49 protein-coding genes and 4 pseudogenes (2 of these 53 cut by a window edge) are annotated in these 55584 nt (G+C 71.3%); 29 read left to right on the forward strand and 24 right to left on the reverse strand.

All coding sequences use genetic code 11. The annotated features are described in order from the left end of the window. The 6 genes from AC3CH1_RS34925 to AC3CH1_RS34950 all read left to right on the forward strand — a co-directional run. Positions 1–1450, forward strand: partial view of an alpha/beta fold hydrolase gene (locus tag AC3CH1_RS34925; RefSeq protein WP_488466544.1) — the 3' portion only. 74 nt of this gene lie to the left of the window's left edge; only the last 1450 of its 1524 coding nucleotides appear in the window; its start codon lies beyond the left edge, outside the window; its stop codon occupies positions 1448–1450. A gap of 463 nt (positions 1451–1913) precedes the next feature. Further along, positions 1914–4130: a discoidin domain-containing protein gene (locus AC3CH1_RS34930; protein WP_488466545.1), complete on the forward strand. Its 2217-nt coding sequence runs from the start codon at positions 1914–1916 to the stop codon at positions 4128–4130. A gap of 173 nt (positions 4131–4303) precedes the next feature. Beyond that, on the forward strand, positions 4304–6454 hold the full coding sequence (locus AC3CH1_RS34935; RefSeq protein ID WP_488466546.1) for a discoidin domain-containing protein: 2151 nt from the start codon (positions 4304–4306) through the stop codon (positions 6452–6454). Positions 6455–6848: 394 nt separating this feature from the next. After that, entirely contained in the window at positions 6849–8090 is a 1242-nt protein-coding gene (locus AC3CH1_RS34940) for a lycopene cyclase family protein (protein ID WP_488466547.1), read from the forward strand. After that, a complete protein-coding gene (locus tag AC3CH1_RS34945; protein WP_488466548.1) occupies positions 8087–8815 on the forward strand; it encodes a class I SAM-dependent methyltransferase in 729 nt (242 codons plus the stop codon). The genes AC3CH1_RS34940 and AC3CH1_RS34945 overlap by 4 nt, the downstream gene beginning before the upstream one ends. Beyond that, positions 8815–10368 (forward strand): FAD-dependent oxidoreductase, encoded by a 1554-nt coding sequence (locus tag AC3CH1_RS34950; RefSeq protein WP_488466549.1) that lies wholly within the window; start codon positions 8815–8817, stop codon positions 10366–10368. Before AC3CH1_RS34945 ends, AC3CH1_RS34950 begins: the two co-directional genes overlap by 1 nt. A 35-nt stretch (positions 10369–10403) precedes the next feature. Here AC3CH1_RS34950 and AC3CH1_RS34955 read toward each other — a convergent pair whose 3' ends face one another. From AC3CH1_RS34955 to AC3CH1_RS34970, 4 genes are read right to left on the reverse strand one after another with little or no spacing between them, the layout of a single operon-like run. Continuing rightward, positions 10404–11420 carry a Rieske (2Fe-2S) protein gene (locus tag AC3CH1_RS34955; protein ID WP_488466550.1) on the reverse strand — a complete coding sequence of 339 codons (1017 nt, stop codon included), beginning with the start codon at positions 11418–11420 and terminating at the stop codon, positions 10404–10406. Then, positions 11417–12445, reverse strand: a complete 1029-nt coding sequence (locus AC3CH1_RS34960) for a phytoene/squalene synthase family protein (RefSeq protein WP_488466551.1) — start codon at positions 12443–12445, stop codon at positions 11417–11419. The genes AC3CH1_RS34955 and AC3CH1_RS34960 overlap by 4 nt, the downstream gene beginning before the upstream one ends. Then, positions 12442–13965, reverse strand: coding sequence for a phytoene desaturase (locus AC3CH1_RS34965; protein WP_488466552.1), 1524 nt, complete (start codon positions 13963–13965; stop codon positions 12442–12444). Before AC3CH1_RS34965 ends, AC3CH1_RS34960 begins: the two co-directional genes overlap by 4 nt. Continuing rightward, complete coding sequence (locus AC3CH1_RS34970; protein ID WP_488466553.1) at positions 13962–15239, reverse strand: polyprenyl synthetase family protein; 1278 nt, start codon at positions 15237–15239, stop codon at positions 13962–13964. Before AC3CH1_RS34970 ends, AC3CH1_RS34965 begins: the two co-directional genes overlap by 4 nt. A 445-nt stretch (positions 15240–15684) precedes the next feature. Between AC3CH1_RS34970 and AC3CH1_RS34975 the strand changes: the two genes are divergently transcribed. Then, on the forward strand, positions 15685–15924 hold the full coding sequence (locus AC3CH1_RS34975) for a hypothetical protein (RefSeq protein WP_488466554.1): 240 nt from the start codon (positions 15685–15687) through the stop codon (positions 15922–15924). 97 nt (positions 15925–16021) lie between these two features. Here AC3CH1_RS34975 and AC3CH1_RS34980 read toward each other — a convergent pair. Next, positions 16022–16183 (reverse strand): annotated as a pseudogene (locus AC3CH1_RS34980) (IS30 family transposase); the annotation flags it as partial. On the opposite strand from AC3CH1_RS34980, the pseudogene AC3CH1_RS34985 reads away from it, so the two are divergent. The 4 genes and pseudogenes from AC3CH1_RS34985 to AC3CH1_RS35000 all read left to right on the forward strand — a co-directional run. Further along, positions 16176–16767: pseudogene (locus AC3CH1_RS34985) on the forward strand (thiolase C-terminal domain-containing protein); the annotation flags it as partial. The pseudogenes AC3CH1_RS34980 and AC3CH1_RS34985 overlap by 8 nt on opposite strands. A gap of 76 nt (positions 16768–16843) precedes the next feature. After that, positions 16844–17344, forward strand: a complete 501-nt coding sequence (locus AC3CH1_RS34990; protein ID WP_003971159.1) for a hypothetical protein — start codon at positions 16844–16846, stop codon at positions 17342–17344. A 212-nt stretch (positions 17345–17556) separates the two neighbouring features. Beyond that, positions 17557–18804, forward strand: a complete 1248-nt coding sequence (locus tag AC3CH1_RS34995) for an MFS transporter (protein ID WP_488466555.1) — start codon at positions 17557–17559, stop codon at positions 18802–18804. Between the two features lie 56 nt (positions 18805–18860). Further along, the gene (locus AC3CH1_RS35000) at positions 18861–19418 is read left to right on the forward strand and encodes a TetR/AcrR family transcriptional regulator (RefSeq protein WP_488466556.1); all 558 of its coding nucleotides are present in this window, start codon (positions 18861–18863) and stop codon (positions 19416–19418) included. A gap of 78 nt (positions 19419–19496) precedes the next feature. Here the strand turns inward: AC3CH1_RS35000 and AC3CH1_RS35005 are convergent, their stop codons facing one another. From AC3CH1_RS35005 to AC3CH1_RS35015, 3 genes are all read right to left on the reverse strand, one after another. After that, complete coding sequence (locus tag AC3CH1_RS35005; RefSeq protein ID WP_488466557.1) at positions 19497–21710, reverse strand: terpene synthase family protein; 2214 nt, start codon at positions 21708–21710, stop codon at positions 19497–19499. 178 nt (positions 21711–21888) lie between these two features. Further along, positions 21889–22563 carry a transglycosylase SLT domain-containing protein gene (locus tag AC3CH1_RS35010; protein WP_488466558.1) on the reverse strand — a complete coding sequence of 225 codons (675 nt, stop codon included), beginning with the start codon at positions 22561–22563 and terminating at the stop codon, positions 21889–21891. Positions 22564–23129: 566 nt separating this feature from the next. Beyond that, positions 23130–24266, reverse strand: a complete 1137-nt coding sequence (locus AC3CH1_RS35015; protein ID WP_488466559.1) for an aminoglycoside phosphotransferase family protein — start codon at positions 24264–24266, stop codon at positions 23130–23132. A 231-nt stretch (positions 24267–24497) separates the two neighbouring features. On the opposite strand from AC3CH1_RS35015, the gene AC3CH1_RS35020 reads away from it, so the two are divergent. Then, the gene (locus AC3CH1_RS35020; protein ID WP_488466560.1) at positions 24498–25997 is read left to right on the forward strand and encodes a DNA-binding protein NsdB; all 1500 of its coding nucleotides are present in this window, start codon (positions 24498–24500) and stop codon (positions 25995–25997) included. A 51-nt stretch (positions 25998–26048) separates the two neighbouring features. On the opposite strand, the pseudogene AC3CH1_RS35025 reads toward AC3CH1_RS35020, so the two are convergent. Both AC3CH1_RS35025 and AC3CH1_RS35030 read right to left on the reverse strand, forming a co-directional pair. Further along, positions 26049–27475 (reverse strand): annotated as a pseudogene (locus AC3CH1_RS35025) (PP2C family protein-serine/threonine phosphatase). 263 nt (positions 27476–27738) lie between these two features. Next, positions 27739–28509 (reverse strand): dienelactone hydrolase family protein, encoded by a 771-nt coding sequence (locus AC3CH1_RS35030; RefSeq protein ID WP_488466561.1) that lies wholly within the window; start codon positions 28507–28509, stop codon positions 27739–27741. Positions 28510–28707: 198 nt separating this feature from the next. Here AC3CH1_RS35030 and rpmG point away from each other — a divergent pair, with 198 nt between their 5' ends. Continuing rightward, positions 28708–28872, forward strand: coding sequence for a 50S ribosomal protein L33 (gene rpmG, locus AC3CH1_RS35035; protein WP_032794160.1), 165 nt, complete (start codon positions 28708–28710; stop codon positions 28870–28872). 90 nt (positions 28873–28962) lie between these two features. Next, complete coding sequence (locus AC3CH1_RS35040) at positions 28963–29223, forward strand: type B 50S ribosomal protein L31 (RefSeq protein ID WP_488466562.1); 261 nt, start codon at positions 28963–28965, stop codon at positions 29221–29223. Between the two features lie 290 nt (positions 29224–29513). Here AC3CH1_RS35040 and AC3CH1_RS35045 read toward each other — a convergent pair whose 3' ends face one another. Next, positions 29514–30014 carry a tetratricopeptide repeat protein gene (locus AC3CH1_RS35045; RefSeq protein WP_488466563.1) on the reverse strand — a complete coding sequence of 167 codons (501 nt, stop codon included), beginning with the start codon at positions 30012–30014 and terminating at the stop codon, positions 29514–29516. A gap of 147 nt (positions 30015–30161) precedes the next feature. Between AC3CH1_RS35045 and AC3CH1_RS35050 the strand changes: the two genes are divergently transcribed. Beyond that, the gene (locus AC3CH1_RS35050; protein ID WP_488466564.1) at positions 30162–30884 is read left to right on the forward strand and encodes a VanZ family protein; all 723 of its coding nucleotides are present in this window, start codon (positions 30162–30164) and stop codon (positions 30882–30884) included. 112 nt (positions 30885–30996) lie between these two features. Further along, positions 30997–31785, forward strand: a complete 789-nt coding sequence (locus tag AC3CH1_RS35055) for a DUF4389 domain-containing protein (protein WP_488466565.1) — start codon at positions 30997–30999, stop codon at positions 31783–31785. On the opposite strand, the gene AC3CH1_RS35060 is transcribed toward AC3CH1_RS35055, so the two are convergent. Further along, positions 31758–32786: a helix-turn-helix transcriptional regulator gene (locus AC3CH1_RS35060; protein ID WP_488466566.1), complete on the reverse strand. Its 1029-nt coding sequence runs from the start codon at positions 32784–32786 to the stop codon at positions 31758–31760. The genes AC3CH1_RS35055 and AC3CH1_RS35060 overlap by 28 nt on opposite strands. A gap of 100 nt (positions 32787–32886) precedes the next feature. Between AC3CH1_RS35060 and AC3CH1_RS35065 the strand changes: the two genes are divergently transcribed. The 7 genes from AC3CH1_RS35065 to AC3CH1_RS35095 all read left to right on the forward strand — a co-directional run bounded on the left by AC3CH1_RS35065 (position 32887) and on the right by AC3CH1_RS35095 (position 38548). Beyond that, positions 32887–33456, forward strand: coding sequence for a DinB family protein (locus AC3CH1_RS35065; RefSeq protein WP_488466567.1), 570 nt, complete (start codon positions 32887–32889; stop codon positions 33454–33456). Positions 33457–33523: 67 nt separating this feature from the next. Further along, positions 33524–34624 (forward strand): winged helix DNA-binding domain-containing protein, encoded by a 1101-nt coding sequence (locus AC3CH1_RS35070; protein ID WP_488466568.1) that lies wholly within the window; start codon positions 33524–33526, stop codon positions 34622–34624. 133 nt (positions 34625–34757) lie between these two features. After that, positions 34758–35462, forward strand: coding sequence for a DUF4230 domain-containing protein (locus AC3CH1_RS35075; RefSeq protein WP_488466569.1), 705 nt, complete (start codon positions 34758–34760; stop codon positions 35460–35462). A 274-nt stretch (positions 35463–35736) separates the two neighbouring features. After that, positions 35737–36252, forward strand: a complete 516-nt coding sequence (locus AC3CH1_RS35080) for a lytic polysaccharide monooxygenase auxiliary activity family 9 protein (protein WP_488466570.1) — start codon at positions 35737–35739, stop codon at positions 36250–36252. A 187-nt stretch (positions 36253–36439) separates the two neighbouring features. Beyond that, the gene (locus tag AC3CH1_RS35085) at positions 36440–37114 is read left to right on the forward strand and encodes a TNT domain-containing protein (RefSeq protein WP_488466571.1); all 675 of its coding nucleotides are present in this window, start codon (positions 36440–36442) and stop codon (positions 37112–37114) included. 6 nt (positions 37115–37120) lie between these two features. Next, entirely contained in the window at positions 37121–37354 is a 234-nt protein-coding gene (locus tag AC3CH1_RS35090) for a hypothetical protein (RefSeq protein ID WP_488466572.1), read from the forward strand. Positions 37355–37510: 156 nt separating this feature from the next. Continuing rightward, positions 37511–38548 (forward strand): alpha/beta fold hydrolase, encoded by a 1038-nt coding sequence (locus AC3CH1_RS35095; protein WP_488466573.1) that lies wholly within the window; start codon positions 37511–37513, stop codon positions 38546–38548. 28 nt (positions 38549–38576) lie between these two features. Here AC3CH1_RS35095 and AC3CH1_RS35100 read toward each other — a convergent pair whose 3' ends face one another. Then, positions 38577–38942 carry a DUF1801 domain-containing protein gene (locus AC3CH1_RS35100; protein ID WP_488466574.1) on the reverse strand — a complete coding sequence of 122 codons (366 nt, stop codon included), beginning with the start codon at positions 38940–38942 and terminating at the stop codon, positions 38577–38579. A gap of 83 nt (positions 38943–39025) precedes the next feature. Here AC3CH1_RS35100 and AC3CH1_RS35105 point away from each other — a divergent pair, with 83 nt between their 5' ends. From AC3CH1_RS35105 to lepB, 3 genes are all read left to right on the forward strand, one after another. Continuing rightward, positions 39026–39535, forward strand: a complete 510-nt coding sequence (locus tag AC3CH1_RS35105; RefSeq protein WP_488466575.1) for a mycothiol transferase — start codon at positions 39026–39028, stop codon at positions 39533–39535. Positions 39536–39658: 123 nt separating this feature from the next. Beyond that, complete coding sequence (locus AC3CH1_RS35110; RefSeq protein WP_026290270.1) at positions 39659–39949, forward strand: hypothetical protein; 291 nt, start codon at positions 39659–39661, stop codon at positions 39947–39949. Positions 39950–40042: 93 nt separating this feature from the next. Beyond that, entirely contained in the window at positions 40043–40765 is a 723-nt protein-coding gene (gene lepB / locus AC3CH1_RS35115; RefSeq protein ID WP_488466576.1) for a signal peptidase I, read from the forward strand. Here the strand turns inward: lepB and AC3CH1_RS35120 are convergent. The 6 genes from AC3CH1_RS35120 to AC3CH1_RS35145 form a co-directional block, all read right to left on the reverse strand. Next, positions 40762–41193, reverse strand: coding sequence for a protein-tyrosine phosphatase family protein (locus AC3CH1_RS35120; protein ID WP_488466577.1), 432 nt, complete (start codon positions 41191–41193; stop codon positions 40762–40764). The genes lepB and AC3CH1_RS35120 overlap by 4 nt on opposite strands. Positions 41194–41254: 61 nt before the next feature. Further along, entirely contained in the window at positions 41255–41524 is a 270-nt protein-coding gene (locus AC3CH1_RS35125) for an HPr family phosphocarrier protein (RefSeq protein WP_488466578.1), read from the reverse strand. Between the two features lie 45 nt (positions 41525–41569). After that, the gene (locus AC3CH1_RS35130) at positions 41570–43603 is read right to left on the reverse strand and encodes a PTS fructose transporter subunit IIABC (RefSeq protein ID WP_488466579.1); all 2034 of its coding nucleotides are present in this window, start codon (positions 43601–43603) and stop codon (positions 41570–41572) included. A gap of 141 nt (positions 43604–43744) precedes the next feature. Continuing rightward, complete coding sequence (gene pfkB / locus AC3CH1_RS35135; protein ID WP_488466580.1) at positions 43745–44692, reverse strand: 1-phosphofructokinase; 948 nt, start codon at positions 44690–44692, stop codon at positions 43745–43747. Then, entirely contained in the window at positions 44689–45450 is a 762-nt protein-coding gene (locus AC3CH1_RS35140) for a DeoR/GlpR family DNA-binding transcription regulator (RefSeq protein ID WP_488466815.1), read from the reverse strand. Before AC3CH1_RS35140 ends, pfkB begins: the two co-directional genes overlap by 4 nt. A 182-nt stretch (positions 45451–45632) precedes the next feature. Further along, positions 45633–45881 carry a DUF6296 family protein gene (locus AC3CH1_RS35145; protein ID WP_488466816.1) on the reverse strand — a complete coding sequence of 83 codons (249 nt, stop codon included), beginning with the start codon at positions 45879–45881 and terminating at the stop codon, positions 45633–45635. A 197-nt stretch (positions 45882–46078) separates the two neighbouring features. Here AC3CH1_RS35145 and AC3CH1_RS35150 point away from each other — a divergent pair, with 197 nt between their 5' ends. Next, positions 46079–46930 (forward strand): PepSY domain-containing protein, encoded by an 852-nt coding sequence (locus AC3CH1_RS35150; RefSeq protein WP_488466581.1) that lies wholly within the window; start codon positions 46079–46081, stop codon positions 46928–46930. Positions 46931–47010: 80 nt separating this feature from the next. Beyond that, positions 47011–47160 (forward strand): annotated as a pseudogene (locus tag AC3CH1_RS35155) (transposase); the annotation flags it as partial. Between the two features lie 14 nt (positions 47161–47174). Here the strand turns inward: AC3CH1_RS35155 and AC3CH1_RS35160 are convergent. The 5 genes from AC3CH1_RS35160 to AC3CH1_RS35180 form a co-directional block, all read right to left on the reverse strand. Beyond that, on the reverse strand, positions 47175–48470 hold the full coding sequence (locus AC3CH1_RS35160) for an MFS transporter (protein WP_488466582.1): 1296 nt from the start codon (positions 48468–48470) through the stop codon (positions 47175–47177). A gap of 304 nt (positions 48471–48774) precedes the next feature. After that, complete coding sequence (locus AC3CH1_RS35165) at positions 48775–49923, reverse strand: cytochrome P450 (RefSeq protein WP_488466583.1); 1149 nt, start codon at positions 49921–49923, stop codon at positions 48775–48777. Positions 49924–50492: 569 nt separating this feature from the next. Further along, complete coding sequence (locus tag AC3CH1_RS35170; protein WP_488466584.1) at positions 50493–51863, reverse strand: serine hydrolase domain-containing protein; 1371 nt, start codon at positions 51861–51863, stop codon at positions 50493–50495. A gap of 124 nt (positions 51864–51987) precedes the next feature. Further along, the gene (locus AC3CH1_RS35175; RefSeq protein WP_361870193.1) at positions 51988–52491 is read right to left on the reverse strand and encodes a GNAT family N-acetyltransferase; all 504 of its coding nucleotides are present in this window, start codon (positions 52489–52491) and stop codon (positions 51988–51990) included. A gap of 74 nt (positions 52492–52565) precedes the next feature. Then, positions 52566–54599, reverse strand: a complete 2034-nt coding sequence (locus AC3CH1_RS35180; protein WP_488466817.1) for an ATP-binding protein — start codon at positions 54597–54599, stop codon at positions 52566–52568. A gap of 279 nt (positions 54600–54878) precedes the next feature. On the opposite strand from AC3CH1_RS35180, the gene AC3CH1_RS35185 reads away from it, so the two are divergent. Next, positions 54879–55584 carry the 5' portion of an alpha/beta fold hydrolase gene (locus AC3CH1_RS35185; protein ID WP_488466585.1) on the forward strand. The gene runs 5 nt beyond the window's last position, so only the first 706 of its 711 coding nucleotides appear in the window; it begins with the start codon at positions 54879–54881; the stop codon falls past the right edge of the window.

A 55584-nucleotide genomic window follows, 5' to 3' on the forward strand; every position in this document is an offset into this window, starting at 1 on the left:
CCTGCCCGGCGGGCCGATGCGGGCGAGCGCGTATCTCGGTGACCTCGGAGGGCTCGGCGCCCGGCGGCAGCTCGTACTGCTGGACCTCCGCGGCAGCGGCGACTCCGGTGTGCCCGATGCCCCCTCGACGTACCGCTGCGACCGCCTCGTGGACGACGTGGAGGCGCTGCGCGAACACCTGGGCCTCGACCGGATCGACGTACTGGCGCATTCCGCCGGGGCCGACCTGGCCCTGCTGTACGCGGCCCGCCACCCGGACCGGCTGCGCACCCTGACCCTCGTCACGCCCAGCACCCGGGCCGTGGGCATCGAGATCGGCGACCAGGACCTGCGCGAGGCCGCCGAGCTGCGGCGCGACGAGCCCTGGTACCCCGAGGCGAGGGCAGCCCAGGAGGCGCTGCTCGCCGGGGGACCTTTCGCCGAGCTGTGGCCCGCCGTCCGGCCCCTCACCTACGGCCGCTGGGACGCGACGGCCCGCGCACACGCCGAGGCCTCCGCCGGGCAGACCAACGCGGCGGCGCGCGGCCTCTACGCCGGGGAGGGGGCCTTCGATCCCGCCGCCACCGCGGGGGCCCTGCGCGCCCTGACGGTGCCGGTCCTCGTCCTCGCCGGGGAGTACGACGGCCACCCGAGCCCGGACCGGGCCACGGAGCTCGCCGCGCTCTTCCCGGGTGCCTCGTTCGTCGTCCAGCGGGGCGCCGGGCACTTCCCGTGGCTGGACGACCCAGGCGCCTTCGCCCGTACGGTGGAGGCCTTCCTCGACCCCGACATCCGTACGGTGCAGGCGGGCGGGGTCCGGCTTACATACCGGGTGTGGGGCGAGGAGGCGTCGCCGCCCGTCGTCCTCCTGCACGGGCGGGCGGGCTCCAGTGGGACCTGGAACCGGATCGCGGAGGACCTGGCCGCCGACCACCGTGTGTACGCCCCCGATTTCCGGGGCCACGGGCTGAGCGACTGGCCCGGCGGCTACTCCTTCGAGATGTTCCGCGACGACCTGCACGCCTTCCTGGAGGCCCGCAACCTGGCCGGCGCGACCGTCGTCGGGCACTCCATGGGCGGGGTGGCCGCCTACCTCCTGGCCCAGCGGGAACCGGGCCTGATCGGACGGCTGGTCATCGAGGACGCGCCGCCCCTCCACCCGCTCGACCCGCCCCGGCCGCCCTCCGTCCGCCCGGAGGGCGCGCTCGACTTCGACTGGCCCGTCGTCCCCGACATCGACGTCCAGCTGAACGACCCCGACCCGGCCGTCCGGAGGCGGTTCCCGGAGATCACCGCGCCCACCCTCGTCATCGGAGGCGGCCCCACCAGCCACATCGACCAGGGGCATCTCGCGCGGTTGGCCGGGGAGATACCGGACGCCGAGCTGGTCACCATCGACGCCGGGCACCTGATCCACACGGAACGGCCCGAGGAGTTCCTCGCGGCGATCCGGTCATTCGGGCTCGCCTGATCCGGCCGGCCGCGGCCAAGCCCACCGGCGACGGCGGTCGTCGAGCGGCTTGCGATGAATGACCCGAGGAGCACGGCGGTAGGGGAAGAGGCTGCGCGGAACCAAGGAAGGGGCGGCGCGCGCTGACCGAAGCGGAATCGGGGACGCCATCCTGTGGCCCGACCGCCACCCGGCCCCGAATCCGGCACGGCCCGCCGCCTTGCCGCAGGGGCATCGGCCCCTCGATCCCTACGACGAGCCGCCGGCCGGTCTCGGCAGGCGGCTCTCCGTCGGCCCGACTCCGCGGGAGGCCGGTCGCCTTCTTGGTGCGCGGCCTGTTCCGACGTCAGGGCCGCTACGGAGACGATGACTTAATACAAGTCGAAAGAAAAGTCGCGTCAGGATTCTTGACCGCGATTGAAGCGACGGGCAAGGTTCCGGGAGAGCGCTCTCTCGTCTCGGTTCGATCTCTAGGAGCCCCCGCATGCCCGCAGTTGGCATATCCCCAGCGGTCCCGGTGCCCCACGGCCCCGGCAGCCGTCGTACCCCAAGACCGGCCTCCCGCGGCATGGTCGCCGCGATGGCCACCGCCCTGGCCGCCACTCTTCTCGCCTTCGTTCCCGCCGCGCGGGCCGAGGCCGCACCCGTCCTGCTGTCCCAGGGCAAGCCGGTCACCGCCTCCAGCGAGGAGAACTACGGCACCCCGGCCACTGCGGCCGTCGACGGGAACGCCACCACCCGGTGGTCCAGCGCCGCCTCCGACCCGCAGTGGATACGCGTCGACCTCGGCGCGAGAACGCAGCTGAGCCAGGTCGTCCTGGACTGGGAAGCGGCCTACGGCAAGAGCTACCGCGTCGAGCTGTCGGCCAACGGCTCCGACTGGTCGACCGCCTACCAGACCACCAACGGCGACGGCGGCACCGACACCCTGAACGTCAGCGGCGAAGCCCGCTACGTCCGAGTGAACGGTACCGAACGCGGCACCCAGTACGGGTTCTCCCTCTGGGAGTTCAAGGTCTACGGCGAGTCCGGCGGCACCGGCGGCCCGCAGCTGCCCGGCGGCGGCGACCTCGGCCCGAACGTGCACGTCTTCGACCCCTCCACGCCCAACATCCAGGCCAAACTGGACCAGGTCTTCGACGAGCAGGAGGCGGCGCACTTCGGCAACGGCCGGCACCAGTTCCTCTTCAAGCCCGGCACCTACAACAACCTGAACGCCGAGATCGGCTTCTACACCTCGATCTCCGGCCTCGGCCTCAAGCCCGACGACACCACCATCAACGGTGACGTGACCGTGGACGCGGGCTGGTTCAACGGCAACGCGACGCAGAACTTCTGGCGCTCGGCCGAGAACCTGGCGGTGAACCCGGTCAACGGCACCAACCGCTGGGCCGTCTCGCAGGCCGCCTCCTTCCGCCGCATGCACGTCAAGGGCGGGCTCAACCTGGCCCCGAACGGCTACGGCTGGGCCAGCGGCGGTTACATCGCCGACTCCAAGGTGGACGGCCAGGTCGGCAACTACTCCCAGCAGCAGTGGTACACCCGCGACAGCTCGATCGGCGGCTGGTCCAACTCCGTCTGGAACCAGACGTTCTCGGGCGTCGAAGGCGCACCCGCCAACTCGTTCCCCGAGCCCCGCTACACCACACTGCAGACCACTCCGATCTCCCGTGAGAAGCCGTTCCTGTACCTGGACGGCAACACGTACAAGGTCTTCGTTCCCGAGAAGCGCACCAACGCCCGTGGCGTCTCCTGGAACGGCACCCCGCAGGGCACCTCGATCGGCCTGGACAAGTTCTACGTCGTCAAGGCCGGTGCGACCGCTGCCACCATCAACCAGGCGCTGTCGCAGGGCCTCAACCTGCTCTTCACCCCCGGCATCTACCACGTCGACCAGACCATCAACGTCAACCGCGCGGACACGGTCGTCCTCGGCCTCGGTCTCGCGACGATCATCCCCGACGGCGGCGTCACCGCGATGAAGGTCGCCGACGTCGACGGAGTCAAGCTCGCCGGCTTCCTGATCGACGCCGGTCCGGTCAACTCCCCGACCCTGCTCGAGGTCGGCGCGCAGAACTCCTCCGCGGACCACGCCGCCAACCCCACCTCCGTCCAGGACGTCTACGTCCGCATCGGCGGCGCGGGCGCCGGCAAGGCCACCACCTCCATCGCCGTCCACAGCGACGACGTGATCATCGACCACACCTGGGTGTGGCGCGCCGACCACGGCGAGGGCGTCGGCTGGGAGACCAACCGCGCCGACTACGGGGTCCGGGTGTACGGCGACGACGTGCTGGCCACCGGCCTGTTCGTCGAACACTTCAACAAGTACGACGTCGAGTGGTACGGGGAGCGCGGCCGGACGATCTTCTACCAGAACGAGAAGGCGTACGACGCACCCAATCAGGCAGCCATCCAGAACGGCGACACGAAGGGCTACGCCGCCTACCGCGTCGACGACTCCGTCGACGTCCACGAGGGCTGGGGGATGGGCAGCTACTGCAACTACAACGTCGATTCGACCATCCGCCAGGACCACGGCTTCAAGGCCCCGGTGAAGCCGGGCGTGAAGTTCCACAGCCTGCTGGTGGTGTCGCTCGGCGGAATGGGCCACTACAACCACGTCATCAACAACACCGGAGCCTCCACGGTCCCGGCCGGCACCACGACCGTGCCGTCCACCCTGGTCTCCTTCCCCTGATCCGTCCCCCGCGGTGAAACCACCCACGGTGGACGACCCCCGGGCCGATCCTGACCATCGGCCCGGGGGACCCCCGCGGTGAGGGCTCACCCGCCGAACCTCTCTCCCACGGACGGCCGCCGTCCTCCCCGACGGCGGCCGTCCGTGGCCCCCCATCCTCCTCAGGAGCCGCCATGCTGTCCCTGCGCAGACCCGCTCTCACCCTGACCCTCGGCGCGCTGTTCGCCTCCTCCCTCACGCTCATCGCCGCGCCGACCGAGGCGCGCGCCGCCGATCCCCTGATCTCCCAGGGCAAGACCGCCACCGCCTCCTCGAACGAGGGCGCCGGCCTCTCCGCCGCACAGGCCGTCGACGGCGACCTCACCGGCACCCGCTGGTCCAGCCAGTGGTCCGACCCCCAGTGGATCCAGATCGACCTCGGCAAGAGGTCGAACCTGAGCCGGGCCGTACTGACCTGGGAGGGCGCCTACGGCAAGGCCTACGAGATCCAGGCCAGCGACAACGGCACCGACTGGACCACCCTGAAGAAGGTCACCGACGGCGACGGCGGCACCGACGACCTCGCCCTCGCCGGCTCCGGCCGCTACGTCCGGATGCTCGGCACCGCGCGCCCCGGTGGATACGGCTACTCCCTCTGGGAGTTCCAGGTCTACGGCTCCCAGGGCACCACCGACCCCCCGCCCGGCGGGGCCGTCAAGGTCACCGGCGGTCAGGGCGCGTGGCAGCTCACCGTCGGCGGACAGCCGTACACCGTCAAGGGCCTCACCTGGGGCCCGTCCATGGCGGACGCTCCGACGTACATGCCCGACCTGAAGTCGATGGGCGCCAACACCGTCCGCACCTGGGGCACGGACGCCAGTACCAAGCCGCTTCTCGACGCGGCCGCCGCGAACGGCCTGCGGGTCATGAACGGCTTCTGGCTCCAGCCCGGCGGCGGCCCCGGCAGCGGCGGCTGCGCCAACTACGTCACCGACACCGCGTACAAGTCGACCATGCTCACCGAGATCGCCAAGTGGGTCGAGACCTACAAGAACCACCCCGCGACCCTCATGTGGAACGTCGGCAACGAGTCCGTCCTCGGCCTCCAGAACTGCTACAGCGGCGCGGAGCTGGAAGCTCAGCGCAACGCCTACACGACGTTCGTCAACGACGCGGCCAAGAAGATCCACTCCATCGACGCCGACCACCCGGTGACCTCCACCGACGCGTGGACCGGCGCCTGGCCGTACTACAAGCGCAACGCCCCCGACCTCGACCTGTACTCGATGAACGCCTACGGCGACACGTGCGGGGTCCAGCAGGACTGGGAGGAGGGGGGCTACACCAAGCCCTACATCATCACCGAGAGCGGCCCCGCGGGGGAGTGGGAGGTGCCCGACGACGCCAACGGTGTTCCCGACGAGCCTACCGACGTGCAGAAGCGGGACGGCTACACCAAGTCCTGGGACTGCGTCACCGGCCACCGGGGCGTGGCCCTGGGCGCGACCCTCTTCCACTACGGCCTGGAGCACGACTTCGGCGGGGTGTGGTTCAACCTGATCCCCGACGGTCTCAAGCGGCTGTCGTACTACTCGGTGAAGAAGGCGTACACGGGCTCCAACACCGGTGACAACCTGCCGCCGGTCATCACCGACATGACGGTGACGCCGGCCGGGTCCGCCCCTGCGGGCAAGGAGTTCACCGTCCGCGCGGACATCCGCGACCCCGAGGGCGACCGGCTCACCAACAAGATCTTCCTCAGCGGCAACTACGCCAACGGCGACAAGCGGCTCGTGCCGGCGCAGTTCAGGTCCACCGGCGACGGTACCTTCGCGGTCACCGCTCCCGAGAAGCTCGGCGTGTGGAAGGTCTACATCCAGTCCGAGGACGGAAAGGGCAACGCGGGCATCGAGACGAAGTCGGTCAAGGTCGTCGCCCCGCCGGTGACCGGCACCAATGTCGCCCTGGGCAAGGCCACCACGGCCTCCAGCTCGCAGGCCTCGTACGGGGACTGCCCCTGCCCGCCGGAGCGCGCCACGGACGGCAGGGCCGACACCCGCTGGGCCAGCGACTGGAGCGACCCGCAGTGGATAGCGGTCGACCTCGGCGCACGGGTGCCCGTCCGCACCCTGCAACTGGTGTGGGACCCGGCCTACGCCAAGTCCTACGCGGTCCAGGTCTCGGACAACGGCAACGACTGGCGCACGGTCCACACCACGACGTCCGGCAACGGTGACATCGACACCATCGCCCTGACCGAGACGGCGCGCCACGTGCGGATCCAGCTCACCGCCCGCGGCACGGGCTGGGGCTACTCACTGCACGAGTTCGGCGTCTACAGCTGATCGGGGTCGTCCGGGGGGCCGTTCCGGTGTGGAGCGGCCCCCACTCCACCTGACCACGCGGGGGACCGGGGCGCCCGGCGACGGCAGGTTTGAGCAGCGCGTCAGGTTTGAGCAGGGCGTCGGCGGTCAGGCGGGCAGAGCGGGGCCGGGGTGTCGGGGACAGCCCGGCAAGGTGCTCGCGACCGCCCGTGGAAGGTCGCGGCGGGTGAAGGAAGCCCGCCGTCCCGGCCAGGCCCTACCGCCACTCAGGTGGGAGCGGCCGGGCATGCCGACTGGGGGAGGGCACAGCGGGATACGGTCGCCTGGCACCCGGCCCGCCCGGCGTCTCGACGGGAAGGACGCCGGCTTCGCTCGCCCCATGAGGGTTCGTACCTGTTCGACCGAGAGGAATGCCGTGCCCGCTGACTTCGACGTCGTGATCGTGGGCGCGGGTGCGGCCGGGATGAGCCTGGCGTACCACCTCTGCGCCCCGGGCAGCGGCGTACCTCTGTCGGTCGCCCTCGTCGACGCCCCGCCGGGGCCTCTGCGAGCACCCCCGCGGACCTGGTGCTTCTGGGAGCCGCCGGGCGGGCCCTACGATCGGGTCCTGGCCGCTTCCTGGCCCCGGCTGCGGGTCCGGGCGGCCGACGGGGCCCCCACCGTGGCCCGGCTCCCGCGGCTGCGCTACAAGATGCTGCGCTCGGACGCCTTCGAGGCACTGGTCGAGCAACGGTTGTCCCGTGCACCGGACCTGTGCCGGATGGAGGCGACCGCGAGTGCCGTACGCGACGACCCGTCCGGCGTCGGCGGGGAGGTTCTGACCCGGGGCGCGCGCGGTGAACGGGTCCTCGTGCGTGGCCGTCTCGTCTTCGACTCCCGGCCGCCCCACCGCCGGCCCCCCGCTCGCACGACGCTGCTCCAGCATTTCACCGGCTGGTTCGTCCGCACCGAGCGTCCCGCGTTCGATCCGGGAACCGCGGACCTGATGGACTTCCGCACGCCGCAGCCCGCTCGCGGGCTCTCGTTCGGCTACGTCCTGCCGCTGGACCCGCACACCGCGCTGGTCGAGTACACCGAGTTCTCACCCGCCCCGCTGGACACCGACGGCTACCGGCGAGCCCTGCGCCACTACACCCACGACGTGTTGAGGCTCGGGCCGCTCCGGGTCACGGCGGAGGAGCACGGTGTCATCCCCATGACGGACGGCCGCTTCCCGCCCCGGCCGGGGCGTTCGGTGTATCGCATCGGCACCGCCGGAGGCGCGACCCGCCCGTCTACCGGCTACACCTTCGCGGCCGTGCAGCGACAGAGCCGGGCCGTCGCCGATCAGTTGCGCTCCGGACGCCCGCTGCGTATGCCCGCCCCGTACGGCCGTCGGGCACGGCTGATGGACGCCGTGCTGCTGAGGGCCCTGGACAGCGGCAGGGTGGACGGCGTGGACTTCTTCACCCGCCTCTTCCGCGGAGTTCCCGGCGAGCGGCTGCTGAGCTTCATGGACGGCCGCTCACGGGTGCACGAGGACCTGCTCATCGGCCTGCGGACACCGATGGTCCCCATGCTGCGGACCGTCCTCGAACTCCCCTTCAGAACCCGGCGGGAACGCCCGGCGCACGACGTTTCCCCCGCACCGACCGCCCACGAAGGGAGCGCCCCATGACCCTGTTGCGCGGTGACGCGCTGTCCGAGGCCTTCGACCGCGGCTCCACCGCCTACGACCGCCTCGTTACGGCCAGCCCCGGCTACCACGCGCACCTGCGCCGCTCCGCACGCCGACTGGGCCTGCCGGAGGAGGGAAGCGGGCTGCGCGTGCTCGACCTGGGATGCGGAACGGGTGCTTCCACGGCCGCGCTCCTCGCTGCCGCCCCGCGCGCCCGGATCACCGGGGTCGACGCGTCCGCGGGCATGCTGGACCGCGCGGCGGCCAAGAGCTGGCCGCAGGGCGTCGACTTCGCGCATCTCCCGGTCGAGGAGCTGGCCGGACGGCTGGCAGCCGGCTCCTTCGACGCGGTGTTCGCCGGTTACCTCTTCCGCAACCTCACCGACCCCGACGCGGCCCTTGCCATGGTGCGCGGCCTGCTCGTACCGGGCGGCCGCCTCGCCGTCCACGAGTACACGCTCGGCGGATCCCCCGTCGACCGTGGGGTGTGGAGCGCGGTCTGCTCGCTGATCATCCAGCCCGCCGGCCGGCTCGCCGGGGACGCCGACCTGTACCGACACCTCCGGGACAGTGTCACCCGGTTCGACACGGCCCCCGCTTTCGCCCAGCGGGTGCGCCGGGCCGGCTTCGCCGACGTACGCGTCCTCCCGTTGCCCGGCTGGCAGACCGGCATCACGCACACCTTCGTCGGTCGCACCTCAGTCGCCCCGGGGGTACGGGCGTGATGCTCCCGAGGGACAGCGGCAGGGGACACCGGCGCGGCCGGGACCGGCAGGCGGCCGTCGTGCCGGCACCGCCCGGCCGCCCCCGATTCACCGGTCAGGCTCCCGTCGTGGCGGTCGTCGGCGGCGGCATCGCGGGGATCGCGGCGGCCACCCTCCTGGCGGAACGCGGCGTACGCGTCACCCTCTACGAGCGTGAACCAGGCCTGGGCGGGAGGTTGTCGGGGTGGCCCACCGAGCTCACCGACGGCACCACGGTGACGATGAGCCGTGGGTTCCACGCGTTCTTCCGGCAGTACTACAACCTGCGCGGACTTCTGCGTCGGGTCGATCCGGACCTCGGCTCCCTGACCCGGCTGCCCGACTATCCGCTGTGGCACAGCTCCGGCCTGCGGGACAGCTTCGCCCGGGTCCCGCGCACGCCTCCGCTCAGCGCGATGGGGTTCGTCGCTCTCAGCCCCACCTTCGGTCCGCGGGACCTGATCCGGATGAACCCGAGGGCGGCTGTCGGGCTGCTGGACGTGCGGGTGCCCGAGGTCTACGAACGGCTCGACGGGATCAGCGCCACCGACTTCCTCCACCGCATCCGCTTCCCGGAAGCCGCCCACCACCTGGCGTTCGAGGTCTTCTCCCGCAGCTTCTTCGCCGACCCGCGTGAACTGTCGGCGGCCGAACTGGCTCTCATGTTCCACATCTACTTCCTCGGCTCCAGCGAGGGCCTGCTCTTCGACGTGCCCGGCGAACCGTTCCCCGCAGCCCTGTGGGAGCCGCTGCACCGCTACCTGGAGGCGCACGGCGTCGACGTACGGACACGGGCACCGGTCCGGCAGGTTCGCCCCGTGCCCGACGGCGGGCTGGACCTCACCACGGACGACCGCACCACTCGCTACGACGCCCTCGTCCTCGCGCTGGACAGCGGCGGGCTGCGCCGTCTCGTCGCAGCCTCCCCCGAGTTGGGCGACAGCGACTGGCGCGCACGGATCGCACGGTTGCGCACCGCCCCGCCGTTCCTGGTCTCACGGCTCTGGCTCGACCGGCCCGTGGCACACGACCGGCCCGGGTTCCTGGGCACCAGCGGCTACGGTCCGCTGGACAACGTGAGCGTCCTCGACCGCTGGGAGGGAGAGTCCGCCCGATGGGCCCGGCGCACGAGGGGCTCGGTCGTCGAGCTGCACGCGTACGCCGTCGCACCGGACGCCGACCGCTCCGCCGTACAGGACGAGGCGCTGGGACAACTGCACCGCATCTACCCGGAGACCCGGAGCGCCCGCCTCCTGGACGAGCGCCATGAATGGCGGGCGGACTGCCCCATGTTCCCCGTGGGCGGCTACCGGGACCGGCCCGGCGTGCGCAGCCCCGACCCCACCGTCACCGTCGCCGGGGACATGGTCCGCACCGGGCTGCCCGTGGCCCTGATGGAACGCGCGGCCACCAGCGGATTCCTCGCCGCGAACGCCCTGCTGGAACGCTGGGGCGTGCGGGGGCAGACGCTGTGGACGGTCCCGCGCGCGGGACGGTCGGCCGTCCTGCGCCGGCTCGCCGCGCTGGCCGACTGACGGAGGGCAGCGCGGAGCTTCATGAAGGGGGCTCGTCAGCCCGGGAACGTTCCGTTGTCGCGGAGTTCCCAGCGCCTCTCCGCGTACGCCAGGTCATCCCGCCACAACCGGCCCGCCGAGGCACGCATCAGGGGGCGCAGCAGCGGAGCGGCCGCCCGTGCCACGGCGAATCCGCGACGGTCCGACGCCGCGACCAGTGCCTCCGTCACGGCGGTGCGGGGCTTGCCCCGCTCGTCCGGAGCGAGGGGTGTGGCGTGGGTCTCCACGACGGACCCCGCGCCCTCGCCCTCGATGATGTGCATGACAACGGTACGGGGCCCGGGCGCCGTGAACCGGGCGCGGACCGGCACCACCAGTCGCCCGGCCACCTTGAAGGAGACGTCGACGGTGAACCCGTCGTCCTCTGCCGGGCTGTCGGCGGGCGTTCCCGTCACCGTCAGGTCCACGAAGGAGTACGGGTGGAACCAAGCGCCGTGCCACGGGTCCAGGCGGTTGGCCACCACGTCTTCCGGCTCGCAGCGGCCTACCCCCGAGTAGACCGCCTCCACGGCGTCCCGCGCCCTCGGCCGGGCGGGTAGGTACGGACGTTCCGAGGGGGGCTCGCCCCCCATGCGGTCGAGCCGCACCCAGAGAAGGACACCGTCGTCGAAGGCGGGATAGGGCTCCCATCCGGCGAACGGTTGGCCGTCCAGGGCGAGTCCGTGCCAGTGGCAGACCAGTGTGCCGCAGCGGACAGGGCTGTCGCGCAGCGGTGCACCCAGATGCGGGCAGGCGCCCGGGCCGGTGCGCAGCCTTCCCTCGCCGTCGCGCCACGCCACCACTTCGGTGGAGCCGACCGTGATCCCGAGGACCTTCCCGGGAGGGAGGTCGCGCGAGGCGCCGATGACGTACCAATTGCCGGAAGGCCTGCTCCGCGCACGCTTCAGGGCCTCCGTGATGAGCCAGGGTTTCGCCTCGCGCCACGTGGGCGCCTGACGCTCCCACGGGACGGGCGCGCGCCGTACCCGCAAGGGAACACGGCCGGATCGTGGGCGTCCCGCCGCCGGGCTCATACGGCCTCCTCCCGCACCGGGGCCGGGGCGCCGGCCGTCCGCAGCCGTGACACCCCGTCGGACCGGCCCGCCTCGACCGCGTCCGCCCGGCGCCGGCGCACCGTGCGTACGGCGACCGCCCGCACCAGTCCGTCCAGCGCCACGACGGCCCGCCGTCGGCGCGGGACGACCGCCCGGCGGTGCAGGACCGCGTACCCGTCCGCCTCGATCGCGTCGAGGATGCCGCTGTACAGCACGAACGCCGTACGGATGCAGGGCCGCGACACCGGGGCGAGCATCGCGATGCCGGGCAGGGCGGCCCGGTAGACGGCTCGGTTGTGGGCTGCGGCGGCCCGCAGTACGTCGGTGATCCGGCTGTCGGGAATCCCCGTGCTCCGGCTCCACTCGAAGCGGTCCCGGTCCACCCCGTGCGCGTCCAGCAGCTCGGTCGGCAGATAGAGCCGTCCCCGGTCCAGGTCCTCGCCCACGTCCCGCAGGAAGTTGGTCAGCTGGAAGGCGACACCGAGCGCTGCCGCGTGCGGTGCCGCTTCCTCGCGCGCCACCACCGTCCCGAGCACCGGCAGCATCTGAAGGCCGATCACCGCGGCCGAACCGTGCATGTACCGGCCGAGTTCCTCGTACGAGGCGTACCCGCCGACCGTCAGGTCGCTGCGCATGGAGGACAGGAAGTCGGTGAAGTGCCGAGGGTCGATGCCGTACCGGCCCGCCGTGTCGGCCAGGGCACGGATCACCGGCTCGGCGGCCCGGGCCCCCCGCAACCCCGCCTCCAGCTGGGTTTCCAGGGCGAGCAGGGCGCGGGCGCGCTCCCCGGGCGTGGCTGTGGTGTCGAGATCATCGACTATGTCGTCGGCGCGGCGGGCGAAGCCGTACAGGGCGTGGACGGCCGGCCTCCGGCCGATGGGAAGGAGCCGCGTCGCCAGGAAGTAGGTCTTGCCGTGCCGTGCGTTGAGGCCGCGGCAGCGGGTGTACGCGGCCCTGAGCGCGGGATCATGGATGCCCGCTGCGTCGAGTTCGTGGTCGGTCATGCGCTGGAACCTCCCGGGGCGGAGCGCGGGGTTCGGGCGATACGGGGGCCGGTGATCCTCTCCGCCGCCAGCTTCCCGGAGATCAGGACGGTCGGCACGCCGACACCGGGCGTGGTGCCGCAGCCGGCGAGGACGGCGTTGACCGTGCCCCGCACCAGGTTGCGCGGCCGGAAGGGGCCGGTCTGGGGGAAGGTGTGGGCCACGGAGAAGGGGGTGCCCGCCGCATGCCCCTGCGCGGTCCAGTCGACGGGCGTGACCAGGCCCTCCTCCTCGATCGCCGCGCCGAGACCGGGCATCTCGCGGCGCTCCAGCTCGGCCAGCAGCTCGTCCCGGTAGCGGGGTCCCAGCTCCCGCCATTCCCGTACGCCGGGCCCGACCTCGGTGTTCGGGCAGGGAGCCAGCACGTAGTGGAGGTGCTTGCCCGGCGGTGCGAGAGAGGGGTCGGTCGCGGTGGGCCGGGTGATGAGGAGCGAGGGGTCCGACATCAGCTTCCCGGTGCGGGTGAGTTCGTGGAAGGTGCTCTTCCAGGCCGCGCCGAAGGAGATGGTGTGGTGCGCCAGGTCCGGCCAGGTGCGGTCCGTGCCCGCGTGCAGGATCACCGCGGAGGGCGAATGCCGCAGGGGCAGGGGGCGGTGCGGGCTGCGGCCGAGCAGTCGGTAGCTGATCGGGAGATCAGGGGTCAGGACGACCGCGTCGCACGGAATGCGCTCCTGGTCGGTGACGACAGCGGTGACCCGGTCGCCCGAGCGCTCCAGCCGGGTCACCCTCTGCCCGTAGCGGAGGGAGGCTCCAGCGTCGGCGGCCGCGTCCGCCATCGCCCGGGGCAACGCGTGCATGCCGCCCCGGGGGAAGTACACACCGGCCACCGTGTCCATGTAGGCGATCACCGCGTACGCGGCCAGCGCCCGTGCCGGCGGCACGCCCGCGTACAGCGCCTGGAAGGAGAAGACCCGGCGCAGCCGTTCGTCCGAGACGAAGTGCCGGATGCGCGCGTCGAGCCGGCCGAAACCGCCGAGCGCCGCGAGGCGGGCCAGGTCGGGATGGGCGAGCTGGAGCGGTGAGTCGAAGTTGGTGTCGATGAAACGGCGCATCTGCACCTGGTAGAGGCGCTCGAGCCAGATCCGCAGACGCCGGTAGCCGACCGCCTGCCGGGCCCCCGCGAACTCCTCGACGGCGGCCTCCATCGCGGCGCCGTCGGTGTGCACGTCGAGCCGGGACCCGTCGGCGAACCGGGCCCGGTAGGCGGGGACCAGCCTGATCAGCTCCAGCCGGTCGGCCATCCGCTCCCCGACCGCTGCGAAGGCCTCCTCCACCAGATCCGGCATCGTCAGCACGGTCGGCCCGGTGTCGATACGGAAGCCTCCCGACTCCAGCAGCCCGGTCCGGCCTCCGGGCACGCCCTCCCGCTCGACGACCGTCACGCGGCGGCCCGCGCCGAGCAGGTGCAGCGCGGCGGACAGTCCTGCCAGCCCGGCGCCGACCACCACCACATGGTCGACGGGCCCCTTGACCGTGATCATCCGGCATTGCCTCCTTCGGTCGTCATCAGGACCGGTGAGGCCCCTGCCGCCCCGGTGCCGCTACCGTGCGTCCCACCGGCGGTGGCGGGGGAGGGGGCGGTCCGCTCCCCGGAGACCGTGCGGAGCAGGCCGAGCAGTTGGCGGCCGCCGTGCGCGTCCACGTCGACGGCCTGTCCCAGGCGGCGTACGGCGTGGTCGCGGAGGCGTTCCGCCTTCCGCTCCACATGGGCGCGCGCCCCCGTCGTCTCGAGCACGCCGCGTACGTCCGCGAGATCCTCCTCGGTGAGGCCGGCGTTGCCGGTGGCGCGGCCGAGTACCGCCAGCGCGTGTTCGTCGCCCGCCGCTTCGGCCCATCTCCGGCCCACGGCCAGCAGGTAGGTCGACTTGCCCTCGCGGATGTCGTCGCCGGACGGCTTGCCGGTCAGTGCCGGGTCGCCGAAGACCCCGAGCAGATCGTCCCGCAGCTGGAAGGCGATACCGGCACACCGGCCGGCGGAGCGCAGAGCGTCGGTGGTCCGGTCATCGGCGCCCGCCAGGGCGGCGCCGATCGCCAGAGGCCGCTCGACGGAGTACGAAGCACTCTTGAGCCGGGCGGTCCGCAAGGCCTGCGCCACCGATGACCCACCGCTGAGCTGGCCCCGCAGATCCAGGTACTGCCCGGCGACCATCTCGGTCCGCATGGCCCGCCACAGGGCGCCGATCCGACGCCGCTGGGCGGCGGACAGCACGGTCTCCGCCACCGTGTCGTCGGCCCAGACCAGGGCGAGATCACCGGCCAGCACGGCGGCCGAGGTGCCGAAGACGGAACCCCGCCCGGAGTCCGGCGTAAGACCCGCGCGCTCCGCCAGAGCGATGTGCACGGCAGGTTTTCCCCGGCGGAGCCGCGAGCGGTCCATCACGTCGTCATGGATCAGCGCGCAGCTCTGGATCAGCTCCAGCGCCACCCCGAGCCGCAGCGCGGCCGTGGTCTCCGCCGCACCGCAGGAGCGCATCCCCCACCACAGAAGGCGGGGCCGCATCCGCTTGCCGCCCTCCAGTGTGAAGTCGGCGACCCGCCGTGCCAGCTCCTCGCCGAAGGAGGCGTCGCTCCCCGCCGCCTCGTCGATCCGGTCCGCCAGCACTGCCCGTGCGGTGCGCAGGACCGCACCGACCACGTCCGCGTCCACGACCCCGGCGTCCACGCACGACGGGGCGTCGTGGCGGCCCCCGCCCACCTCGTGGGCCGGGCGCGAAGAATCGCCGAACGTGTGTTTCCCAGGCTGGCGGCGGCCCATCTCACGCCCTTCCGAGATCAGTGGTGATGACGAACGACTCGACTACTCCGCCCGAGCGCGTACCCCGATCGCATGCCTTCGTGCACGCCGATCGAAGGTTCGCGCCGCGCGAAGGCAGGCACTGATCAAGAGACGATCACGCCGGCCACGCACTCCTGGCGGAGAAACACCCCGGACACGTCATGACGGCGGCCACCACGCCCGTATGGCCCACGTGGACGGGCGCACACCGGCAAGAATCCCCCGGTTCGTGGTTCGACCTCGGCGCTCGACGGTGCGGGCGCGTGTCCTGTGCGCCGGGGAGGAGAACGCCCACGACGGGGGACATGCGGATGGGGCCGAACAGGTTCTCCTTGTCGGGACGCCGCGTGCCGCATATGCCAACGGCCGTTTCTTCGGCCAGGTTGGTCGCACCGCACCTACCGATGACATGAAGGAGAGTGCCATGATCCGTCGTATCGCGATCACGCTGGCGGCCGTCGCCGCGGCCGGGTTCGTCGCCGTGGGACCGGCTGCCGCGCAGGGAACGAACGGCTGGGAGGGCCCGTCCGGCGGCGGTCACGAGGAGATCGAGGGTGGCTGGGCCAGCGGCGAGTACCGCAACCTCGGCGGCCCGTACGGGATCACCTACGTCAAGGGCCAGAAGGCCTACTTCGACGCCGAGCGCGGCTACTTCGTCCGCTGACCCGACGGCCGGGCGTACCCGGCCGCGGCTGTTCCGGCACGGGTGAGGGCCCGCCCCCGTGCTTGGGTTCCAGGGGTCATCGCACCACCACTTGGTTTTAGGTGGTGAGTAGATCACGTAGACGCTCGGCTGGGGTATCCCAGTCGAGCGTCTTGCGTGGGCGGCCGTTGAGTTCCTGGGCGACGTGTTCGAGGTCTTCGGGGCTGTGGAGGCTGAGGCCGGTGGCTTTGGGGAAGTACTGGCGGAGCAGGGAGAAGGTCCGGGCCGCCCCCATGCTCCGGGACCCCATCCGCTACTCCGAGACCTGCCCCTCCTCCGGCGGAGCCTGCGCCCTGGTCCTCACCGACCGGGACGGCGCGGCCCGCTCGCCCCACCCGCCCGCCTGGATCCACGGCGGAGCGAACCGACCCTCTTCGCGGGCAAGGACTTCGTCTCCCCGCAGGCCGGCAAGGACTGTGCCGCCGACGTCTACCGGCAGGCCCGGATCACCGACCCGCGCCGGGAATCGACGCCGTCGAGATGTACGTGCCGTTCTCCTGGTACGAGCCGATGCGGCTGGAGAACCTGGGCTGCGCCGAGGAGGGCGAGGGGTGGAAGCTCACCGAGGCGGGAGTCACCGGACTCGACGGCGACCTCCCGGTCAACCCTTCGGGTGGTGTGCTGTCCACCAATCCCATCGGCGGGTCCGGCATGATCCGCTTCGCCGAGGCGGCCCTCCAGGTGCGGGGGAGGGCCGGGGAGCACCGGATCGACGGGGCCGTCAGGGCGCTCGGCCACGCCTACGGCGGAGGGGCGCAGTTCTTCGCCGTCTGGCTGGTCGGAGCGGAGTCCCCGCCCGGCTGAGGGGGAGCGGCGGACCCGGTCCCGCGCGGCCCGGGCCCGGCTCCGCAACGTGAGCCGGGACACGTAACATGGCAGCATGTCCTTCCTCCGCCGCCGTAGCGCCGCAACACCCGCGGGCCCGGACTTCGACGTCCTGGCCATGGACCCCGGGGACTGGCCCGGCAACCTCGGCGCCGGTCTGCTCCCCGCCCCCGACGGCAGCTGTCAGGGCGTCTTCCTCCGCTACGACCTGTACGGCGGCCGGGGCCCGGCGATGATCATCGGCAATCTCCCGGAAGGCTCGCCCGCCCGCGAGACCGAGGAGGGCCAGGTCCCCTTCGAGGTAGCCCAACTGCTCCTCGCCCTGGAGAACGACGAGCCGATCGAAGTCGTCAGCTCCGAGGACGTCCCCGTCATGCAGGGCGACAACCTGCTGATCGTCCGCCGCGTCAAGCTCTCCGAGAGCCGTATCGCCTGCGTCCAGTTCGACCGCAGCGACGGTGTCCTCGTGACCATCGCCAGCTGGGACCGGCCGATCACCGACGATCTGTACACCCTGCTCAAGCCCCTGCCCGCAGAGCTGTTCCAGCAGGGCTGAAACGTCCCTGCGAAAGGCCGCCCGGATTCGTCCGGGCGGCCTTTTCCGTTGTCCGGGCGGGTATCCGGCCATTCCGCGCGCCCAGGTGGGCGGCAGCCCGGGAGGGGGCTAGGGTAGAAAACGAAACGACTGTTCAAATTGTAGCGATCGTTCAAATTGATGGGTCGTTCACCGCGAAGGGTCGCCCCACGTCTGCCCACGGAGGTCCGCGCATGGCCAACCCCTACGGCGTTCTGTTCCGCACGCCCGGATCGAGGGCCTTCTCCGCCGCCGGGTTCGTCGCCCGTATGCCCCTGTCCATGGCGGGCATCGGCATCATCGCGATGGTGTCGCAGATGCGCGGTGACTACGGCCTCGCCGGAGCCGTCTCCGCCACCTTCACCCTGTCCATGGCCCTGTGCGGTCCACGGATCTCCCGGGCGGTCGACCGGCGGGGCCAGAGCCGGGTGCTGCCGCCCGTCGCCGGACTCAGCGTGATCGCGCTCGGCGCGCTGCTGCTCTGCGCCCGGTACGACGCCCCCGCCTGGACCCTGTTCGGCTGCGCGGCGGTGGCCGGCGCGATGCCCAACATGGCGGCGATGGTGCGTGCCCGCTGGACCCACGCCCTCAAGGGCTCCGACCGGCTGCACACCGCCTACTCGCTCGAATCGGTCGTCGACGAACTCACCTTCGTCGTGGGCCCCGCGCTCTCGGTGGCGCTGTGCACCGCACTGTTCCCCGAGGCCGGGCCGCTGGTCGCCGGGGTGCTGCTGGTACTCGGCGTCCTCATGTTCGTCCCGCAGAAGCGCACCGAGCCCCCGGTGGTCCGGCCGGCCGGCGGTCACCCGCGAAGCGGCTCGGCGATCCGTGGCGGAGCGCTCCGCCTGCTGGCCCTCACACTCGCGGCCGGCGGAGCCATCGTCGGCACCGTCGACGTCGTGAGCGTCTCGTTCGCCGAACAGCAGGGCTCACCCGCCGGCGCGGGAATCGTCCTCTCGGTCTACGCGGCGGGATCCGCCGTCGCCGGGCTGGTCTTCGGGACGCTCAAGCTCACGACGCCGCTGCCGCGGCTGCTCGTCATCGGCACCGCCGGGACGGCGCTCACGACCCTCCCCCTGCTGCTCGTCGGAGACATCGTCTCGCTGTCCGCCGCCGTCTTCCTCCCGGGTCTCTTCTTCGCGCCTACCATGATCGTGGTGATGGGGCTGGTGGAGAGGACGGTGCCGCCCGCCGCACTCACCGAGGGCATGACCTGGGCCATCACCGGGCTCAGTGTGGGCGTCGCGTCCGGCGCCGCGGTGTCGGGAGCGATCGTCGACCGCTTCGGTCCCGGCGGCGGCTTCGTCGTCGCCGTCGCAGCGGGCGCGGCCGCCCTGCTGACGGCGTTGTGCGCCCGGCGTCCGCTGGAGCGAAGTCTTCAGGAGCGTCACGACCGCGACGCCGGGGAACCGGCCGGGGCTCCCGGCGGGCCCGCGCACTGACGGGCCCGTGCCGCCGCACACCCGCCGTCCCATCCACCACGACGCCCGGAGGCACCGTGCACGCACCGCAGACCGACGGACGCCTGCTGAAAGGCGAGCGACGGAAGGAGGAGCTCATCGAGGCCACGCTCCAGGTGGTCGCCCGGGAAGGGGTCGCGGGCGTCAGCCACCGGGCGGTCGCGCGCGAGGCGGGCCTGCCCGCCACCGCCGCGGCCTACCACTTCGCGAGCATCGACGACCTGCTCACCGGCGCGCTCACCCGCTGCATGGACCAGGACGCGGACCGCATGCTCCGGCTGGCCGAGGAGACCGACGGCGGCCCCGCGGGCATCACCGCGCTCGCGGAGCTGCTGGCACAGGTCGTCAACGGCCCCGGGCGGCTCCTGGCGGAGTACGAGCTGTACCTGCTCGCGGCCCGCCGCCCGGAGCTCCGCGGCCCCACCCGGCACTGGCTGGCGGCCATCGCCGCGTACGGCCGCCGCTACACCGACGACCCGGTCCGGGTACGGGCGCTCAAGGGCGTCATCGACGGCCTGCTGCTCCAGGGGCTGCTGACCGACACCCCGCCGACGGCGGCGGAGTTCGAGGAGGTGCTCCGGCACGTCCTGCTCTGAGCCCCCGCCCCGTCCACATCCGCCCCCGGTCGCGGCCCGCCGTCCGTTCCTCCGTACGACGGGCCACGAACCGGTGAACTACACCGTGCTGCCCGCGAGTTGGGCCATCATCCGGGTCACCTGCGCTGCCGAGGTGCCCAGACCCGTCGGGCCGCTCAGATGCCAGGGGGTGTCGTTGCCCTGCCGCAGGTCCTCCTCGCGGTAGCGGCGGCAGCCCCGGTGCCAGATCAGGATCCCCGCGATCCAGTGCTTGAGCTCCTGCACATAGCCCGCGAGGATCTCCCGGGCCTCGGCGTCGAGGGAGAAGTCGTCATACAGCACCGGGAGTTCGACCTCGGCGACATGCAGGAACTGCCGCAGCCGCGAGTTCATCAGGTCGTGCACGATCGCCACGCCCGTCGGATAGTCCACGCCGAAGAAGTTCTGCACGACCAGGACGCCGTTGTGCACCTCGCCCTCGTACTCGATCTCCTTCTGGTACGAGAACAGGTCGTTCATCAGGCACGCGTAGTCCGCCGCCGCGTTCTCCAGGGAACGCATCGGACCACTGCGGTAGACCTCTTCCGGGACCTTCCTGCCGTGCCCGAGCCTGCACAGGCTCATCGTCAGGTCCGAGCCGAACGTGGCTCGCCGCATCTCGATGTAGTCCACCGGATCGGGGATACGGTTCTGCGCCTGGTTCGCCAGCTCCCACAGCCAGCTCTCGGTCATCGACTCGATCGCCGTCCGGAAGGTGCGCCGCCCGCTCAGGTCCATCGGGGCGGCCGTGCGGCGCCACAGGTCGCCCAGACTCCGCTCCAAGGCGTTCACCGGCTCCGGCGTCCCCCCGCCGTCCAGCGGCATGAACAGCGACAGCCGCTCGTTGGCCAGCCGCGCCCCCGCCAGGTCCCGGGCCCGCCCGTGCACGACCGGGAACCAGTCGTCGCCGTACGTACCCCAGGCCAGCCACCCCGAGGACAGGTCCAGTTCGTCCGGGGTCGCGTCCGGATCCAGCCCCGCCGCGCACAGCGGCAGGTCGATCGCGACGAGCCGCCGCTCGTCCCAGATGTGGGAACCCGGCACGCCCGGCTGGGCCTCCAGGATGCCCATGCGCCGCGCCCAGTCGACGATCCGGACCCGGGCCCCCTCCAGATGCGGGCTCAGCGTCGTCCCGAACGGCAGGTCGAAGTCCGGCAGCAGCGAGGGACCCACGTGTTGGTACGGCACATGGCTCTGGCTGCGGGCCCGCGCGGTCTCCGAGCGGAGCGTGAACCTGATGGAGGCGGCGGACATGCCGAAGCCGGCCACGGCCTCGCCCGCGCCGCCGCCGTTCATGTAGCGGCTGGAGCGCATGTGCCACTCGTGGCCGCCGGACTGCCAGTCCTGGAGCCCCTTGACGTACGCCAGCACGGCCGCGGTCTGCGCCGGGTCCAGGCCCTTCTCGGCGCAGAGCGGGCCGAGTTCGGTCAGTGCGGTGTTCTCGAACTGCTGGAGCCGTGAGGTCAGCAGGTCGTTGACCGCCTCGGCGGCCTCCTGCGTGGAGCACCCGAGGAACTTCTCCAGCACCAGCACGCCGTTGCTGTTCTCCCCCTCGTCCTCCACCTCACGCTGGTAGGAGAAGAGGTCGTTGCGCAGGTGCACCCCGTCGGAGAACGCGTCCCGCAGCACCCGCAGCGGGCGGGCGTCGGCGACCGGAGCGGGCACCTCGGCGTCGGCCGCGTACTCCACCAGACCCGCCGACCAGGGCGCGCCGCCCACTTTGCGGCGCATCTCGATGTACTCGACGGGGTTCGCGATGCGGCCCTCGTGGATGTTGGCGAGCTCCCACAGGGACTCGTTGAGGAGGTTCTCCGTCGCCTCCGCGAACCGGGCCCGCCAGGCGTCCGACATCGAGGGGACCGTACGAGCCCACAGATCCGCCAGCCCCGCCTCGACGGGATTCTCCGGTTCCGGCGTCGGGGCGCCGCGCTCCATCGGCATGAAGGCGGGCAGGCGGTCCAGATACCGCTTGCCGCCCTCCCGGTCGGGCGTGCGCTTGAAAAGTTCCAGGAAGTGGTCGTCGAAGAAGAAGACCCACACGTACCAGTCGGTGACCAGGGAGAGCGCGTCGGCCGAGCAGTCGGGGTGGGTGTAGGCGCACAGGAGGGCGTAGTCGTGCGCCTCCAGGTCCTTCTCCTCCCAGATGCCGGATCCCTCCAGCATCCCCATGGAGCGGGCCCACGCCCGGGTGTGCGTGCGTGCCGCCTCCACGTGAGGGTTGAGCCGCGCCGGATACGGAACATAGAAGTCCGGCAGTGAGAAGGGCTGTGCCATGTGCGTCAGGCCTTTCCAGAAGCCTCCGCGCGGGGAAACGCGCGGACCGGTGGTGTCCGCGCAGCACTACCCTTCGGCCATACGGAGCACGCACGACCGCGAATAGTCACATAATCGCAGTGTTGGTGCGTGCTCGGAAGGCGGTCGTTCGTCAGTCGCTCGTTCGGAAGTCGGTCGCTCAGTAGGCGGAGTCGACGTTGTCGATCGAGCCGTACCGGTCCGCCGCGTAGTTGGCGGCGGCGGTGATGTTGGCGACCGGGTCGGTGAGCTTCTTCGGGGTGCCCTTGACGTGGTAGGTGTCGAAGGTGGGCTGGATCACCTGGAGGAGACCCTTGGAGGGAATGCCGTTCCGCGCGTTGATGTCCCAGTCGTTGACGGCGTTCGGGTTGCCGCTGGACTCGCGCATGATGTTGCGGTGCAGCCCCTCGTAGGAGCCGGGGATGTTCTTCTTCTTCATGATGTCGAGCGACTCGCGGATCCAGCCGTCGAGGTTGTTCGCGAACTTCTTGGGCGCGGGGGCCTTGCGCTCGGTGGAACGGTTGGCGGCCTGCTTCTCGGAGCGCGCCTCCGCGGCGTCCTTCTCCGCGGTCGCCTTGCGGGCTGCCGCGGCCTTCTTCGCGGCGGCTTCCTTGGCGGCGGTCTCCTGAGCGGCCTTCTTGGCTGCCGCGTCCTTCGCCGTGGGGATGCCTGCGGCGGCGACCGGCTCCACGGAGATGGAGGACCTGGTCGCCGTGGGCTGCGCTTCGCTCGGACCGCCGGTGGCGGCTATGGCGCTGACGGAACCGGCCGCGACGAGCACGGCGGTGGCGATCTTGTGCGAGCGGGTGACGCGCAGGGTGGAGATGCGGGGCATGCGTGAGCTCTTCCTATGGGGGACGGGCTTCGCGGCCTTCGCGCCGCGTCGGCAGGGACCGGGATGTCCGGGCCGCGTTCGCCGGAGGGCGATCGACGCGGGCTCGAACTCGGTGCTTGCCGGGATCCATGGTTAGCGCTCGCCGACATAGGAAGCAATGACCGCCTTTACTACTCTTCATCGTGAGATGCCAATTTATGAGCCATATGGGCGGTTCATTACGCTGTCCGGAAGGGCTCGCGCCTACTACCGGAGGCCGTAGGTGACGTGGGTCTCGTGGCGGGCCTCACCCGGGAGGGCCCTCGGGGCGGCACAGGGTCAACGCCCGGTCACGGGGAGATACGGCACGGAAGGGGTCGCGTCGCCGTACGGAGCCTCGGGCGATGTCGGCCCGGGAGCGTCGGCGTCAGCTCGACCGGGCGACGGCGGAAAGGCCCGGGAACGCACGACAGCGCGCTGCGGGAGCGGTGTGTCGGCACCGGTCCCGCAGCGCGCTTCTTCACAGTGGTCAGGTCACTGCGGTTCTCGGCGAGGCGGGCCGTATCCCCGCGTCGCCTTCCTGCTCCTCAGCGTGTGCCGACCGCGGCCCGCACCGCCCGCCGCGCCAGGGCGCAGTCGTCGTGCAGCCTGCGCAGCAGCAGCCGCTGCTCCTCGCCCGAGGAGAGCGCGCCGGGTCGGTCAGCCCCCGCCCCCGCCGCGGGAGCCTCGCGCATGGTGCGCTGAACCGCCGTCTCGTAGTTGCGGATCTCGCGGGTCAGCACCAGCATCAGGTTCACCAGGAACGCGTCCCGCGCGGCCGGCCCCCTGGCCTGGGCCAGCTGGCTGATCTGACGTCGAGCCACCGGGGCGTCGCCCAGCACCGCCCACAGCGTCGCCAGGTCGTATCCCGGGAGATACCAGCCGGCGTGCTCCCAGTCGACGAGCACCGGCCCGGTCGGCGACAGCAGGATGTTGGAGAGCAGGGCGTCCCCGTGGCAGAACTGCCCCATGCCCTGCTTGCCGCCCGCGTGGGCCAGACCGTGCAGCAGCTTCTGCAGATCGCCGAGGTCACGGTCGGTGAACAGGCCGAGCTCGTGGTAGCGCGCGATCCGCGACGCGTAGTCGAGCGGCGCCTCGAACAGTCCGGGCGGCGGCCGCCAGGCGTTCACCCGGGCGATCGCGCCGAGCGCGGCCCGGATGTCGGCCCTCGGCGGCGCCTCCGCCGGGTGCCGGGTGAGGGCGGCGACCCGGCCGGGCATCCGCTCGATCACCAGCGTGCAGTTCTCCGGATCCGCCGCGATCAGCCGGGGCACCCGAACCGGGGGGCGGTGCCGGACGAACGCGCGGTATGCCGCTATTTCGTGCCGGAACCGCTCGGTCCACGCCGGCGAGTGGTCCAGTAAACACTTCGCGACGGCGGTGGCCCGCCCGGTCGTTCCGACGATCAGGACCGAACGGCCGCTGCGGCGCAGCACCTGGACCGGGTTGAACTCGGGGCAGATGCGCTGCACGGAGGCGATCGCCATCCTTACCTGCGCGCCCTGGGGCCCGGACAGGTCGATCCTTCCGCTGAGCGGTCCGGTGCCCGGCCCCGCGGCCCGTCGGGCCCGGCCCGGACCCTGCGCCGGTGCGCCGGCGTGAGGAGCGAGATAGGGCCCGCCACCCGCGCCCATCGGGCGGAGCGGACGGGGCGGGGCGGACACGGAGGACGATGCTGTGTACATGGGCGAGACAGATCCCTTCGTGCGCCGACAAGGTACGTGCGCCAACCCGGCCGACGGCCGTTCGGCACCCTGGGGAGTACCTAGGGCTGCCGGGCGGGGTGGCGCTTTCCTACCTGACACCGGAGCGCGGGTGGCAGACCATCTGGCGGACCCTGGCGAACCCTGGCGAATAGTCACAGCGCATCTGACAGGGGGTTAGTGTCAAGTCAGCCGAGAACCTGGGGGCTTGAAGTGACCGGAGAACCCAACACCCGCCTTTCTGACCTGTTCGGCCTGGCTGGCTGGTCCAAGGGCGAACTCGCGAGAATGGTGAACCGGCAGGCGGCGGCCATGGGCCACCCGCAGCTGGCCACCGACACCTCGCGCGTCAGGCGCTGGATCGACACGGGGGAGTCCCCCCGTGATCCCGTGCCCGAAGTGCTGGCAGCTCTGTTCACCGAGCGGCTCGGCCGTGTCGTGACCATCGAGGACCTCGGGTTCGGCCGACGCGGGCGTGTGGGGAAGCGGCGTGACTCCGGGACGGAACACGATCCCGATCAATTGCCGTGGGCGCCCGAACGGACGGCAGCGGTCCTCACCGAATTCACGGGAATGGACCTCATGCTCAACCGACGTGGCTTGGTGGTGGGTGCGGGTGCGGGTGCCGCGCTCACCGCCGGCTCAACCATCGCCGGCCCCATGCGTGACTGGCTGAACAGCGCCCCCGCTCCGGCGGCCGACGCTCCACGCGCCAACGACCCCCTGCACGCCGATCCCGCCGGTTTCGACCGGTACGAGGCCGCCCCGGTCGGCTCCGAGGAGATCGAGGCCCTGGAGCATTCCGTCGAGGTGTTCCGCGCCTGGGACGCGTCCCGGGGCGGCGGACTCCAACGCAAAGCGGTCGTGGGCCAGCTCAACGAGGTGGGCGGCATGCTCGCCTACCGCCACCCCGACCATCTCCAGCGCCGGCTGTGGGGCGTCGCCGCCAACCTCGCCGTCCTGGCGGGCTGGATGTCCCACGACGTCGGCCTCGAACCCACCGCCCAGAAGTACTTCGTCATCGCCGCCCACGCGGCTCGCGAGGGCGGCGACCGGCCGCGCGCCGGAGAGGCGCTCTCCCGGGCGGCACGCCAGATGGTGCACGTGGGCCGCCCCGACGACGCACTCGACCTGATGAAGCTCGCCAAGTCGGGCTCCGGCGACGAGACCCTGCCCCGTACGCAGGCGATGCTGCGCACCATCGAGGCCTGGGCACAGGCGTCGATGGGCCGCGGGCAGGCCATGCGGCGCACCCTCGGTGAGGCCGAGGAGCTCTTCGTCTCGGACAAGAGCGATGTGCCGCCGCCCAGTTGGATGCAGATGTTCGACGAGGCCGATATGCACGGCATGCAGGCGCTCGCCTTCCGTACCCTGGCCGAGCACGACCGGGGGGCCGCGGTCGTCGCCCAGCGCCATGCCAAGCAGGCGCTGGAGCTGCGGGTCAACGGGCGCCAGAGGTCGAAGATCTTCGACTACATCTCGTTGGCCTCGGCCTGTTTCATCGCCAACGACCCCGAACAGGCCGACCGGTACGCCCGGCTCGCGCTGGTGTCGATGGGGGAGACCTCCTCGCACCGCACCTGGGACCGGCTCCGCGAAATGTATCGGCTCACCGGGCGGTTCGCCGGATACGCGGGGATCCAGGATCTGCGTGAGCAGATCGAGCTGTCGATGCCGCCGAGCCAGAAGAAGGCCAAGGACACGCGGATCTGAGCCGACGGCGCCACTCCGCGCCCCTTCACGCCCTGATACGCCCGCGCCTCCTCATGCCCCGATGCGGGCGACCAGCACGCACGCGTCGTCCCGGCGCTCGGTCCCGCCGAACTCCTCGACGACGCTCCGTACGCACTCCTGTGCCGTACGGGCATCCGCGAACCGGGGGGCGAGGGTGAGCAACGCCTCCGGGCCCGCACCCCGGTCGCCGCGTCGCGGCAGGCCGTCGGTGTGCAGTACGAGCACGTCACCGGGGTACAGCCGCACCTCGTCCTGCTCGAAGACGACGTTGGACGCGGCGCCGAGCAGCATGCCGTCCGGCGGGGGCAGGAGCCGTCCCGAACCGTGGCGGAAGAGCAGCGGTGCGGGGTGTCCGGCCTGCGCCCAGGACAGAACGGAGGTGTCGGGGTCGTAGCGGCAGCACAGGGCGCTGCCCAGCGCGGGCTGCATCGACGTTTCGAGCACCTGGTTGAGGTGCCCCATCAGCGCGCCCGGCTCGATGCCGGCCACGGCCATGCCGCGCAGCGCTCCCAGCATCATCGCCATCGCCGAGGTGGCGGGGATGCCGTGCCCGATGAGGTCGCCGACGGTGAGGAGGGTGCGCCCGTCCGGCAGCTCCATGGCGTCGTACCAGTCGCCGCCGATGAGGTCGCTCGACTCGGAAGGGAGGTAGTGCGCGGCGACGTCCAGGGCTCCGGGGCCCCGCGTCGGGAGCCGCGGCGATCCGCGCCACGGAGGGAGGACGGCTTCCTGGAGCTCCACGGCCATGCGGTGCTCGACGCGCTCGACGTGCTCCTCGTGCCGCACCGACGCGCTGTTTCTGCTCACGGCCTGTTCGCTGCGCCGCAGCTCGCTGACGTCCCGCAGGACCGCCCACATGGAGGCGGTGCAGCCCTCGGCGTCCAGGACCGGTTCGCCCGTCATATGGAGGGTGCGCGTGCGGCCGTCGGGACGCACGATGCGGAACTCGCCGTCCATCGGCCGGCCGTCGACGAGACAGCCCGTCACCATGGCGGTCAGCACCGGCTGGTCCTCGGGCAGCAGTACGGACGGCAGGTCGTCGAGGGAGAGGGGGGGGACCCGGGCGGCCTGCCGAAGATCTCGTACAGCTCCTTGGACCAGCAGGACTCGTCGGTGAGGAGGTTCCACTCGGCGCTGCCCACCCGGTTCAGCAGGGAACCGGCCCTCGGGCCGCCCGGGACCGCGACCGTCCAGGGGGCGTCGTCGGGGCTCCGGTCCGGAAGGCCCGCCCGGAGCTGCCCCAGATGCTCGTCGAGATCGTCCAGGTGCTGCACGGCAAGCTCGCACAGGGCGCGCTGCCAGCGCAGCTGGGGGTCGTCCTCGTCGAACAGGACGGCGTCCCGCCGTACCGCGTCCACGTCCCCGCGCAACCGACGCGTGCGGTGGATCAGGGCCTCGACGGCGTCAGGCGCGGGAAGCTGTGGCGCGGGGCGGTCCGCGGAGAGGGGGGACGGCATCTCGTACTCCGATACAGGCGCGGCCTAGCCGGTTCTGAAGGGGGGATCGCTACCGACTGTCGCACAGGCCGCGGCGGCCCGTAAGAGCTTTGGCAACACTCGATGGGGCGTTGCTTCTGGCATATGCCAGCGGCTCTCGGAGGCGGCGGCTATCCGAACAGGCTTGCGTTTGAAGCGAGTTGAACGTCAGGGCGGGTGAGGTCGAAGTGCGCGCCAAGGGCAACAGGACCAACGATCAGTGATCAGTGATCAGTGATCAGCGATCACCGATCCATCCGAGCTGAACGATCGCCCCTCTCGCGGGTGTCTCCAGAGCTCACGGGCAGGCACTCGGCGAGCAGGTCGACGACGTCGCGCCAGGCTCGCCGCGCGTGCTGCGGGTGGAAGCCGACGCCGGGGACCACGGGGTGGTCGACCGGCGGGTGGTGGAACGCGTGCAGGGCGCCGCCGTAGACCGTGAGGCGCCAGTCGACGCCCGCGGCCTGCATCTCGGTGGTGAACGCGTTCCGTTGCGCGGGCGGCATGATGGGGTCTTCCGACCCGACCCCGGCCCACACCGGGCAGCGAATGCGCGCCGACTCGCCCGGTCGGCCCGTGGTGGTGGCGTTGACCGTCCCGATCGCACGCAGGTTGACGCCACCGCGTCCGAGTTCCAGTCCTACGGCGCCCCCGGTGCCGTAGCCGACGGCGGCGATCCGGTCGGGGTCGGTCCGCGGTTCGGTGCGCAACACGTCGAGCGCCGCGTGGCCGATGTCCCGCATCCGGTCGGGGTCGGCGAGCAGCGGCAGGCAACGGGCCAGCATCTCCTCGGGCTCGCCCAGGTAGCGCCCACCGTGAAGGTCGAAGGCCAGCGCTACGTATCCCAGCTCGGCGAGAGCGTCGGCCCGGCGGCGCTCGACGTCGCTGAGCCCCATGCCCTCCGGTCCGAGCAGCACCGCGGGCCGGCGGTCGCCACCGGCCGGGAGCGCGAGGTGCCCGATCATCGTCAAACCGTCGGCCGGATACTCGACCGTACGCGTCGTAACCGTCTCCATGAGACCGGACTGTAGTGATCGTCGGGCCCGGTCCGTCCGGTGTTCTGCCGTCGGCAGAGCGGCGCGGACAACCCTCGGGAATGCGGTGCGTGGCGGGTCGGGAATGCTGAGCGGGCGGCCCGCGTTACCTCACCAGAACGAAAACGAATCCCATTCCCGATATGGGTGTGGGGTCGGCAGAGACACAGGGAGGCGCCCATGGCGCGCAGTGAGACCAGGCCGGTCGTCACCCTCCGGTCCACCGTGGGAACGGGTCGGAGTTATGTGACGCGCAAGAACCGCCGTAACAACCCCGACCGGCTGGAGCTCCGCAAGTTCGACTCCGCCGCCGGCCGGCACGTTCTGTTCCGCGAGGTCCGCTGACCGTCCGGAAGGCGTCCGTCCGAGAAGTCCGTCCAAGAAGTCCGTCCCTCTGTACGTCACCGCTGTCCGCGGTGAGGAAGGAACGCATCCATGAAGTCCCGCATCCACCCCGTGTCCCGCCCGGTGGTCTTCCGTGACCGCGCGGCCGACGTCGCCTTCCTGACCCGCTCCACCGCCGACTCCGGCGAGCGCGTGGCATGGGAGGACGGCAACACCTACCCCGTCATCGACGTGGAGACCTCGTCGGCGAGCCACCCGTTCTACACCGGGGGCCGCCAGGTGCTCGACACGGCGGGCCGCGTCGAACAGTTCCGGCGCCGCTACGGCACCGGCGCGACGTCCACGAGTTGACCGAGCCGGGCCTGGCCAGGGGAGAGGCCCGGAAATCCGTGCCGTGGATCACATCCGCGGGGGCGGGTTCCCGGGAACGGCCCAGGATGGTTTATTGTTCATCTATATGTGGGAGTGAGGGGGACCGTGTCCCCGGGCCTCACCTGTAGCCCATGGGGAACATCGCCCCGCCGAAGCCCCATGGAGCGCTCCGCCGAGAGGCGACCGCGCCCTTCACGCCCGCACCCAAGCCGCCCCGGCTGGATTCCCCCGATCCGGCCGGGGCTTCCCCTTGCCCGGCCGAGGCAGGGTCACACGGTCTCGTCGAGGTCCTTCGCATAGTGCTCGATCGCCCGCCGGTACTGCTGGACGTACGGGTCGTTACTGGTCGTGGCCGTCAGCTCCAGCAACAGCCGCATCGCCTCGTGGTGCTCGTCGGTGTTGTACAGGGCCATCGCCAGGAAGGCCCGGAACGAGCCGTCGTCCGGGAACTCCTCGACGCCCCGGCGCAGCGTCTCCACCGCCTGCCCGTACCGCCCGAGGATCCGGTACGTACTGCCCAGTCCCAGGAGCGCCCCCCTCCGATCCTCCGCGGCCAGCTCCGGATGGGCCAGAGCGCGCTCGTAATAGGGCACCGCCTCCGACTCCAGCCCCAGTACGTCGTGGATCCACGCCGTCCGGCAGGCCACGTCCGCGTCGTCGGGGTACTCGGCGGTCAGGGCGAGGAGCCGTTCGCGCGCCTCCTCGGGCCGGCCCTCCGTACGCAACCGGTCGGTCTCTTCCAGCAGGTCCCTCTTCTTGCGTGCGTTCATGCGCACATCGTCGCAGGCGGGCATGGACAGCCGCGTGAGATTTTGGCTCCACGGGGCCGCCCGGCGTGTGTTCCGGCGGGTCGGGGGCATCCGTCGGCCATGACAGCAGAGGCGAATCCCCGTACACGCCAGGGGACATGGGTACGTGTGCTGGTGCGCGGGGTGGTCCTGACGGTGGTGCTGCTGGGCCTGGTGGCGTTCTCCGTCCTCCTGGCCAAGGTGACGCTCACGCCCTCACCGGCCTCCGAGGATCTCGTCACCTCGAATCTCCGCCCCGGGCGCTCCCTGCGCCAGTACGCCGAGGACTACACCTTCCTCGCCGCGGTCAAACAGGCGGGCGGAAACCTGCTGCTCGGCGTGCCGTTCGGGCTCCTGCTGCCGTTCTTCGTGCCACGCCGCCTGCGCATGATCCGGACGACGCTGGTGACCGCCGTCGCCATGGCCCTCGTCGAACTGATCCAGGGAGCCCTGGTCGCGGGGCGCGCCTTCGACATCGACGACGTCATCCTCAACACGGCGGGCGCGCTGCTGGGCTACTTCGTGCTGGGCCGCCGGATCAGCCACCGCTACTACACCTATACCGAGGACCGAGGCTCCCCCGGCGGCCCGTCGGCAAAGAAGCCCGACGCCGAGCCGGTGCGCGCGCCGAGCCCCACCGCGCGCCGCATCGGGGCGGGTCGTACGAAGACCGCGGCCACGAAGACCGCGGCCACGAAGACCGCGGCCACGAAGACCGCGGCCACGAAGACCGCGGCCACGAAGAAGCGCGGCTCCCGCGCCGGAAGGGCCGACGGCCCGGCGGGCGCAGGCCGCGGCGCCCCCGGGCCCCGCTCCGTCCGCTCCCTGCTGGACCGCCTCCGCGGCCGCTGAGCCCGGACACCCGTTCGGGCCGGGCCGTTTGCGGGCGGCCCGCCGCGGACGCACGGTGGGGACACGTCCTGCGCGCGGATGCCGTACGGATTCCCTGCCGAGGAGGAGCGACATGGCCGAAGGCCAGTGGAGCCCGGGCCGCAAGGAAACGGACGCGGACGAGTTCCGGCCCGTCCTGGACATCGTCGAACCGGCCCGCCAGCGGCGGCTGACCGTCCTCCTGCGGCTGCTGCTGCTCGTCCCGCACTTCATCGTGCTGTCCGTCCTGCACATCGCGGCCTTCTTCACCGTCATCGTGGGCTGGTTCGCGGCACTGGTGCTGGGACGGCTGCCCGACCCCGTCTTTCGCTTCCTGACCGGCGTCCTCGGCTACGACATGCGCGTCTCGGCCAGCGGCATGCTGCTCATCGACCGCTACCCGCCCTTCGCCCTGACCCCGCCGGCCGACTATCCGGTGCGCATCGAGGTGCGGCCCACCTCGCTCAACCGCCTCGCGGTGCTGTTCCGTCTCTTCCTGATGATCCCGGCGGCGATCGTGCAGAGCCTCGCCGTCTACGGGTGGTGGGCGCCGGCCTTCGTCTGGTGGCTGATCACGCTGTGTCTGGGCCGCATGCCCCGGCCGCTGTTCGAGGCGACGGCGGCCACCCTGCGCTACCGGATGCGGTTCTCCGCGTACGTCATGATGCTCACCCCCGCCTACCCCAAGGGGCTGTTCGGCGACGACGACCTCGCGGTGGCCCCGGAGCGGTCGCGCTCCGCCACCCGCCCGCTGGTCCTGAGCAGCGCCGCGAAATGGCTCGTGGTGCTGTTCCTGGTGCTGGGCCTGGCGGGTCACATCGCCTCGTCCGTGACCGCCTCGACGACCGACGACACCTACGACACGCGTCTCGTCGGTTCCTGAGGGCCGCCGGCCCCCGCCCCGGCCCCCGCCGCGTCGGCGCAGCGGCGGGCCAATCGAGCGAAGGCGTCCCTGAGCGCGTCGGGCCCGACGACCTCGATGTCCACGTCGAACCGGCCGAGTTCGGCGGCGAGGCCCGCCCACGACCAGGCGCCCAGGACCACACGACAGCGGTCCGGGCCGTGCTCCTCGACGATCCCGTCGTGGACGTGCCCGGCTACCGCGGAGGCCCGCGCGTCGAGGATCACCTCGCCGCGGCAGGGCCACGCGTCCGCGGCGGCGGAGCCCTGGAACCGGGCGGCGACGAAGGCGGCCACATCGCCTCCGGGCACCTCGCGCGGCGCGAACCGGGGACCCGTGGGAGTGCGCGGGGTGATCCGGTCCGCGCGGAAGGTCCGCCAGTCCTCGCGCTCCAGGTCCCAGGCGACGAGATACCAGCGCCCGCCCCAGGTGACCAGGCGGTGCGGCTCCACCCGCCGCACCGCGGTCGGGGCATCGGCGGCGGCCGGCGCGTACGCGGGGGAGTGGTCGAAGCGCAGCACCTCGCGGGCGTGCACGGCGGTGCTCAGCGCCACGAGGACCCGCGGATCGGCCTGCGGCCGGGGTGGGCCTCCCGTGCGTTCGACGGCGGTGACCCGCAGGGCGTCGACGCGGTGGCGCAGCCGGTCGGGCATGACCTGCCGGACGGTGGTGAGCGCGCGCGCCGCGGCCTCCCCGATCCCGGCGCCGGTCGCGGCGGCCGTCCGCAGCGCGACGGCGAGCGCGACGGCCTGGTCGTCGTCGAACAGCAACGGCGGCAACCGCACGCCCGCGTCCAGCCGGTATCCGCCCTCTGGCCCCTTGAACGCCGCGATGGGATAGCCCAGCTCCCGCAGCCGGTCGACGTCACGCCGCACCGTGCGCGGGCTGACCTCCAGCCGCTCGGCCAGCAACGGGCCCGGCCAGTCCCGGCGCGCCTGGAGCAGGGAGAGCAGCGCCAGCAGTCGCGCTGAAGTCTTCGGCATGACGCCAGTATGACCCGGGAAGAGGCCACAACCTGGCCTCTTCCCTTGCGAGGGTTGACCCGTACCGCACGACAGGAACACCGGAAGGGACCCGACCACCATGACCACGGCCTCCACCTCCCACGACGCCGAGCGCACCGACCTGCTCGCCGCCCTCGCAGACGCGCGGACCGCCTTGATCCACTCGCTCGAAGGCCTCGGCGACGAGCAGGCCGGGGAACGCCCGACCGTCAGCGCGCTGTGCCTGGGCGGCCTCGTCAAGCACGTCACGGCCATGGAGGAGAGCTGGTTGAACTTCGTGACCGAGGGCCCGTCGGCGATGTCCTTCGCCCTCCCCGAAGGAGTCACCTGGGACGACCTGGCGGCCGGCACCGCCACCGCGTTCCCGGCGTGGGCGACCGAGCGGGAGAAGGAGTTCCGGATGCTGCCCGGCGAGACGACGGCCGGGGTCCTCGGCGCCTACGAGCGGGTCGCCGCCCGCAGCGAGAAGATCATCCTCGCGGTCCCCGACCTCTCGGCGACGCACCCGCTTCCTGAGGCGCCCTGGAACGAACCCGGCGGCGAGTGGAGCGTACGGCGCGTGCTAGCCCACGTCCTCACCGAGACCGCCCAGCACGCCGGGCACGCCGATATCCTGCGGGAGACGCTCGACGGGCGGCAGGCGACCTGACCACCGGCGCACCGCGCGGGGGCGCGCGGAGACAGCCGTCGGGCGATCGAGAAGGAGAGACCACACGGTGACCGTCCTCGACGACCGGGCGCTCAACCGCGCCATGCTGGCCCGCCAGTTGCTGCTCGACCGGGCCGATCTACCGGTCGTGGACGCCGTGGCCCACCTCTGCGGCCTCCAGGCGCAGGAACCGCAGGAGCCCTTCGTCGGGCTCTGGTCCCGGCTGACCGCCTTCGATCCGGCGGTTCTCTCGGACCTGCTGACCCGGCGGAGCGTGGTGCGCACGCATCTGATGCGACGCACGGTCCACCTCGTCGCCGCCGACGACGTCCTCGCCTGGCGGGCCCGCCACGACGCGATGCTGCGCCAACGCGTGCTCGGGGTCTACCGCGACGAGCTGAAAGGGGTCGACCTCGACGCACTCGCGGCTGACGCCCGGGAGCTGATGGCCGACGGGGAACCCCGTGCAGCGGCCGAGATCGTGGCCGCGCTCGCCGGGCGCTGGCCCGGTCCGGGGCCCCGCCCCCTGGGCGAGATGGTGGTCGCCGCTCTCGTCCCGATGGCGCAGGCGCCGCCCCGGGGGCTGTGGCGGGCGAAGGGCGGGGTGCGCAACGTCGCCCTCTCCTCCTGGCTGGGCCGTCCGGTCGATCCGCCCGCCCCCGACGGCGCCGACCCGGTCGGCCAGGTACTGGTCCGGCGTTATCTGGCCGCCCACGGACCCGCCGCCACGGCCGACCTGCGCGCCTGGTCGGGCCTGGCCGGACTGCCCGGCGCGGTGGCCGCCCTACGCGACGAGCTGGTCCGTTTCCGCGACGAGCGGGGACGGGAGCTGCTCGACCTCCCCGACGCGCCGCGCCCGGACCCGGACACGCCCGCTCCGGTGCGGTTCCTGCCGGCCTTCGACAACGCGATTCTCGGCTATCAGGACCGCGGCCGGATCATCGACGACGCCCACCGCGGCCTCTCGGTCGCCGGCGAGCGTGTCGTGCTGGTCGACGGCCGCGTGGCGGCCACCTGGCGTGTCACCGACGGGGTGGTCGCGGTGGAACCCCTGCACGCGTTCTCCCGGGCCGACCGCGATGCCGTGGCCGACCAGGGGAGGGAGCTGGCGTCGTTCCTGACCGACGGCGGGAGCGATCGCGTACGGGTGGCCCCCGCGCCGGGCTGAGCGTGTCCGGCCGCCGGGCAGGCGCCCTCGTGTCTGCCCGGCCGTACCGGAACAGGCCTATTTTGTACGGTGGTTCTCTCGGGATTCGGGAGCAGCCGGACTGAAAGCACCGGCCGTGGGTCACACGGTGAACATGACGTCCAGCGACGTAACCACAGAGCCCTCGCCGCACGGCGACAGAAAGCGCGACACTGGCCGCTCCCGTAGGTGGCCGATGGTCCTCGGCGTCGCCGCGGCCGTGCTGGTCCTGCTGTTCGCGGGCAGCAGGATCAGCCTGCTGCCGAGTCTCGACGACCTCTTCGGCGAGGAGACCCACGACCGGTCGGGCCCCGCCGTGCTCAAGTCGATCCAGGACATGAGCGCGTACGAGGCAGCCTCGGGCAACTTCCAGGTCGTCGTCGACCTGGAGAAGGACGCGAAGTTCGTCCCCGACGCCCTGCGCGGCACCCGCACCCTGTTCGTCGGTGCGGGCACGGTCGGCGCCTCCGTCGACCTGGGCAAGGTCACCGGGAGCGGCGTCGTGGTGAACGAGGAGCGCACCACCGCCGAACTCCGGCTGCCGCACGCGGTGCTGGGCAGACCGGCCCTCGATCCCGACCGTTCCTACGCGGTCTCCAAACAGCGCGGTCTCCTCGACCGGCTGGGCGACCTCTTCTCCGACAACCCCGGCAGTGAGCAGGCGGTCAACAAGCTCGCCGTCCACCACATCTCGGAAGCGGCGAAGGAGAGCGAACTGACCGCCCGCGCGGAGAAGAACACCGCCGACATGCTGAAGGGGCTGCTCGGCTCCCTCGGCTTCGAGCGCGTCACGGTCCGGTACGTCGACGACCAGGAGTGATCGCGTCACACGGGTGGCCGCGCGGGATGGGCGCGGCCACCCGCGCGGCTCGGAACGGCGGGTCGCCCACCGCGCATCGCCCTTGACGTGGACGCGTCGATGGGTATGGTCTAGTCCAAGTGCAAGGCCTTTCCGGACACCTTCATCAGGCCTGTCCGACAAGGGACTTGCAGCCCTTCGCGCCTCTTGGCCCCACACTCGCGAGGCCTCGCCGCCGAAGCCGGGCCCCCCACGGCCCGCCACCGCGCGGTGCGGTCTCCTGTGAAGGAGAAACATGCACGCCAAAAGGAAGACCGCACTCGCCGTCGGCGCCATGCTCGCCCCGGTCCTCGCCCTGAGCCTTCCGGCGAGCTCCGCCAGTGCCCACGGTTACATCTCCAACCCGCCCAGCAGGCAGGCGCAGTGTGCCGCCGGCACGGTCAGCTGCGGTGCGATCAAGTACGAGCCGCAGAGCGTCGAGGGCCCCAAGGGGCTCACCAGCTGCAGCGGCGGAAACAGCGGCTTCGCCGAGCTGGACGACAACTCCAAGGGCTGGTCGGTCACCCCGGTGAACCGCTCCCAGCAGTTCCAGTGGAAGCTCACCGCGCGCCACTCGACCAGTACCTGGCAGTACTTCGTGGGCGGCGAGAAGATCGCCGAATTCAACGACGGCGGCGCGCAGCCCGGCGCGACCGTGAGCCACCAGGTCGACTTCGGCAACAAGACCGGCCAGCAGAAGGTGCTCGCCGTCTGGAACATCGCGGACACCCCGAACGCCTTCTACGCCTGCATCGACGTCAAGGTCGGCTAGGTACGTCGTATCGGTCGGGCTCCACGCCCCCCCGTCCCCCACGCCCCGGTCGCGCATCGTCGCGGCCGGGGCGCGGTGCTGTGCGCGGTGGCCGGAAAGCGGCATGTTGCGGGAAGTCTCGGGTAGTTGAGCGGTTACCCTACGTCAGCTGTCCTGATTGATCATCAGTGCCCGAGGGGACCCCTGCATGAACCGCATCCGTACCGTACTCGCCGCGCTCGGCATCACCGCCGGACTGATCTCCGCCCCGGCGGCGAGCGCCGCACCGGGGCCCGCCCGGCCCGCGCCCGCCGCCGAGCGTCACGAACCCTGCACCGGAGAGTTCCGCGGCGACGCCCGCCTCGGTCCCAAGTGGCTGCCGAACAAGCGGCTCGCCCCGGTCGGCCCGCTCCTGAAGGGCTGGCAGCGCACCGGCGACCTCACGCCGAAGGACTTCCTCAAGAAGTACTGGGAAGGGCCCGCGGACACCGGCAGCTGGAAGTACCCGCCCAACGACGGCTTCGCCGAGGTGAACGGCGAGATCGACAAGGAGCCCGTGAAGCTCCGCACCGGCCAGCGCCTGGACCGCTTCGGCTCGGAGTACGGCGGCTACCTCGCCCCGGCGGGTGACGCCTACGCCGAGCGTGCCCTGCCCCCGCAGAACCTGAACACCCGTGACGCGGACAGCCCTTGCGACTACCGGGTCTACAAGGTCGCCAAGCCCTTCTGGGTCTGGCAGGGCGGCATCGCCCCGTGGTTCGAGCAGCCCGGCGGCGGCCAGCAGATCAAGCTCGACGCCGTGTTCCTCGACCCGGGCGAGGGCCGGCGGCTCAATGTGAAGTGGCTGCTGGACAACGCCTACCTGACGCCCGCGGGCGCGTAACCCGCCATGGACCGCCGGGCTTTGCAGTCCGCACTCGTCGAGGCACGCATCCCCGGCGGCTACTACCGGATCGAAGGCGTCCACGAGCCCGTTCCCACCCCGCCGGACTTCCTCTTCGTCCGGCGGGGCGGGGGCGGAGTCTGGGAGACCGGGGCCTTCGAGCGGGGAGCATACGAGGTCGTCGCCCGCCACCCGGACGAGGCCACCGCCTGCGCGCACCTGCTGAGCCTGCTCGTCTGAAGCCGGTCCCGCAGCCGCTTTTTGCCGGAACGGCAAACAACCTTGTCCGTGCGGCGTACCGGCCGAATGATCGTGACCAGGCGGCCGGGCCCCGGCCCGGCCGCCCGCCGAAGCGACGCGACGGCCCCGCGCGCACGGGGCGCCCGAGGAGGAGTCATGCCGGAGCCCACCCCCGTACCCACGCCGTCCGCGCGTTCCGCAGACCGTGCCGCCCGACCCTCCGCCCTCCTGCCCGGCGCGACGCACCGGACGGTCGCCGTCCCCGGCGGCCGGATCCACTGCGTCGAACAGGGCACGGGCCCCCTCGTGCTCCTCGTCCACGGCTTCCCCGAGTCCTGGTACTCCTGGCGTCACCAGCTCCCCGCCCTGGCCGCAGCGGGGCACCGGGCCGTCGCCATCGACGTACGCGGCTACGGGCGTTCGTCCGCACCCGCCGCCACCGACGCCTACCGCATGCTCGCCCATGTCGCCGACAACACCGCCCTCGTCCACGCCCTTGGCGAGGAGACCGCCACGGTCGTCGGACACGACTGGGGCTCGCCCATCGCCGCGAACAGCGCCCTGCTCCGGCCGGACGTCTTCACGGCGGTCGCGCTGCTGAGCGTCCCGTACACGCCCCGGGGAGGCCCCCGCCCCACCGACGGCTTCGCGGGCATCGGAGGCGAGGAGGAGTTCTACGTCAGCTACTTCCAGACCCCCGGTCGCGCCGAGGCGGAGATCGAACCGGACGTACGCGGCTGGCTCGCCGGCTTCTACGCGGGTCTCTCCGGAGACACCTCCGCCCCCGCGGACCACCCCGGCCTCTTCTTCGTACCCCCGGGCGCGCGCATGGCCGACCGCTTCCCCTCCGGCCCGCTCCCCGGCTGGCTCGACGAACGGGACCTCGACGTCTACGCCGAGGAGTTCGAACGCACCGGTCCGACCGGCGCCCTCAACCGCTACCGCAACGTCGACCGGGACTGGGAGGACCTCGCCGCCTGGGACGGAACACCCCTCACCCAGCCGTCGATCTTCATCGGCGGCGCCCTGGACGCCTCCACCACCTGGATGTCCGACGCCATCGACGCCTACCCGCGGACCCTCCCCGGCCTGTCCGCCGCCCACATCCTCGAAGGCTGCGGCCACTGGATCCAGCAGGAGCGCCCCGACGAGGTCAACCGCCTGCTGACCGACTGGCTGCACGGCCTGCGCTGAGCGACACCCGGCTCGCGGTGCCCCCGGGTCAGCAGGCCGTGCCGCGGGTCGCCGCCGTCGCCCGGAGCAGGTCGCGGACGAGCGTGAAGTCGATCCTGTGCGGATCGCGGAGGCGCAGGCAGCCCTTGCCCATGTCGTGGGAGGCCAGCCGGTCCGTGAACGCGTCGCGGACGTCCCCGCGCATCAGGTAGAACGAGATGTACCGCTTCTGGTCGGCGAAGGCGACCTCGCCCGTCCCGTCCCGCTCGTATGCGGGCATTCCGTACGCCATCACCTCGCGGAATCCCGTCAGCTCCTCCCTGCACAGCGCGCGCAGCGCCGTGAGCGCCGCCCGGCGGGCCTCCGGGGCTTCGGCGAGGTACTGGTCGACGCTCTGCGCCGTGCTGCGGACCATGAGCAGATCGTACGGCGACACCCCGCGGGCCCGGCGGTGTGTCGCACCCGGGAGCAACGGGCTCCTCCGGCGAAGGTGGACGTATGAACACCGCAGGCATGCTGGCCGAAGCGTTCGACCGGGTCGCGGAAGCGGTCCACGCGGCGGTCGAAGGGCTCACGCCCGACGACCTCAACACCCGCGTCGACGCGGGGGCGAACTCCATCTCCTGGCTGGTCTGGCATCTCACCCGCGTCCAGGACGACCACATCGCCGACGCCGCCGGAACCGGACAGATCTGGATCACCGAAGGCTGGGCGGACACCTTCGGACTGCCGTTCGACGAGGCGGCCACCGGCTACGGGCACAGCACCGACGAGGTCGCCGCAGTCCGCGTGGACTCCGCCGAGCCTCTCCTCGGCTACTTCGACGCTGTGCACGAGCGGACCCTGGACTTCGTGGCGGGGCTGGAGGGCCACGCGCTCGACCGGATCGTCGACGAGGGCTGGTCGCCCCCGGTGACGCTAGGTGTCCGGCTGATCAGCGTCATCGCCGAGGATCTCCAGCACGCGGGCCAGGCCGCCTTCGTCCGAGGGATGCTGGAACGCGCCTGAGAACCGGTGACCGGAGCAACGGCGGGACGGGGCCCGTAGACACCCGTGCGTACTCCCATCGGCGGTGCCATACTCGGAAGAAGTCGGCTGGACAGGCTTGCCATCGTCCGAAAGGTGACCGTCATGAGCTGGGCATCTTGGACGACCAGCGGTGTCTTCGCGGGAACCGGCGGGGTGCGCACCGAGGAAGCGGGCATCCTGAGCGGCGACCTCACGGTGCATACGACCTGGTCCGACGGACAGGCGTCGGTGGCCGTGCAGTACAGCGGGTCCTCGGACTGGTTCACGCTCACCGGCAGCCCCGTGCCGTGCCCCTCCGAGGAGGAGAGCCGCACCTTCCACCAGAGCGTGGTCGAAGCCGTCCGCGCCGGCGAGGGCGCGACGGTCCCTCCGGTCGGCGCGGGACCCGTCTGACGTCGCCCACCGCTCACCGCGCCCCATAGAGTGGATCACCGGATCCGTTCCCCCAGGGACGGGCGCGCGGTACACGGGCGAGGAGCGGTGCACATGGGGCGGGCGGGCACACGGCGGTCGAGGACACGGAAGAACCGGCCGTTCTGGGTGGAGCTGCCGCTCCTCGTCGGTGTCGCCCTGGTGCTGGCGCTGCTCATCAAGACGTTTCTGGTGCAGGCCTTCTCCATTCCCTCGGACTCCATGCAGAACACCCTCCAGCGGGGCGACCGGGTCCTCGTGGACAAGCTGACGCCCTGGTTCGGATCGGAGCCCGAGCGCGGTGAGGTGATCGTCTTCCACGACCCGTCCAACTGGCTCGCGGGCGTGCCCGTGGACCCGCCCAACACCGTGCAGAAGGTCCTGGGCTTCGTCGGCGTGATGCCCTCCGCCGAGGAGAAGGACCTCATCAAGCGGGTCATCGGCGTCGGAGGCGACACCGTGGAGTGCGTGGGCGACGGGCCGGTGGAGGTCAACGGCGCCGCCCTGGACGAGCCGTACGTCTTCCCGGGCAACACCCCTTGCAGCGACGACGAGGACGGCGGCCGATTCAAGGTCACCGTGCCCGAAGGCAAGGTCTGGGTGATGGGCGACCACCGTCAGGCCTCCGCGGACTCCCGCTACCACCAGGACGATCCGAACCAGGGGATGGTCCCGGTCGACGAGGTCGTCGGCAGGGCTGTCGTCATCGCCTGGCCGGTCGGCCGCTGGAGCACCCTGCCGGTGCCGGGAACCTTCGACGACGTGCCCGACGAGCCCCGGGGCCCCGCCGCTCGCTAGCGCGCGAAGTTCCGTACGTACCGGCGCTGCCAGGGCGTCTCCACCGCCCGCGGGTGATAGCCCTCGCGCACGAACGCCACCGCCTCGTCCGCGGGGACCCCGTCCAGAACGGCGAGGCAGGCCAGCGCCGTGCCGGTGCGGCCCATTCCGCCGTCGCACGCCACCTCGACCCGCGTCCCGGCGGACCGGTCCCACACCTCGTGGAGGAGCTCCCGGGCCGCCGCCCGGTCCGCCGGGAGCCGGAAGTCCGGCCACCGCAGCCACCGGGACTCCCAGGCGACCGGAGGCGGGGTACGCCCGAGGAGGTATACGGCGAAGTCCGGTTCGGGGCCTGCCGGCAAGGGCTTGCGCAGACCCCGGCCGCGTACGAGCCGCCCCGAGGGGAGGGCCAGGACGGCCGGGTCGGCGGCGTTCCACGTCTCGATCACGTGTCCCAATCTAGCGACCCGGCCGTCGTCGGCGGTACGTATCGCACCGGTCGGCCGGAGCTCAGGTGGCGTCGAGATCCCGCGCGAGCAGCTCGGCCAGCTCCTCGACCGCCGCCCGCGCCCCGTCGCCCTCGGCGCTGAGCACCACGGTCTCCCCGTGCGGGGCGGCCAGGGCCAGCACCGCCAGCATGCTGCGGGCATCGACCGGGTCGCGGCCCTCACGGGCGATGGTCACCTTGACCGGCTGACGGGCGGCGGCCTTGACGAACAGGGACGCCGGACGGGCGTGGAGCCCGCTGCGGGAGGCTATGGCGACGGTCCGCCGGTGCATGGATCACTCCTGGGGGAAGGGATGTTCGGCAGGGGTGTGCGGAGTTCAGGCGGCGACGGTGACCCGGGAGCCGTCGGGGCTCGCGGGCCCCGCGTCCCCGGCAGCCTCCGGCGCCGCCCTGCGCGCACTCTTGAGCAGGACGACGAGCGCGGTCGCCACCAGCGTCCCGGCGGCGATGGCGAGCAGGTAGAGGAACGGCTCGCCGATCAGCGGGACGACGAAGACGCCGCCGTGCGGAGCGCGCAGGGTCGCGCCGAAGGCCATCGACAGGGCGCCGGTGACCGCGCCGCCCGCCATCACCGACGGAATGACGCGCAGCGGATCGGCGGCGGCGAACGGGATCGCGCCCTCCGTGATGAACGAGGCGCCCAGCACCCAGGCCGCCCGGCCGTTCTCCCGCTCGGTCTTCGTGAACAGCCGCTTGCGTACGGTGGTGGCCAGAGCCATCGCCAGCGGCGGCACCATCCCGGCCGCCATGACCGCGGCCATCACCTTGAGGCTGCCCGGCGTCGGGTCGGCGAGGCCGCCGACCGCGAAGGCGTACGCCACCTTGTTCAGCGGGCCGCCCATGTCGAAGCACATCATCAGCCCGAGGACGACGCCGAGGATCACCGCGTTGGAGCCCGACAGTCCGTTCAGCCAGTCCGTGAGCGCGTTCTGCAGCGAGGCGATGGGCTTGCCGACCACGATGAACATGAGGAACCCCACGACCGCCGAAGCGATCAGGGGGATCACCAGGACCGGCATGATGCCGCGCAGGGTCGCGTGGACCGGGACCCGCTGGATGGCCATCACCACCGCACCGGCCAGCAGACCGGCGACCAGACCTCCGAGGAATCCGGCGTTCACCGTGAGCGCGATGGCCCCGCCGACGAACCCGGGCACCAGCGCCGGCCGGTCCGCCATCCCGTACGCGATGTACCCGGCCAGCACCGGGACCAGGAACCCGAAGGCCGCCGAGCCGATCTGGTTGAGCAGCGCGGCCCAGCTGTCCGCCTCGCCCCAGACGAAGTGGTCGGCGACCGACGTGGCGCTCGCTATCCCGTAGCCGCCGATGGCGAACGACATGGCGATCAGAAGACCGCCTGCCGCGACGAACGGCACCATGTAGCTCACGCCGGACATCAGATACGTACGGAGCCGGACGCCGAAGTGCGCGTGATCCGCGGAGGATCCGTTCCCGTCCCCGGTGCCCGCGCCTCCGCCGTCCTCGGACACGGCGGCGATCTCCCCGCGTTCCGCCTTGCGGCGGGCCTCGGCGATCAGGTCGGCGGGCCGGTTGATGCCTGCCTTGACCCCGACGTCGACCAGCGGCTTGCCGCGGAAGCGGGACTTCTCCCGGACCTCCACGTCGTGCGCCCAGATCACGGCGTCCGCCGCCGCGACGACGGCGGGGTCCAGCTTCTCGAAGCCGGCCGAACCCTGGGTCTCCACGGTCACCTCGACCCCCTCGGCGCGGCCCGCCGCGGCCAGGGACTCGGCCGCCATGTAGGTGTGGGCGATGCCGGTGGGGCAGGAGGTGACGGCGACGATCCGGAAGGGGGCGCTCGCGGCGGCTACGGCGGCTCCCGTCTCCGTCTCCGTCTTCGCCTGTTCCCGTCCCTGTTCCCGTCCCTGTTCCTGGCTCTCCTCCGGCCGCTCCTCGCCCCGGATCAGCGCGGCCACCGCCCGCGGATCCGCTCCGGCGCGCAGGGCGGCGGTGAACTCCGCGTCCATCAGCCTCCGGGCCAGGCCCGACAGGATGGTGAGGTGATCGTCGTCGGCCCCGGCCGGGGCCGCGATGAGGAAGATCAGGTCGGCCGGACCGTCGGCCGCCCCGAAGTCGATGCCCGCCCCGCTGCGCCCGAAGGCCAGCGTCGGGGCGCTCACGTGTTCGCTGCGGCAGTGCGGGATGCCGATGCCGCCGTCGAGGCCGGTCGGCATCCGCGCCTCGCGGGCGGCGACGTCGACCAGGAAGCCTTCGAGATCGGTGACGCGGTGGGCGGCCACCATCCGCTCGGCGAGCGACCTCGCGGCGGCGTCCTTCGTCGTGGCGGACAGATCGAGGTCGACCAGTGCCGCGGTGATCAGCTCACTCATCGCGGTGCTCCTTGCTCGGGGGCCGCCGTGCGGCGGCTCGGGGGGACGGGGCGGAGGGCTCGTACGGGTGGGGTCCGTACGGGAGTTGCGGGAATCGCGGCGGCGCCGGCGGTACGGGGGTCGGTGAGGGCGGTACGGGGGTCATGGGGCGGGCTCCGTCAGCGCGCGGTCCAGCGGCACGTCGGAGGTCGTCACGACCGACGGCAGATCGAGGTCGGCCGGAGTGGGCATGAGGCTTCCGGCCAGCTGTACGGCCGCGGCACCGTGGGCGACGGCCGAGGTGAGAGCTTCCGGGCCCTGCCCGCCCGCTGCCAGGAAGCCGGCCAGCGAGGCGTCCCCGGCGCCGACATTGCTGCGCACAGCGGCGACCGGCGCGGTGGCGAAGTACGCGCCCGACGCCTCGACCAGCAACTGCCCGTCGGCGCCCAGACTCGCCAGCACCGACCCGGCCCCGCGCTCCCGCAGCTCCTCGGCTGCCTTCAGCACGTCGCCCACCGTGGCGAGCGGCCGGCCGACGGCCTCGGCGAGCTCCTGGGCATTGGGCTTGATCACGTCCGGCCCCCGGTCCAGGGCCGCGGTCAGCGCCGCTCCGGAGGTGTCCAGCGCGATGCGCGCTCCGGCCCGGTGGCTCCGCTCGACCAGCTCCGCATACCACTGCGGCGGCAGTCCGCGCGGCAGACTTCCGCAACAGGCGACCCAGTCGGCGGCGGCCGAGTGGGCCCGTACCGCTTCCAGGACGTCCTCAGCCTCGGCCGGACTCAGCTCGGGGCCCGCCGCGTTGACCTTGGTGAGGGTGCCGTCGGGTTCGACGAGCGTGACGTTGATCCGGGTGTTCCCGGCGATCGGCACGCCGACCGCCTCGATGCCCAGGTCGCCGAGCAGCCGGGTGAGCAGAGCGCCTTCCGGGCCGCCCATCGGGGCGACGGCGAGGGTGCGGTGTCCGGCCGCCGCGACCGCGCGGGAGACGTTGACACCCTTGCCGCCCGGATCGACGCGGTCGGCCGTGGCCCGCAGCACGCTGCCGCGGGTCAGCACGGGCAGCTCGTAGGTGCGGTCCAGGCTGGGGTTGCAGGTGACGGTGAGGATCATGCGCGTACTACTTCCGTGCCCCGGCTCTCGATGGAGCGGGCGTCGTCGGGGCTGAGGCCCGTGTCGGTGATGAGCAGGTCCACATCGGTGAGATCCCCGAAGCGGGCGAAGTGCTCCTGCCCGAACTTGCCGGAGTCGGCGAGCAGGACGACCCGGCGGGCCGCCTTGATCACGGCCCGCTTCACCGCGGCCTCGGCGAGATCGGGCGTCGTCAGGCCGCTGTCAAGGGCGAAGCCGTTGGTGGCGAGGAAGACCACGTCGGCGTTGATCTCGGCGTACGAACCCAGCGCCCAGGCGTCGACCGCCGCGCGGGTGCGGTGTCGGACCCGGCCGCCCACCAGATGCAGCGCGATGCCAGGGTGGTCGGCGAGACGGGCGGCCACCGGCAGAGCATGCGTCACCACGGTCAGCGTCGCGTCGACCGGTACGGCGGCGGCGAGCCGTGCGGTCGTCGTCCCGGCGTCCACGATCACATTGCCGTCGGCGGGCAGTTCGGCGAGGGCGGCCCGGGCGATGCGGTCCTTCTCGTCGGCGGCGACGACGTCGCGTTCGGCGAGGTCGGGCTCGAAGCCGAGCCGCCCGACGGGGATCGCCCCACCGTGCACCCGGCGCAGCAGCCCCGCCCGGTCCAGGGTCTTCAGGTCGCGCCGGACGGTCTCGGCCGTCACCTGGAACTCCTCGGCCAGGGACAGCACGTCGACCCGTCCGCTCTCCTGGGCGAGGCGGAAGATCTCCTGCTGACGCTCCGGTGCGTACATGTGGTTTTGTTTCCGTTTCATGCCCGAGTCTGTGGTTTCGCGCTCAGGTTACGTCCGAGGTGCGGGAATGTAAACACAATCGGGCGATGGGCGGGCATGAACGGAGGGGCAAGTCGCGCGGACGTGCGCGCACCGCAGGGCGGGGCGGGCCGTGCACGGCCCGCCCCGCCCCGCGGGTTCGGTCACGGCGTTCGGGGGGCGTCCTCGCTCAGAGGGCGGGCCAGCAGGGGGGTGCCGGGGACCTGGTGGCCACCGCTGGCGAGCATGCGGACTTCGCCCCGGTCGCTGATCTCGGCGCGCACGATCCCCGTCTCGTCCTCGTAGATCGGGAATCCGCCGGCTCCCAGCCGGTCGGTGAGCCGCACGCGGACCACGTCGTCCGCGGCTCCGGACAGCTGGAAGATGAGCTCGTAACGCTCGGTGTGCACCATGTGATCCATGACGACCTCCGGGCCGGGCGCGGAGAATACGGCCCTGCCGCCATTGTTTCGCACCCCGGCGTCCACCGCCCGGGGAGCGACGGCCAACGGGCGGACCCGCCCGGTCGATCGGGTGACTCCCCGGTCGGACAACATGACCGATGGCCCGAAGGGCTAGGCATGCGTGCATGAGACTTGAGCCTCGACGAATGAACAGTGCCTCCTCCCGTTCCCGCACCCTCAAGACGGTCGGCGCCCTCGGCATGGCCGCCGCCGCGGCCGTTCTGATGACCGGATGCGGTCAGAGCTCGGACAGCGCGACGAGCGCGGCCACCTCCGAAGCCGCGAAGGTCGTTCCGCAGAACCAGACGACGTCGCCCTCGGCCAGTGCCCAGCTGACCGAGGACCAGCAGGAGCGGAAGAAGGTGCTCGACGCCACGAAGGTCACCTTCGACGACGCCGCCACCACCGCCGCCGGCGAGGTGGCCGGAGGCAAGCTGGTCGATCTGGACCTGGAGGGTGTGGACGACGACGACAAGGACCAGAGCCCCAGCCCGACGGGTTCCGGCAGCCCCACGGGTTCCGCCAGCCCGACGGGTTCCGCGAGCCCGACCGGTTCCGCCAGCCCGACGGGTTCCGCGAGCCCGACCGGTTCCGCGAGCCCGAGCGGAACCGGCACGTCCAGCCCGAGCGCGAGTCCGGGCTCCGAGGGCCCGGTCTGGGTCGCGGAGGTCGCGGAGAAGGACGGCACGGTCCACACCGTCCGGATCAACGCGGTCGACGGCAAGGTGATCGAGGCCCGGGTCGACGCCGATCAGGACGCGGACGACAAGAAGCAGACGGCCGACCGGCTCGCCCAGGCCACCCAGACCCCGCAGCAGGCCGCCAAGGTCGCCACCGAGAAGAAGAAGGGGACGGTCACCTCCGTCGGCCTCGACGAGAGCGAGGGCAACAGGGTCGTCTGGCAGGTCGACGTGGTCGGCTCGGACTGGAAGAAGACGACCTTCGACGTGGACGCCAAGAACGACACCATCGTCCGCGAGGAGACCGACAACGACTGACCGCCGCCCCACCTGACCCGCGAAGGGGTACGCCGGACACCCGGCGTACCCCTTTTGTCGTCCAACCGCGGGACAACCCTTTACGGCGCAGGTGGCTTTCGAACGTCGCTCACAGCACCCCGGAACACCTCGTTCAGACCGTCCGGCGCGGCCTGCGGCACAGCCGGTACCGCAGCCACCTCATAAACGGCTGTCTCACCGAGACTGGCTTGACCATCCGACCTGCTTGATCAGCAGCACGACATCACGAGTTCAGCCGGCTGCCAGCATCATCGCGTAGAGCGCGGCGGGTGAGGAGGAAGACCACCAGTGTTCCGATCAAGCCGACCGCACAAATGACGAAACTAGGGCGGATAAACGTCCCCGCGACACCGAACAGTGCGATACCGATGCCTTGCCCAGTCATGAGACCGCTGCCCTGGACTGTGAAAATCCGACCATGGTAGGCGGGGTCGGCTGCTTCTAGGATGAGGGGATCGATACCTTGATTGAATGCGAAGCCGGCACCCGACAAGGCCAGGAGGAAGGTAGCGACCATTACGGATGGGGTGGCAATGAAGGCAATGAGTGGGAGTTGACTTATGAGAGTGAGCGGCAATACAAGTCGTCTCCGAATTTCTGGCTGCAGCCGGGTCACGACGAGTTCGCCGGTCACCGTCCCCGCCGCGTACCCGGTGAAAAGTGCACCGGCTGCCGTGGTGGCAGTGCCCGTTTGGGCAGTGTAGGCGACGGCGAGGCCGTCACCCACCGACGAGAATGCCGGGATCGACCAGGACAACAGAATCAGGCGACGCAGGCGCTTGTTCCCGAATACGTAGCGCAAACCGGTCGTCGATTCGCGAACGACCGCTTTGAGGGATCGGCCGCCTTTTGGCGCATTGGCCGGGGTTGCTTGTGTGCCCAGTCTGATGAGGGCTGCAGAGACCAGGAAGCTGGCGGCGTCCGCAGCGAGTAGCCACATGGGGCCCACCGCGGCGGTGAGGATGCCGCCGATGGCGAATCCAGACACTACTGCGGTCTGGCCGATGGTTCGCAACAAAGATCGGCCCACTGGAAAGGTATCCGAGTCAAGCAGATGGGCCAGACTGGCGGCCCGGGCCCCTTGGAAAATGGGGGCAACGATACCGGTTGCGAGCAGAAGTCCCAGCAAAGCCGAAACGGGCATGCCAGGGATGAGCATGGCCGCAATGCAACTTGCGCTGATCAGATCGCAACAAACTAGTACGGGGCGTGCCGGAAAGCGGTCGGCAATAGCCGACAGGATAGTTCCGCCCAAGGCGTACGGCAGGAACGAACAGACGAGGACAAGCGAGGACAGCAATGCAGAGTTCGTACGCTGGAAGATGAGAATCGACAGAGCGACCTCGGCAGCCAGCGTGCCGACCATCGACAGCATGTGCGCCAGGAGCACAGCAGGCATTCCGGGAACGCGTAGCACCAACCGGACTCCGGAGACCCGGGAATCCTTGCCCATCGTTAGGTCCCCGTCGCGGTCGCCATCTGGCTTCGCGATGAACTGCTGCTTCTTTGACTTTTTCACGCTGCCGTGGCCTCTTTGTAATTACTTCGGTACCTTAAACCGGCTGGAGTACCAAACCTGCATTTATGGACGAATATTGGGCGTAAAATAGGAAAAGGGTAAGGCCAGTCGGAATCGGAATGGCGATGATTGTATCGCGATGTGTCGCCGAAAGTCGGGTGGCTGTTGGATCCAGACTTGCGGACACAACAGACACCCGACGCTATTCGTGCGATCAGTGGGTGTGACGCATTATCTTCACCCCTTCCCGGGCTCGACTGACCTACAATCGCTTTCCAAATGGTTTCGCACATGCGCGTGACCTTCAGGAAAGCGAAACCTCGAGTTGAAAAAGCCCGTGCTCGGTCACGTTGGGCCTGGGAGTCGGCTCGCTGATGAGTCGAGCATTGGGGTAGCGGCGGGTGATGGCCCCGAACGCCGCCAGCGCTACCTGCACGGCGACTTGCGCACCGAGACAAGCATGCGGCCCTCGCCCGAAACCGAGGTGGCGGTTCGGGTAGCGATCCCAATGCAGAACCTCAGGCGCATCAAATGCTTTCAGATCTCGGTTGGCGGCACCGAGGAACATTGACACGACTTGGCCTTTACGGATCTTCCGACTACCCAACACTGTGTCGTTGACACAGGCGCGACTTTCGACATGGACAGGGCCGGCGAATCGAACCAGCTCATTCACTGCGGCTTCTTGGTCGATTACCGGACGCTGAGCGGGTGGGATGCGCAAGAGCGTGAGCAGTCCGATCGCCAGAAAGCGACTCGCGGTCTGAAAGCCGGCCTGTAGTACGACGCGCAGGGAATTTGTCAGCACGTCACGATCGATGTTCATGGTCTTGGCTCGCATAGCGACATGGCCTACGAATCCATCCGGGGACGGACCCTCCAGCCATGTGTTGACCAGACCTGTCAGTTCTGCTCTCGCGCCGACGCCGGGCTCGTAGCACTCTGGTCGGAGGCTGGCATCCATGCTGTCGACAATGGTATTCGAGAGAGGGACGAACCAATCCCTGGCGGGCTCGGGCACACCGAGCAACTGCGTTACTGCCCGCAGGGTCAAGGGCTCGGCAAACAGGGATACGAAGTCGAATGAGTCCCGGTGCTCAACGGCAGCGAGCAAGTCATCGACCGTGCTACTGACAACCTGCCCCAGTTTTTGAGAATCTGCCGACTTGAACCCCTCGAGCACGAGGTGGCGAATCTCCGTGTGTTCCGGCGGATCAAGCGTCTGAAGGCTCAGAAGTGAGCGGGGTGTAGGCTCTCCGATACGACGCCAGTCTTGACAAAAATTCTCGACATCCCGTAACGCTCGGAAGCTCTCATCGTAGCCGGTCACTAACCAGGCATCGATGTCAGCGTCCCATATTACTGCCCCCTCCTGATTCCATTCCCGATAGATCGGAAACGGGTCAGCTAAAACAGTCGGGTCAAGTAACTTCCGGACACTGTGTTCGGACATGAGTCCGATCCTCTCCATCCCGTCCATCCCGCGGAAATTCTCTTGGAAGATACTGCCACGAGCGTTCGGGTGCGTCAATGGGGAACGGGTTTCTCGAATGCGTGAAGACTTTCTCATTTCGACGCGAGAGCGTGTTCGATGCCGGCGATGTCGGTCTGGGTGGCAGGGCTGTGGCAAATTTAGTTGATCTCGTATTCGCAGGTGAGGCGGGGTATGACCTGAGAGCTCGTAACGCGATCTTGTTGAAGTGTGCTGATTGGCTGTGACCGATAGGTAATTTCGGCCAAGGATTCGGCCGTCCGTGATGGTGTGAGTACTCGACCGTGGATCCCGGACGGCGAATTGTGGGCGCTGGTCGAACTGTTGCTGCCGCCATGGCCGGAGCGCTCGCCGGGTCCGCGGCCGGTGTCGGACCGGCTCTGTCTCCAGGGCGTCCTGTTCGTCCTCCACCACGACATAGCCTGGCAACTCCTGGATCCCCGCCCGTCGCAGGCCGTCCAGGCCGTCCCCGCCGGCCCGACGCCCTGCTCGGCGACAAGGGCTACGACTCCCACCCGAAGCGAGACGCGCTACGCGAGCGACGGATCCTGCCCGTCATCCCCCGCTGGGGTTCGCCCGGCATCAAGGGCATCGGCAAGCTCTGCTACGGCCGGCTTCCGGCGGTCGAGCAGCCGGCAGACGAAGTCCTCCTGGAGCTCGCGGAGCCTGGCCAGCAGCCGGGGGTTCGTCGAACTGTTCACCTGGGAGGCGAGGGAGACGGTCAGCGACCGCTTGCCGTCCTTGGTCCCCGCGGCGAACTGCGTGTAGCCGGGGAAATTGCCGGTATGGCCGTACACGGTGCCGCAGCGCGTCGTGTACGAGAACACCGCGAGACCGGCCCTGTTGCGCCCGGGGCCGGCCGGTTCGGAGCTGCCTTCCACGAAGGACAGCTGCTGCCGGCGGACCTCGGGGCCGAGGCCCAGCCCTCCGGTGTAGCCGCGGATGAAGGCTCCCAGGTCCCGGGGTGTGGAGACGATGCCGCCCGACGCCCACACGCCCGACGCGCCGAGCACCGTGCTGACGTCCTCGGGCGCGTTCGGCGGGTCCACCGCGTAGCCGTGCAGATAGGGCTCGGGAAGCCGGTAGCCCTGCGGGAGGCTGGTGTCGCGCAGACCGAGCGGCCGGTACACGAGCTCGGCGAGGAGCTTCTCGTACCGCTGTCCCGTGACCGCCTCGGCCATCAGCGCCACGGCGATGTTGTCGGAGTTGGAGTAGTGGTACGCCGAGCCCGGCTCGAACCGCAGCGGGTCCCCGGCGACGTAGTCCAGCAGGCGGCGCGAGTCGAAGCGCCGGCGTGGGTCGGCCGTCAGCTCGGCGATGAAGGCCGGGGCCTCGGTGTAGTCGGGCAACCCGCTGGTGTGGTTGAGGAGCTGCCGGAGCGTCACCCGGTGCCAGGCGGCGGGGAGGCGAGGCAGCCGTCGGCCGAGCGTGTCGTCCAGGCCGAGCGCACCCCGCTCGGCCAGCTGCAGGGCGACCGAGCCGCTGAAGGCCTTCGCCGTGCTGGCGATCCGCATGTGGTCGGTGGTCCTGGGCGGACGCCCGGTGCCGAGCTGCGACGTACCCGCCCGGTACACCTCGCTCCGGCCGCCCGCCGTGAGGACGGCGATGGCACCGGGCGGCCCTCCCGGAGTGTCCACGAGCGCCTCGAGCCCCCGCCGCAGCTCGGGGTCGACCGGCCCGTGCGGTCCGTCGTCGCCGCCCCCGCCCGCGTGGGCCGGGCCCGACATCAGGCCGGCGAGCGATGCGGCCGCCAGGGCCGCGACGACGGCCCTCCGCCGCCGGGACCGACCACGGGGGCGGGGGAGCGGGGCGTCAGGGCGAGAAGGTAGGGACACGGGGGCCTCCTGAAGGCGGTGGGCGTCGGGCGGAGCGGTGGCGTCCGCTCCCGCGAGCCCCAGCATCGGGCGGCCGGGCGGGGCTTGCCCCCGAGGTGGACCATCCGGCCGATCCCCGCCACACCGCCGGCGCCGGGCAACGAACCGCTCACCCGACCGCTACCGGCCCCGTTTCCTTCAGCGGTGCCGCTCAGTGGGCCGGGGGAGCGCCCCCGCTCAGGTCCAGGACGTACCGCCGCCCGGGACGGTCGCCGAACATGACGTCCTCCAGCGGCTCGAACCCCGAGCGCGCCAGCACCGCGCGCGATCCCGTGTTGTCCAGCGTCGTCTCCGCGCGCAGTGCGGTCAGCCCGTACTCCCGGACCGCCAGGACGCAGACCTGCTGGACCGCCCAGGTGGCCAGCCCGCGCCCCGCGGCCTTCTCCGCTATCCGGTAGCCCAGCTCGGCCGAACCCTCCCGCACCTCGACGAGATTGATCCGGCCCAGGACGCCGCCGTCGTCGTCCTCGATGACGTGGAAGTGGAGCAGCCCCGCGTCCTGCTCGGCGAGCAGCTCACGGTGCCGTTCGGCGAACGCGGCGAAGTAGTCGTCGCCACGGTCGGGAATGGACGCGGCGAAGTAGGCCCGGTTCTCCCGCTCGAAGGCGAGCAGAGCCTCGGCGTGGTCGGGACGGAGCCTGTTGATGGACGTCATACGGGGATGCTAAGTGGTGTCCCGTCGGGGTGTTCGGTGCCCAGCAGCCGCGTCCCGTGTCCGGGCGGCTCCGGCTATCCGGGACGTCCGCGCTCCAGGGCGTGGGCCAGACCGCGTTCGGCGTCGTCGGTCGAGGCACGCCGGTAGGCCCGCTCGTACGCCGAGTCGCCCGCGACCTGCCGCGCCCGGAGTTCCCACTGCTCGCGGATCGCCCCGAGCTCCGGGGTGCCCCGGTGCGGGTGGCCGATCATGCGCCAGTACGCGTGTCCGGTACCGGAGGCACGGGCCGCGGCCACTCCGTTCCCCTGCGCGGCGATGGACCCGGCGAGCAGATCGAGGCCGAGCGCTATGCCGAGGCTGTCGTGGAGCTCGTGCTTGCTCGCGAGCATCGCGCGCGCGTGGCTCTCGGCATGACGGGGGCGGCCCTGGAGAAGGTGGATGAGGGCGAGTTGGTGATCGGCGTACGCCCGTGCCCAGTGCTCGCCGAACCGCAGGCTGATCCGCTGGAGCCGCATGGCCTCCTCGTACGCCTCGTCGAGCCGGCCGAGCGCGGACAGGGCGAACAGCCGTATCACCCGGCAACGCAGCTGGGAGGGGGCGTCGGCGGGGTCGCCGTCGTGGTGGCTCAGCGCGCGGTCGCTGACGGCGTACGCGGTGAGCGGTTGACCCATCATCAGATACGTGAAGCTCTCGGAGTGGGCCGCGAGCAGCACCGCCTCCGGGTCCTCGTCGCGGTGTGCGGCGTGCCGGCACTCCTCGCCGGTGCGGCGCGCCGCCTCGTGGTCGCCCTGCAGGGTCAGCGTGATGCCCAGGGCCCACAGCGCCCGGGTCCGGTGAGGGCCGGCGGAGAGCGGCAGGGCGAGTACCCGCTCCAGATACGTACGGGCCTGGTGCAGATGGCCGCAGCAGCTCCAGAAGAGACCCGCGCACCCGGCCATCTCCATCGCCATCTCCGGGTCCTCGGCCAGCAGATGGTCCAGGGCCGCGCACAGGTCCGCGTGGGTGGCGGCGATCCGGTGGTACCAGAGGACCTGCGACGGCCCGAGCCAGCCCGCGTACGCCTGGACGGCGACATGGGCGAAGTGCCGGGCATGCCGGTCCGCGAGGAGCGCGTCCTCCGCCAGTTCGGCCAGCCACATCGCCCCGTACTCACGCAGCGTGTCCAGCATGCGGTATCCGTCCCCGGTGCGCCGGAGCACGGACTGGTCGGCCAGACGTTCCAGGGCCGGGGCGATGGCCCCGGCGTCCAGCGGCCCGCCCGCGCACACCGCCTCCGCGTCCGGGGTGGTGATGACGTCGCGGAAGACGGAGAGCCGGGCCCACAACAGCCGCTCCAGAGGTGCGCAGAGCTCATGGCTCCAGCCGATGGTGGTGCGCAGGGCGCGGTGACGGCGGGGCCAGACGGTGTCGTCGGTGAGCTCGTCCATACGGGAGGCCAGCCGTCCGGTGAGCTCCTGCGCGCTGCTCTGGCGGAGCTGGGCGCAGGCGAGTTCGACGGCGAGCGGTATGCCGTCGAGCCGCCCACAGATCTCGGCGACGGCGGCCGCGTTCCCGGGAGCGTCGAGCGCGAGGGCCGGGGCGACGGCGGCCGCGCGCTCGTGGAAGAGCCGGACGGCCTCGTCACCGTCGTCGCCCGTGGAGAGCGGGGGCACCTCGACGCACTTCTCGTCCGCGGCGCCCAACGGCTCCCTGCTGGTGGTCAGGACCGTCAGCCCCGGCGCCGAGGCGAGCAGTTCGGTCACGAGGCGCGCGCAGGATCCGACGACCCGCTCACAGCAGTCGAGAACAAGGAGCAGCCGCCGACCGGACAGCCACTCACCGAGCGCGGTCACGGGCCGGCGGGGGCTGTGGTCCAGCAGCCCGACGCCGTCGCAGACCGTGGTGGCGAGCAGTTGGTCGTCATGCAGATGGGAGAGGCCGGCCCACCAGACGCCGTCGGCGTAGCGGTCCCGGGCGCGCTCGGCGGTGCGCAGGGCGAGCCGACTCTTGCCGACCCCGCCGGGGCCGGTCAGCGTGACCAGCCGGTGCTCTCGAAGTGCCCGTTCGACGCTGACCAGTTCGTTGTCGCGTCCGACGAAGCTGGTCGTCACGACGGGGAGGTTGCCCATCACGGGGACATCCTGCCTCGCCGCGGCCCACCGCCTCCGTTCATAGCGAAAAGCAGTCAGAAACGGCCGACAATCCATCCTGTTCGATCGGTAAGTCGCCTACATCGAATTCAGGATGGGTGTGCCGAAGCTTCGACGCCCCGTTCCGGTGCTGTGAAGACATCCGGTGCTGCGAAGACGGCTGAGCGCCGGCGGATGACGGAACGACGGATGACGGAACGGCGGCGGACGGAACGGCGGCCGGGAGGCTCTGTCGTACCCCTGCGCTACGTTGCTGGCATGACGCAATTCGTACTGGTGGCAGGGGCCTGGCTCGGCTCGTGGGCGTGGCGCGACGTGGAGCCCGGCCTGCGCGCGGCCGGTCACGGGGTCCACCCGCTGACCCTTTCCGGCCTCGCCGACAGACAGGAAGCGGCGGCCGGTCAGCAGACCCACGTCCAGGACATCGTCGAGGCGGTCGAGCGTCTGGACCTGCGCGACGTGGTGCTGGTCGGCCACAGCTACGCGGGCATTCCGGTCGGGCAGGCCGCCGAGCGGATCGGCGACCGGCTGGCCCGCGTCGTGTTCGTCGACTCCAACGTTCCGGCCGACGGCGAGTCCTTCGTCTCCGGCTGGCCGGACGGCCGGGCCGGAGTCGAGGCCGCCATCGCCGCCAACGGGGGCTTCTGGCCGCCGCCGGCCGCCGCCGACTGCGCGGACCAGGGCCTCACCGAGGAACAGCTCGCCCGGTTCCTCGACGGCTCGACACCCCACCCCGGCGCCACGCTCACCGATCCCGCCGTTCTGGCCCGCCCCCTGGGCCTGCTGCCCGCGACGTACATCAAGTGCCTGCTCGACGGGCCCGAGCCGAGCCCCGAGGTGACCGAACTGCTGGCGGGCGCGCGGTGGCGGCTGGTCACGATGGACACCGGCCACTGGCCCATGTTCTCGCAGCCGGCCGAGCTCGCCCGCGTCCTGCTGGACTCCGTGGGAACGGACGCTGGAC

It is taken from the genome of Streptomyces sp. MGP-P1 (assembly GCF_057766565.1).

Bases quoted from the DNA above. Each gene is read 5' to 3' on its own strand.
- AC3CH1_RS34930 (WP_488466545.1), top strand. From the start codon at position 1,914: ATGCCCGCAGTTGGCATATCCCCAGCGGTCCCGGTGCCCCACGGCCCC.
- AC3CH1_RS34935 (WP_488466546.1), top strand. From the start codon at position 4,304: ATGCTGTCCCTGCGCAGACCCGCTCTCACCCTGACCCTCGGCGCGCTG.
- AC3CH1_RS34945 (WP_488466548.1), top strand. From the start codon at position 8,087: ATGACCCTGTTGCGCGGTGACGCGCTGTCCGAGGCCTTCGACCGCGGC.
- AC3CH1_RS34950 (WP_488466549.1), top strand. From the start codon at position 8,815: ATGCTCCCGAGGGACAGCGGCAGGGGACACCGGCGCGGCCGGGACCGG.
- AC3CH1_RS34955 (WP_488466550.1), bottom strand. From the start codon at position 11,420: ATGAGCCCGGCGGCGGGACGCCCACGATCCGGCCGTGTTCCCTTGCGG.
- AC3CH1_RS34960 (WP_488466551.1), bottom strand. From the start codon at position 12,445: ATGACCGACCACGAACTCGACGCAGCGGGCATCCATGATCCCGCGCTC.
- AC3CH1_RS34965 (WP_488466552.1), bottom strand. From the start codon at position 13,965: ATGATCACGGTCAAGGGGCCCGTCGACCATGTGGTGGTGGTCGGCGCC.
- AC3CH1_RS34970 (WP_488466553.1), bottom strand. From the start codon at position 15,239: ATGGGCCGCCGCCAGCCTGGGAAACACACGTTCGGCGATTCTTCGCGC.
- AC3CH1_RS34975 (WP_488466554.1), top strand. From the start codon at position 15,685: ATGATCCGTCGTATCGCGATCACGCTGGCGGCCGTCGCCGCGGCCGGG.
- AC3CH1_RS34990 (WP_003971159.1), top strand. From the start codon at position 16,844: ATGTCCTTCCTCCGCCGCCGTAGCGCCGCAACACCCGCGGGCCCGGAC.
- AC3CH1_RS34995 (WP_488466555.1), top strand. From the start codon at position 17,557: ATGGCCAACCCCTACGGCGTTCTGTTCCGCACGCCCGGATCGAGGGCC.
- AC3CH1_RS35005 (WP_488466557.1), bottom strand. From the start codon at position 21,710: ATGGCACAGCCCTTCTCACTGCCGGACTTCTATGTTCCGTATCCGGCG.
- AC3CH1_RS35010 (WP_488466558.1), bottom strand. From the start codon at position 22,563: ATGCCCCGCATCTCCACCCTGCGCGTCACCCGCTCGCACAAGATCGCC.
- AC3CH1_RS35015 (WP_488466559.1), bottom strand. From the start codon at position 24,266: ATGTACACAGCATCGTCCTCCGTGTCCGCCCCGCCCCGTCCGCTCCGC.
- AC3CH1_RS35030 (WP_488466561.1), bottom strand. From the start codon at position 28,509: ATGGAGACGGTTACGACGCGTACGGTCGAGTATCCGGCCGACGGTTTG.
- rpmG (WP_032794160.1), top strand. From the start codon at position 28,708: ATGGCGCGCAGTGAGACCAGGCCGGTCGTCACCCTCCGGTCCACCGTG.
- AC3CH1_RS35040 (WP_488466562.1), top strand. From the start codon at position 28,963: ATGAAGTCCCGCATCCACCCCGTGTCCCGCCCGGTGGTCTTCCGTGAC.
- AC3CH1_RS35045 (WP_488466563.1), bottom strand. From the start codon at position 30,014: ATGAACGCACGCAAGAAGAGGGACCTGCTGGAAGAGACCGACCGGTTG.
- AC3CH1_RS35055 (WP_488466565.1), top strand. From the start codon at position 30,997: ATGGCCGAAGGCCAGTGGAGCCCGGGCCGCAAGGAAACGGACGCGGAC.
- AC3CH1_RS35060 (WP_488466566.1), bottom strand. From the start codon at position 32,786: ATGCCGAAGACTTCAGCGCGACTGCTGGCGCTGCTCTCCCTGCTCCAG.
- AC3CH1_RS35065 (WP_488466567.1), top strand. From the start codon at position 32,887: ATGACCACGGCCTCCACCTCCCACGACGCCGAGCGCACCGACCTGCTC.
- AC3CH1_RS35075 (WP_488466569.1), top strand. From the start codon at position 34,758: ATGACGTCCAGCGACGTAACCACAGAGCCCTCGCCGCACGGCGACAGA.
- AC3CH1_RS35080 (WP_488466570.1), top strand. From the start codon at position 35,737: ATGCACGCCAAAAGGAAGACCGCACTCGCCGTCGGCGCCATGCTCGCC.
- AC3CH1_RS35085 (WP_488466571.1), top strand. From the start codon at position 36,440: ATGAACCGCATCCGTACCGTACTCGCCGCGCTCGGCATCACCGCCGGA.
- AC3CH1_RS35090 (WP_488466572.1), top strand. From the start codon at position 37,121: ATGGACCGCCGGGCTTTGCAGTCCGCACTCGTCGAGGCACGCATCCCC.
- AC3CH1_RS35095 (WP_488466573.1), top strand. From the start codon at position 37,511: ATGCCGGAGCCCACCCCCGTACCCACGCCGTCCGCGCGTTCCGCAGAC.
- AC3CH1_RS35100 (WP_488466574.1), bottom strand. From the start codon at position 38,942: ATGGTCCGCAGCACGGCGCAGAGCGTCGACCAGTACCTCGCCGAAGCC.
- AC3CH1_RS35105 (WP_488466575.1), top strand. From the start codon at position 39,026: ATGAACACCGCAGGCATGCTGGCCGAAGCGTTCGACCGGGTCGCGGAA.
- AC3CH1_RS35110 (WP_026290270.1), top strand. From the start codon at position 39,659: ATGAGCTGGGCATCTTGGACGACCAGCGGTGTCTTCGCGGGAACCGGC.
- lepB (WP_488466576.1), top strand. From the start codon at position 40,043: ATGGGGCGGGCGGGCACACGGCGGTCGAGGACACGGAAGAACCGGCCG.
- AC3CH1_RS35125 (WP_488466578.1), bottom strand. From the start codon at position 41,524: ATGCACCGGCGGACCGTCGCCATAGCCTCCCGCAGCGGGCTCCACGCC.
- AC3CH1_RS35130 (WP_488466579.1), bottom strand. From the start codon at position 43,603: ATGAGTGAGCTGATCACCGCGGCACTGGTCGACCTCGATCTGTCCGCC.
- pfkB (WP_488466580.1), bottom strand. From the start codon at position 44,692: ATGATCCTCACCGTCACCTGCAACCCCAGCCTGGACCGCACCTACGAG.
- AC3CH1_RS35140 (WP_488466815.1), bottom strand. From the start codon at position 45,450: ATGTACGCACCGGAGCGTCAGCAGGAGATCTTCCGCCTCGCCCAGGAG.
- AC3CH1_RS35145 (WP_488466816.1), bottom strand. From the start codon at position 45,881: ATGGTGCACACCGAGCGTTACGAGCTCATCTTCCAGCTGTCCGGAGCC.
- AC3CH1_RS35150 (WP_488466581.1), top strand. From the start codon at position 46,079: ATGAACAGTGCCTCCTCCCGTTCCCGCACCCTCAAGACGGTCGGCGCC.
- AC3CH1_RS35165 (WP_488466583.1), bottom strand. From the start codon at position 49,923: ATGTCCGAACACAGTGTCCGGAAGTTACTTGACCCGACTGTTTTAGCT.
- AC3CH1_RS35170 (WP_488466584.1), bottom strand. From the start codon at position 51,863: ATGCTGGGGCTCGCGGGAGCGGACGCCACCGCTCCGCCCGACGCCCAC.
- AC3CH1_RS35175 (WP_361870193.1), bottom strand. From the start codon at position 52,491: ATGACGTCCATCAACAGGCTCCGTCCCGACCACGCCGAGGCTCTGCTC.
- AC3CH1_RS35180 (WP_488466817.1), bottom strand. From the start codon at position 54,599: ATGGGCAACCTCCCCGTCGTGACGACCAGCTTCGTCGGACGCGACAAC.